Annotated in this window: 61 protein-coding genes (2 of these 61 cut by a window edge); 22 read left to right on the top strand and 39 right to left on the bottom strand. The window is 53.3% G+C overall.

From position 1 onward, the window contains the following. A protein-coding gene (locus LEPIL_RS21760) for a Mur ligase family protein (protein WP_002771132.1) crosses the window boundary here: on the top strand, positions 1 to 747 show its end. Its footprint begins 777 nt before the window's first position; only the last 747 of its 1,524 coding nucleotides appear in the window; the start codon falls outside the window, past its left edge; it ends in the stop codon at positions 745 to 747. A 27-nt stretch (positions 748 to 774) separates the two neighbouring features. On the opposite strand, the gene LEPIL_RS06600 is transcribed toward LEPIL_RS21760, so the two are convergent. The 4 genes from LEPIL_RS06600 to pckA form a co-directional block, all read right to left on the bottom strand. Continuing rightward, positions 775 to 2,589, bottom strand: coding sequence for a glycosyltransferase family 4 protein (locus tag LEPIL_RS06600; protein ID WP_002771134.1), 1,815 nt, complete (start codon positions 2,587 to 2,589; stop codon positions 775 to 777). A 5-nt stretch (positions 2,590 to 2,594) separates the two neighbouring features. Then, positions 2,595 to 3,782, bottom strand: coding sequence for an ABC transporter ATP-binding protein (locus tag LEPIL_RS06605; RefSeq protein ID WP_002771136.1), 1,188 nt, complete (start codon positions 3,780 to 3,782; stop codon positions 2,595 to 2,597). Next, positions 3,782 to 4,528: an ABC transporter permease gene (locus tag LEPIL_RS23665; RefSeq protein ID WP_002771138.1), complete on the bottom strand. Its 747-nt coding sequence runs from the start codon at positions 4,526 to 4,528 to the stop codon at positions 3,782 to 3,784. The genes LEPIL_RS06605 and LEPIL_RS23665 overlap by 1 nt, the downstream gene beginning before the upstream one ends. 134 nt (positions 4,529 to 4,662) lie before the next feature. After that, positions 4,663 to 6,249, bottom strand: coding sequence for a phosphoenolpyruvate carboxykinase (ATP) (gene pckA / locus LEPIL_RS06615; RefSeq protein ID WP_002771140.1), 1,587 nt, complete (start codon positions 6,247 to 6,249; stop codon positions 4,663 to 4,665). A gap of 332 nt (positions 6,250 to 6,581) precedes the next feature. On the opposite strand from pckA, the gene LEPIL_RS06620 reads away from it, so the two are divergent. Then, positions 6,582 to 8,609 (top strand): methyl-accepting chemotaxis protein, encoded by a 2,028-nt coding sequence (locus tag LEPIL_RS06620; protein ID WP_169314799.1) that lies wholly within the window; start codon positions 6,582 to 6,584, stop codon positions 8,607 to 8,609. 79 nt (positions 8,610 to 8,688) lie between these two features. Here LEPIL_RS06620 and LEPIL_RS06625 read toward each other — a convergent pair whose 3' ends face one another. Beyond that, complete coding sequence (locus tag LEPIL_RS06625; protein WP_040918388.1) at positions 8,689 to 9,909, bottom strand: multiheme c-type cytochrome; 1,221 nt, start codon at positions 9,907 to 9,909, stop codon at positions 8,689 to 8,691. 284 nt (positions 9,910 to 10,193) lie between these two features. On the opposite strand from LEPIL_RS06625, the gene LEPIL_RS06630 reads away from it, so the two are divergent. Further along, the gene (locus tag LEPIL_RS06630) at positions 10,194 to 11,549 is read left to right on the top strand and encodes a hypothetical protein (RefSeq protein ID WP_002771147.1); all 1,356 of its coding nucleotides are present in this window, start codon (positions 10,194 to 10,196) and stop codon (positions 11,547 to 11,549) included. A gap of 100 nt (positions 11,550 to 11,649) precedes the next feature. Here LEPIL_RS06630 and serA read toward each other — a convergent pair whose 3' ends face one another. After that, the gene (gene serA / locus LEPIL_RS06635; RefSeq protein WP_002771149.1) at positions 11,650 to 13,245 is read right to left on the bottom strand and encodes a phosphoglycerate dehydrogenase; all 1,596 of its coding nucleotides are present in this window, start codon (positions 13,243 to 13,245) and stop codon (positions 11,650 to 11,652) included. Between the two features lie 248 nt (positions 13,246 to 13,493). Between serA and LEPIL_RS06640 the strand changes: the two genes are divergently transcribed. Together LEPIL_RS06640 and LEPIL_RS06645 are read left to right on the top strand one after the other, a co-directional pair. Then, positions 13,494 to 13,748 (top strand): hypothetical protein, encoded by a 255-nt coding sequence (locus LEPIL_RS06640; protein ID WP_002771151.1) that lies wholly within the window; start codon positions 13,494 to 13,496, stop codon positions 13,746 to 13,748. Next, a complete protein-coding gene (locus LEPIL_RS06645) occupies positions 13,745 to 14,161 on the top strand; it encodes a hypothetical protein (RefSeq protein WP_002771153.1) in 417 nt (138 codons plus the stop codon). Before LEPIL_RS06640 ends, LEPIL_RS06645 begins: the two co-directional genes overlap by 4 nt. A gap of 5 nt (positions 14,162 to 14,166) precedes the next feature. On the opposite strand, the gene LEPIL_RS06650 is transcribed toward LEPIL_RS06645, so the two are convergent. Beyond that, the gene (locus LEPIL_RS06650; protein WP_002771155.1) at positions 14,167 to 14,685 is read right to left on the bottom strand and encodes a hypothetical protein; all 519 of its coding nucleotides are present in this window, start codon (positions 14,683 to 14,685) and stop codon (positions 14,167 to 14,169) included. Positions 14,686 to 14,864: 179 nt separating this feature from the next. Here LEPIL_RS06650 and LEPIL_RS06655 point away from each other — a divergent pair, with 179 nt between their 5' ends. Then, positions 14,865 to 15,152, top strand: coding sequence for a hypothetical protein (locus LEPIL_RS06655; protein ID WP_002771156.1), 288 nt, complete (start codon positions 14,865 to 14,867; stop codon positions 15,150 to 15,152). Between the two features lie 39 nt (positions 15,153 to 15,191). After that, the gene (locus LEPIL_RS06660; protein WP_002771157.1) at positions 15,192 to 15,887 is read left to right on the top strand and encodes a hypothetical protein; all 696 of its coding nucleotides are present in this window, start codon (positions 15,192 to 15,194) and stop codon (positions 15,885 to 15,887) included. Between the two features lie 27 nt (positions 15,888 to 15,914). On the opposite strand, the gene LEPIL_RS06665 is transcribed toward LEPIL_RS06660, so the two are convergent. The 3 genes from LEPIL_RS06665 to LEPIL_RS06675 are packed head-to-tail and all read right to left on the bottom strand — an operon-like array spanning position 15,915 to position 19,642. Further along, a complete protein-coding gene (locus LEPIL_RS06665; RefSeq protein ID WP_002771158.1) occupies positions 15,915 to 18,383 on the bottom strand; it encodes a hypothetical protein in 2,469 nt (822 codons plus the stop codon). A gap of 33 nt (positions 18,384 to 18,416) precedes the next feature. Continuing rightward, positions 18,417 to 19,115: a YggS family pyridoxal phosphate-dependent enzyme gene (locus LEPIL_RS06670; RefSeq protein WP_052608208.1), complete on the bottom strand. Its 699-nt coding sequence runs from the start codon at positions 19,113 to 19,115 to the stop codon at positions 18,417 to 18,419. A gap of 2 nt (positions 19,116 to 19,117) precedes the next feature. Then, positions 19,118 to 19,642: an LIC10415 family protein gene (locus LEPIL_RS06675; RefSeq protein ID WP_143464724.1), complete on the bottom strand. Its 525-nt coding sequence runs from the start codon at positions 19,640 to 19,642 to the stop codon at positions 19,118 to 19,120. Between the two features lie 142 nt (positions 19,643 to 19,784). On the opposite strand from LEPIL_RS06675, the gene sppA reads away from it, so the two are divergent. The 4 genes from sppA to LEPIL_RS06695 are packed head-to-tail and all read left to right on the top strand — an operon-like array spanning position 19,785 to position 22,884. Next, positions 19,785 to 20,759 carry a signal peptide peptidase SppA gene (gene sppA / locus LEPIL_RS06680; protein ID WP_002771163.1) on the top strand — a complete coding sequence of 325 codons (975 nt, stop codon included), beginning with the start codon at positions 19,785 to 19,787 and terminating at the stop codon, positions 20,757 to 20,759. Positions 20,760 to 20,771: 12 nt separating this feature from the next. After that, positions 20,772 to 21,380, top strand: a complete 609-nt coding sequence (locus LEPIL_RS06685) for a hypothetical protein (protein WP_002771165.1) — start codon at positions 20,772 to 20,774, stop codon at positions 21,378 to 21,380. After that, complete coding sequence (gene surE, locus LEPIL_RS06690; protein ID WP_002771166.1) at positions 21,380 to 22,192, top strand: 5'/3'-nucleotidase SurE; 813 nt, start codon at positions 21,380 to 21,382, stop codon at positions 22,190 to 22,192. Before LEPIL_RS06685 ends, surE begins: the two co-directional genes overlap by 1 nt. Beyond that, entirely contained in the window at positions 22,189 to 22,884 is a 696-nt protein-coding gene (locus LEPIL_RS06695; RefSeq protein ID WP_002771168.1) for a tetratricopeptide repeat protein, read from the top strand. The genes surE and LEPIL_RS06695 overlap by 4 nt, the downstream gene beginning before the upstream one ends. Before the next feature lie 75 nt (positions 22,885 to 22,959). Here LEPIL_RS06695 and LEPIL_RS06700 read toward each other — a convergent pair whose 3' ends face one another. From LEPIL_RS06700 to LEPIL_RS06720, 5 genes are all read right to left on the bottom strand, one after another. After that, positions 22,960 to 23,664 (bottom strand): hypothetical protein, encoded by a 705-nt coding sequence (locus LEPIL_RS06700; RefSeq protein WP_002771170.1) that lies wholly within the window; start codon positions 23,662 to 23,664, stop codon positions 22,960 to 22,962. An 84-nt stretch (positions 23,665 to 23,748) separates the two neighbouring features. Beyond that, positions 23,749 to 24,696 carry an alpha/beta fold hydrolase gene (locus tag LEPIL_RS06705; RefSeq protein WP_002771177.1) on the bottom strand — a complete coding sequence of 316 codons (948 nt, stop codon included), beginning with the start codon at positions 24,694 to 24,696 and terminating at the stop codon, positions 23,749 to 23,751. Between the two features lie 56 nt (positions 24,697 to 24,752). Further along, entirely contained in the window at positions 24,753 to 26,033 is a 1,281-nt protein-coding gene (tyrS, locus tag LEPIL_RS06710) for a tyrosine--tRNA ligase (RefSeq protein ID WP_002771179.1), read from the bottom strand. Positions 26,034 to 26,089: 56 nt separating this feature from the next. Further along, the gene (locus LEPIL_RS06715) at positions 26,090 to 26,731 is read right to left on the bottom strand and encodes a UbiX family flavin prenyltransferase (protein ID WP_040919747.1); all 642 of its coding nucleotides are present in this window, start codon (positions 26,729 to 26,731) and stop codon (positions 26,090 to 26,092) included. A 376-nt stretch (positions 26,732 to 27,107) separates the two neighbouring features. After that, positions 27,108 to 27,605, bottom strand: a complete 498-nt coding sequence (locus LEPIL_RS06720) for a hypothetical protein (RefSeq protein WP_002771182.1) — start codon at positions 27,603 to 27,605, stop codon at positions 27,108 to 27,110. Between the two features lie 297 nt (positions 27,606 to 27,902). On the opposite strand from LEPIL_RS06720, the gene LEPIL_RS06725 reads away from it, so the two are divergent. After that, a complete protein-coding gene (locus tag LEPIL_RS06725; protein ID WP_002771184.1) occupies positions 27,903 to 28,244 on the top strand; it encodes a zinc ribbon domain-containing protein YjdM in 342 nt (113 codons plus the stop codon). 374 nt (positions 28,245 to 28,618) lie between these two features. On the opposite strand, the gene LEPIL_RS06730 is transcribed toward LEPIL_RS06725, so the two are convergent. From LEPIL_RS06730 to LEPIL_RS06765, 7 genes are all read right to left on the bottom strand, one after another. Next, positions 28,619 to 29,821, bottom strand: coding sequence for a Fic family protein (locus tag LEPIL_RS06730; protein ID WP_040918393.1), 1,203 nt, complete (start codon positions 29,819 to 29,821; stop codon positions 28,619 to 28,621). Between the two features lie 208 nt (positions 29,822 to 30,029). After that, entirely contained in the window at positions 30,030 to 30,365 is a 336-nt protein-coding gene (locus LEPIL_RS06735) for a HepT-like ribonuclease domain-containing protein (RefSeq protein ID WP_002771188.1), read from the bottom strand. Next, positions 30,355 to 30,657, bottom strand: a complete 303-nt coding sequence (locus tag LEPIL_RS06740) for a nucleotidyltransferase family protein (protein WP_002771190.1) — start codon at positions 30,655 to 30,657, stop codon at positions 30,355 to 30,357. Before LEPIL_RS06740 ends, LEPIL_RS06735 begins: the two co-directional genes overlap by 11 nt. Before the next feature lie 544 nt (positions 30,658 to 31,201). Continuing rightward, complete coding sequence (locus tag LEPIL_RS06750; protein WP_002771196.1) at positions 31,202 to 31,807, bottom strand: DUF4303 domain-containing protein; 606 nt, start codon at positions 31,805 to 31,807, stop codon at positions 31,202 to 31,204. A 154-nt stretch (positions 31,808 to 31,961) separates the two neighbouring features. After that, positions 31,962 to 33,197, bottom strand: a complete 1,236-nt coding sequence (locus LEPIL_RS06755; RefSeq protein ID WP_002769350.1) for an IS256 family transposase — start codon at positions 33,195 to 33,197, stop codon at positions 31,962 to 31,964. Between the two features lie 72 nt (positions 33,198 to 33,269). Beyond that, a complete protein-coding gene (locus tag LEPIL_RS06760; RefSeq protein ID WP_002771199.1) occupies positions 33,270 to 33,572 on the bottom strand; it encodes a type II toxin -antitoxin system TacA 1-like antitoxin in 303 nt (100 codons plus the stop codon). An 80-nt stretch (positions 33,573 to 33,652) separates the two neighbouring features. Next, on the bottom strand, positions 33,653 to 33,916 hold the full coding sequence (locus tag LEPIL_RS06765) for a hypothetical protein (RefSeq protein ID WP_002771201.1): 264 nt from the start codon (positions 33,914 to 33,916) through the stop codon (positions 33,653 to 33,655). Between the two features lie 209 nt (positions 33,917 to 34,125). Between LEPIL_RS06765 and LEPIL_RS06770 the strand changes: the two genes are divergently transcribed. Further along, positions 34,126 to 34,443 (top strand): hypothetical protein, encoded by a 318-nt coding sequence (locus LEPIL_RS06770; RefSeq protein ID WP_002771203.1) that lies wholly within the window; start codon positions 34,126 to 34,128, stop codon positions 34,441 to 34,443. On the opposite strand, the gene LEPIL_RS06775 is transcribed toward LEPIL_RS06770, so the two are convergent. The 11 genes from LEPIL_RS06775 to LEPIL_RS06825 form a co-directional block, all read right to left on the bottom strand. Continuing rightward, on the bottom strand, positions 34,440 to 34,736 hold the full coding sequence (locus LEPIL_RS06775) for a hypothetical protein (protein ID WP_002771205.1): 297 nt from the start codon (positions 34,734 to 34,736) through the stop codon (positions 34,440 to 34,442). The two genes, LEPIL_RS06770 and LEPIL_RS06775, sit on opposite strands and share 4 nt — an antisense overlap. 48 nt (positions 34,737 to 34,784) lie before the next feature. Then, complete coding sequence (locus tag LEPIL_RS06780) at positions 34,785 to 35,462, bottom strand: lysoplasmalogenase (RefSeq protein WP_002771206.1); 678 nt, start codon at positions 35,460 to 35,462, stop codon at positions 34,785 to 34,787. Further along, a complete protein-coding gene (locus tag LEPIL_RS06785; RefSeq protein WP_040918396.1) occupies positions 35,459 to 35,767 on the bottom strand; it encodes a hypothetical protein in 309 nt (102 codons plus the stop codon). The genes LEPIL_RS06780 and LEPIL_RS06785 overlap by 4 nt, the downstream gene beginning before the upstream one ends. 84 nt (positions 35,768 to 35,851) lie before the next feature. Further along, a complete protein-coding gene (locus LEPIL_RS06790; protein WP_040918398.1) occupies positions 35,852 to 36,598 on the bottom strand; it encodes a hypothetical protein in 747 nt (248 codons plus the stop codon). 169 nt (positions 36,599 to 36,767) lie between these two features. Further along, positions 36,768 to 37,298, bottom strand: coding sequence for a class I SAM-dependent methyltransferase (locus LEPIL_RS06795; protein WP_002771213.1), 531 nt, complete (start codon positions 37,296 to 37,298; stop codon positions 36,768 to 36,770). A 165-nt stretch (positions 37,299 to 37,463) separates the two neighbouring features. Beyond that, complete coding sequence (locus LEPIL_RS06800; RefSeq protein WP_052608212.1) at positions 37,464 to 38,105, bottom strand: hypothetical protein; 642 nt, start codon at positions 38,103 to 38,105, stop codon at positions 37,464 to 37,466. Positions 38,106 to 38,231: 126 nt separating this feature from the next. Beyond that, complete coding sequence (locus tag LEPIL_RS06805) at positions 38,232 to 39,248, bottom strand: IS3 family transposase (RefSeq protein ID WP_002771215.1); 1,017 nt, start codon at positions 39,246 to 39,248, stop codon at positions 38,232 to 38,234. An 8-nt stretch (positions 39,249 to 39,256) separates the two neighbouring features. Next, the gene (locus LEPIL_RS06810; protein WP_052608214.1) at positions 39,257 to 39,799 is read right to left on the bottom strand and encodes a hypothetical protein; all 543 of its coding nucleotides are present in this window, start codon (positions 39,797 to 39,799) and stop codon (positions 39,257 to 39,259) included. Between the two features lie 507 nt (positions 39,800 to 40,306). Then, entirely contained in the window at positions 40,307 to 40,870 is a 564-nt protein-coding gene (locus LEPIL_RS06815; RefSeq protein WP_211208618.1) for a hypothetical protein, read from the bottom strand. Between the two features lie 634 nt (positions 40,871 to 41,504). Then, positions 41,505 to 42,938, bottom strand: a complete 1,434-nt coding sequence (locus LEPIL_RS06820; protein WP_002771221.1) for a jacalin-like lectin — start codon at positions 42,936 to 42,938, stop codon at positions 41,505 to 41,507. 384 nt (positions 42,939 to 43,322) lie between these two features. After that, positions 43,323 to 43,607, bottom strand: coding sequence for a hypothetical protein (locus LEPIL_RS06825; protein ID WP_040918400.1), 285 nt, complete (start codon positions 43,605 to 43,607; stop codon positions 43,323 to 43,325). Between the two features lie 50 nt (positions 43,608 to 43,657). Here LEPIL_RS06825 and LEPIL_RS06830 point away from each other — a divergent pair, with 50 nt between their 5' ends. Further along, positions 43,658 to 44,554 (top strand): formylglycine-generating enzyme family protein, encoded by an 897-nt coding sequence (locus LEPIL_RS06830; RefSeq protein WP_002771227.1) that lies wholly within the window; start codon positions 43,658 to 43,660, stop codon positions 44,552 to 44,554. A 54-nt stretch (positions 44,555 to 44,608) separates the two neighbouring features. Here LEPIL_RS06830 and LEPIL_RS06835 read toward each other — a convergent pair whose 3' ends face one another. The 3 genes from LEPIL_RS06835 to LEPIL_RS06845 form a co-directional block, all read right to left on the bottom strand. After that, the gene (locus LEPIL_RS06835) at positions 44,609 to 45,001 is read right to left on the bottom strand and encodes a PIN domain-containing protein (protein WP_002771229.1); all 393 of its coding nucleotides are present in this window, start codon (positions 44,999 to 45,001) and stop codon (positions 44,609 to 44,611) included. Next, entirely contained in the window at positions 44,998 to 45,207 is a 210-nt protein-coding gene (locus tag LEPIL_RS06840) for a type II toxin-antitoxin system VapB family antitoxin (RefSeq protein WP_002771231.1), read from the bottom strand. Before LEPIL_RS06840 ends, LEPIL_RS06835 begins: the two co-directional genes overlap by 4 nt. Before the next feature lie 63 nt (positions 45,208 to 45,270). After that, positions 45,271 to 45,819, bottom strand: a complete 549-nt coding sequence (locus tag LEPIL_RS06845; RefSeq protein WP_002771232.1) for a Uma2 family endonuclease — start codon at positions 45,817 to 45,819, stop codon at positions 45,271 to 45,273. A 160-nt stretch (positions 45,820 to 45,979) separates the two neighbouring features. Between LEPIL_RS06845 and trpS the strand changes: the two genes are divergently transcribed. The 3 genes from trpS (at position 45,980) to rsmA (ending at position 49,721) form a co-directional block, all read left to right on the top strand. Next, positions 45,980 to 46,948: a tryptophan--tRNA ligase gene (trpS, locus tag LEPIL_RS06850; RefSeq protein WP_002771234.1), complete on the top strand. Its 969-nt coding sequence runs from the start codon at positions 45,980 to 45,982 to the stop codon at positions 46,946 to 46,948. 41 nt (positions 46,949 to 46,989) lie between these two features. Then, positions 46,990 to 48,732: a ComEC/Rec2 family competence protein gene (locus tag LEPIL_RS06855; RefSeq protein ID WP_002771235.1), complete on the top strand. Its 1,743-nt coding sequence runs from the start codon at positions 46,990 to 46,992 to the stop codon at positions 48,730 to 48,732. A gap of 140 nt (positions 48,733 to 48,872) precedes the next feature. After that, positions 48,873 to 49,721 (top strand): 16S rRNA (adenine(1518)-N(6)/adenine(1519)-N(6))-dimethyltransferase RsmA, encoded by an 849-nt coding sequence (gene rsmA, locus LEPIL_RS06860; protein WP_002771238.1) that lies wholly within the window; start codon positions 48,873 to 48,875, stop codon positions 49,719 to 49,721. Here rsmA and LEPIL_RS06865 read toward each other — a convergent pair. After that, entirely contained in the window at positions 49,687 to 50,433 is a 747-nt protein-coding gene (locus tag LEPIL_RS06865) for a type 1 glutamine amidotransferase domain-containing protein (protein ID WP_002771241.1), read from the bottom strand. The genes rsmA and LEPIL_RS06865 overlap by 35 nt on opposite strands. Before the next feature lie 65 nt (positions 50,434 to 50,498). Next, positions 50,499 to 51,767 carry an ArsB/NhaD family transporter gene (locus LEPIL_RS06870; protein WP_002771243.1) on the bottom strand — a complete coding sequence of 423 codons (1,269 nt, stop codon included), beginning with the start codon at positions 51,765 to 51,767 and terminating at the stop codon, positions 50,499 to 50,501. A 90-nt stretch (positions 51,768 to 51,857) separates the two neighbouring features. Here LEPIL_RS06870 and LEPIL_RS06875 point away from each other — a divergent pair, with 90 nt between their 5' ends. Beyond that, on the top strand, positions 51,858 to 52,322 hold the full coding sequence (locus LEPIL_RS06875; protein WP_002771245.1) for a hypothetical protein: 465 nt from the start codon (positions 51,858 to 51,860) through the stop codon (positions 52,320 to 52,322). Positions 52,323 to 52,837: 515 nt separating this feature from the next. Continuing rightward, the gene (locus LEPIL_RS06880) at positions 52,838 to 53,371 is read left to right on the top strand and encodes a gamma carbonic anhydrase family protein (RefSeq protein ID WP_002771247.1); all 534 of its coding nucleotides are present in this window, start codon (positions 52,838 to 52,840) and stop codon (positions 53,369 to 53,371) included. An 86-nt stretch (positions 53,372 to 53,457) separates the two neighbouring features. On the opposite strand, the gene LEPIL_RS21765 is transcribed toward LEPIL_RS06880, so the two are convergent. Further along, entirely contained in the window at positions 53,458 to 53,901 is a 444-nt protein-coding gene (locus LEPIL_RS21765) for a host attachment protein (RefSeq protein ID WP_002771249.1), read from the bottom strand. 86 nt (positions 53,902 to 53,987) lie between these two features. On the opposite strand from LEPIL_RS21765, the gene LEPIL_RS06890 reads away from it, so the two are divergent. The 3 genes in view from LEPIL_RS06890 to LEPIL_RS23765 are tightly spaced (at most 33 nt apart) and all read left to right on the top strand, a layout consistent with a single transcriptional unit that may run on beyond the window. Continuing rightward, positions 53,988 to 54,428 (top strand): DUF2752 domain-containing protein, encoded by a 441-nt coding sequence (locus LEPIL_RS06890; RefSeq protein WP_002771251.1) that lies wholly within the window; start codon positions 53,988 to 53,990, stop codon positions 54,426 to 54,428. Positions 54,429 to 54,461: 33 nt separating this feature from the next. Then, the gene (ndk, locus tag LEPIL_RS06895; protein ID WP_002771253.1) at positions 54,462 to 54,878 is read left to right on the top strand and encodes a nucleoside-diphosphate kinase; all 417 of its coding nucleotides are present in this window, start codon (positions 54,462 to 54,464) and stop codon (positions 54,876 to 54,878) included. Next, a protein-coding gene (locus LEPIL_RS23765) for a polyprenyl synthetase family protein (protein ID WP_002771255.1) crosses the window boundary here: on the top strand, positions 54,875 to 55,637 show its 5' portion. It continues 305 nt past the right edge of the window; 763 of the gene's 1,068 nt are visible here — the first part of the coding sequence; its start codon is at positions 54,875 to 54,877; the stop codon falls past the right edge of the window. The genes ndk and LEPIL_RS23765 overlap by 4 nt, the downstream gene beginning before the upstream one ends.

Below are 55,637 nucleotides of genomic sequence, written 5' to 3' on the forward strand. Positions count from 1 at the left end.
GCATCTCGACTTGCGCTGCCTGGAAACACGTCGTCCTCCTTTTCCCTTCTTTCAGCAATAGAATTTGAATCAGAGATCACAGCGCGACAGCCTGTTCCGACAGGCTTTAACCGCATCAACGCCGCTCTTGCCCTTTTCGCATTCGAAAGAACGGCCGGACGGTTTGCATCGGCTTCGCGTACAGGGCCTCATGTCAAAGGCTTGGATCTCGCTGACTTCTCGGGCGTACCGGGTCGCATGCAGCGTCTTCGCGTGAGCGATGCCATCGACGCCTTCGTCGACTATGCCCATTCCCCGGATTCGCTGGAGCGCGTTCTTGTCGAGGCCCGCTCTATCGGCTACAATACGATCATCGTCGTATTCGGATGCGGCGGCGACCGTGACCCGGGCAAGCGTCCCCTGATGGGAGAGATTGCGGCACGGCTGGCCGACCTGACGATCGTAACCGATGACAATCCGCGCACCGAGGCAGCGGCTTCGATTCGCGCCCAGATCCTCACGGGCGTCGCTGAAAGGGCAGGCGATTTGCTCCGGCCGGCGCTTGAGATCGGCAACCGATCAGAGGCCATCAGGGCGGCGCTTGCGCATGCCCGTCAGATTTCAGTTGAAAGCCCGGCCAGGCGAATCGCCGTCATCGTTGCCGGAAAAGGTCATGAAACATATCAGATCATCGGACGCGAAAAGATGCACTTCTCGGACGTCGAAGAGATCGAGAAGGAGATCGAGCGCGCCAGCCGATCAGCCTGATGCGATTTGGCGGTTCATCGCAGCCGGCTACTGAGCGCCGATTCTTTCAAGCACATAGCGCTGGAGCGACCCTTTTACGGCCTCGTGTGAATAACGCTTCTGCACGTAATGAGGTCCGTTCTGGAACCTCTGCGGCTCGCGCAGAAGCACCGTTAGCTTTTCGATGAAATCGTCGATGTCTCTGTAATAAAGCCCGGCCCGGCTGCGAATCACGTGTCCGCGAAGAACATCACTTTCGGCCGTTACCAGAACCGGGGCCCCGGCGGCCATCGCCTCAAGCAGCGAGAATGAAAAGCTTTCGTAGGGCGACGGGTGAACATAAACCGAGCATTCACAGAGCGCCGCCTGCATGACGTCATCGTCGACAAAGCCTGTCGTGACGATCGCCGGATGTGCGGGCACGGTCATGGCCTCTGTACCTACCAGCACAAGGGTTAGCCGTGCATTGGATTTTCGCAAGAAGGCCAGAAAATAGGCGATGAGCTTGCGGCATCCTTTCTCGGGATCTATACGGCCTGTGTACAGAACAAACGGCCCGTTGATCGAGAAGCGCTCACGAAAGCTCGATAGGCCGGCGGCTCTCTTTCGCTCAAGGGTCTGTAACTGCGCGACGGAAGCCAGGCCGCAGCCGACCACAGGCCCGTCATTCATCTCAGGGAACCACTGCCTGAGAAACCGGTGTTCCTCTTCGGCGAGAAAGATCCATCCGGGTCGACGATCGTGAAAGATCCGCTGCCAGATCGGCAACTGCAGCGGCCATTCCGGATGCGCCGTCGGCACCAGCGCCGCACGGTCGGCAACGATCGGTAACGATGCATAGGACGTCTCGTACAGGTAGGTCACAAAAATATAGAAATCGTAATTCCGCCGTTTTATCCAGGCTTGAAGGTCGGGCGCATGAGGCCCCTGAAGACGCATCCATAAGAGCGCGAGAGGCGACAGCATCTTCCAGAAAACGGAGGCCAGAGGCCTTTTCTGCAATGAAGAAGGCGGACTGCCCGCAGCAAGAATCATCGAAAGCGATCGAAAAAGAAGCATCGACAGCTTATGAAAAAGCCGATGTCGCCCGTTTTTTACGGGAAAGCGTCGCAGCAGGATTCCATCTTCGTTCTGCAGGCCTTTCGGGAATTCGTTCTTCCAGGTTAAATAATTGCGCGCCTGCGTTGTAACGACCTCAACAGAAGCGATCTCACTCAGATACCGCGCATATTCAAGCGCCAGGCGCTCGGCCCCACCCGAAAACCCCGTTCCTGCTCTGTGTATAACGATGGCAATCGATGGTCTTTCGCTGTCATATTCAATGTCGTCTTTGTTTCGATCATCCGGTGATTGCTGATTCTTCTTAGATGTCGGCTCGGCCGCGCTGATGGATGCCGGACTCGGGACAGCACTTGAGTCACCAGTCGAAGCATGAGCAGGCCGCAATGAAGCGGCCCGGATCTTCACTCGCAAGAAGCCGAACAGATGAAAGAAGAACGCAGACGGAGCATACCGCAGCAGCGACAGCGGTCGGCGCACGGCAAGAAGATGGGCCATGTCGCCTGGCGTGATACGCTCCGATTCAAGCAGCGTCGTATAATGGCGTGCTCCGTCGCGATCGGGAAACGTTAACAGAAAGACGCGATATACGATCTCAACGGCGGCCTGAGGCATCTGTCGGGCGATCGATGCTATTGCCGTGACCCAGGCAAGCCGCTGCTTTCGCGAAAGGGAGCGCAAAACGGAATTCAACGCAGCAGGAGAGCAGGCATCGAGTAGAAGAAGGGCCTCCTGCAGCGAAGCGGCATCACCCGGTGGGGCTGCAATGACCGAGAACGCATGCTGTTCTGCCGACAGGCTCATAGGATTCAATTCGATTCCCCTGCGTCTCCCAGCCAGAGCGGTTGAAAAAAGGCCGCTCCGTCTGAGATCTGACCTGGCCTAGCCTCAAGTTCAAAGCTGAGAGCGGAATCGGTCCAGAGGTGACAGTCCGTCGTATGCATGCGGCCGCGATGAAGCGAGATACCGAGCGTATAAGCGCCCGGGCCTGCATTCAGTTGCAGCTGAAAACGAAAGCGATGCCGGCGCTCCGTCACACGTACCGCCTGATTCATAAGATATGTGTTTGTTCCGAAGATGCGCAAACCTTTAGCGTCCTGAATATGAAAGCCGAGCGTCATGTCTTCAAGTATCTGCGAGGCTTGAAGGGCTATCTCGAGTACGGCCTCTTCGCCGCAGTAAAAGGCCGACCGTTCCCGCCCAGCCGTATCAAGCAGACGAACGCTGTAGCCGTTCAGAGCGCCACTCTGACCTCCGGAAAACGACGTTGCCGCCAGGCGGTGCATGTACTCCGAAATCACGGTGGCCGGCGCTCCATCGGCTACCAGACGTCCGTGATCGAGCAGGATAACGCGGTCGGCGATATCGGCAAGAAGGGACATGTCGTGACTGACGACGATGATAAGGCTCCCTTCGTCGCGATATCTGCGAAAACGATCGACGCACTTCTGCTGGAAGGCCGCATCGCCGACGGCAAGCGCTTCGTCGACAAGCAGAAGATCGGTGCGGCGATGTGTGGCCAGCGAGAAGGCCAGGCGCATCTGCATACCGGTAGAGTAGCTTTTCATCGCCTCATCGGCAAAGGCCGAAAGCCCGGCAAAGTCCAGGATGGCATGCGCCTCAGATTTCAGCGTATGCAGATCATAGCCCCACAGAACGCCGTTATACATGATATTCTGGACTCCTGTTAACTCAGCATTAAAGCCGACGCCAAGTTCGAGAATCGCCCGCACGCTTCCTTTAAAGCTGACACGACCGGAATCAGGGCGCGAGATACCAGAAAGAAGGCGAAGCAAGGTCGACTTACCGGCGCCGTTTGCCCCGATTAATCCGACGATCTGGCCACCCGTAAGGCTGGCATTGATATCCGTGAGCGCCGAAAAACGACGTCTGCCGCGATGCAGGCCGAGCGTGAGAGCGCAGAGGATGCGATCCGCATGTGAGACGAAGCCGACGTACTCTTTGCTGATATTTTCTAATAGAACCACGGCATCCATCACAGATGGTCCTCGACGATGCGGTTCAGGCGAAAGGAGCTGATCAGGGCGGCCATCATTGTGAACAGCACGGCGATAAGCAACGACAGAGCCCCCGAATCTGGAACAGGCAATCCGGCGAAAAGGCTTCCATGAAGAGCCAGAAGATATGTCAGCGGATTCCAGTGCGACCAGGAAGCGGGCAGATAGGCGATGGGCGTTAACCAGAAGAGTATCTGCAACAGAGGTCGCAGCAGCGGCGTCAGATCGCGCAGAATGACTGCCAGCCTGGCAAGAATCAACGCCCAGGGCGAAACGATGAGAAGAGCGGCCCATCCGCCCAAAAGGGCACCGGGTAGAGAAAGAAGGGCCGACGGAAGTGAGAGCGATCCGCCCGAAAGCGACAGGATCAGAGAAAGCGGTATCGAAAGCAGCAGATAATGAAACATCGCCTGAACGACGGGAATCCAGACAAAGAGCTCACGGCCCGTATTCGTACGGCGGATCAGGACGCGGTTCTCGCTCAGAATAGAACCGGAACGCATGAGCATCTCAGAGAGCGGAATCCAGAGAGCCATTCCCGACAGAAGCCGGGCCGCATAGTCATCCTGATCGGCGTACAGTCCTCTGCCGATGACGAGATAGAAAACGCCGATCTGCATGGCATAGTTGATAAAAAGCCAGGCGAGGCCAAGACCCATACCTGCATACTGTACGGCGTAGTCGCGCCGGATCAAAGCGAGAAGCGTCGTTATGCGCGAAGGCATCGATTCTCTTATCTGATGCAGCGCTGCTCGGTCCATCCTTTTTATCCATGGCGTCGGATCTAACGTAAGCCTGCATAAAAGAAAAGGCCTCCGGAAACGGAGGCCTTTTGTAATGATCGGTGGCTATGAGCGAATCACAGCTTCGGGCCGAAGCTCGAGAAGTCGAACTCTTTACCGACGTTCGTATACTTCTTGAAGTTCTCGACGAACATACCGGCCAGCTTCTTACGCTGCGCTTCATAACCGGCTTTATCTGCCCAGGACTCCCACGGGTGCAGGACGGCCTTATCGTAGTCGTGCAGACGATTCGGAATCGCAAGATTCATGATATCGTCCTGCGTATAATCGTCATGATCGAGCGATCCGTCGAAGATTCCGTCGAGGATGGAGCGCGTGATCTTGATTTTCATACGTGCACCGACGCCGTAAGGACCGCCGGCCCAGCCCGTATTCACAAGCCATGCCTTCGTCTTATGCTGCTTCATCTTCTCACCGAGCAGCTTCGCATAACGAGTGGGATGCAGCGTCATAAAGGCGGCGCCGAAGCAGGCCGAAAAAGTAGCCGAGGGCTCTTTGACGCCTCGCTCGGTACCGGCAACCTTTGCCGTATAACCGGACAGGAAGTGATACATGGCCTGCTCGGGAGTGAGACGGGCTACAGGCGGAAGAACGCCGAAGGCGTCGCATGTCAGGAAGATGATATTTTCAGGATGCGGGCCCAGGCCGCTCTCGATACGGTTTGCGATGTGGAAGATCGGATAACTCACGCGAGTATTCTCGGTCTTGCTTCCGTCCGTGTAGTCGACGACGTTTCCGTCACGAATGACGACGTTCTCAAGCAGGGCGTCTTTCTTGATAGCGCCGAAGATCTGCGGTTCGTCGTCGGGGTTCAGGTTGATCGTCTTCGCGTAGCAGCCGCCTTCGAGATTCCAGATGCCTTCGTCGTCCCAGCCGTGCTCGTCATCGCCGATGAGCGGACGGTTCGGATCTGTGGACAGCGTCGTTTTACCGGTGCCGGAAAGGCCGAAGAACAGAGCGGAGTCTCCTTTTGCCTTGCCGACGTTGGCCGAGCAGTGCATGGTCAGGATGCCCTGAAGCGGCTTGTAGAAGTTCATGACAGAGAAGATGCCTTTTTTCATCTCTCCGCCGTACTCCGTGCCGCCGATGATGGCAATCTTACGACCGAGGTGGAAGATAACGAAAACGTCGGAATGCAGTCCATGCTTTTTGAAGTCGACGTTACGCAGGCCCGATGCGTTGATGATGGTGAAATCAGCGGTAAAGTCATTCAGCTCTTCGGGCGAAGGGCGAATAAACATATTGGTGCAGAAATGATGCTGCCAGGCTTTTTCGGTGATCATTCGCAGGGAGAGTCGGGTGGACTTACGTGCGCCGGCAAATCCGTCGAATACATACAGCGGACGTCCGCTCAGATGCTCCTGTGCCTTTACAAGCAGCTCATTGAAGATCTCTTCAGAGACGGGCTGGTTCACTTTGCCCCAGTCTACGTCTTTTTCAGAGGTCGGCTCTTTTACGATATATTTGTCGTTAGGGGAACGTCCGGTAAACTCACCGGTATCGACGGTCATGGCTCCCTGAGAAGTCAGAAGAGTCTCGCCGTTCTTTTTTTCATGTTCGAAGATTTCGTCGTAGCTGAGGTTCCGGTAAATGGCCGGAGTGTCTTTAATATCCAGTAGTTTCTGAATCGTCTGCGTGCTCATCATCCTCTCCCTGCATCGCTGCTGCGATGCTAAATGCAATTTATGAAATGGTCGGCATGCTGTCAAGTGGTTCAACATGCCAGGCCTGGAGCATCCGCTAAATGCGTATTGACAGGGGTGTCAAATTCCCTCGTAATGCTCCTGCTTGACAATCTCTCTGTCTCAATTACACTTCTTCTGTTGAGAAAAGCGATTGCGCCAGCAAGATAGAGAACATGAAATTTATTCAGTTAATTCAAACACAAATTTTCGCGAAAACAATCTTTTTTCTTGCATTGTTGGCCCCGTCCTTTCCGCTCTCGGCTGCCCCTTTTGTCTGGACGGGCGGCAAGATGGCACTCACGTCTTCGCATGTCCAGGCTTTTTCTGATCCATCAGGTCAGCTCACTCTCGATGAAGTACGAAGTCAGGAGTTCCAGTCTGTAAGCTCGCTCAACTATTCGATGAGTACAGCCGTGCAGTGGGTCAGATTCTCGGTGCGTTCTGACACCGATGAACAGATGTTCCTGCGACTTGCCCATCCGCTCTTTGATGAACTCGATTTCTTCATTTATAAGGCAAATGGCATGGAGCGGATTCAGGCCGGACGCTCTCTACCTGTGTCGGCCTGGCCGCTCGCAACAGCGGATCATATCGTGCCGATGACACTGAAGCGCGGAGAAACGGCAGAGATCTACATGCGCATGCAAAGCGGAAACAGCAGGGCCACGCCTGTTGAGTTTATCGGGATTCGCGATCTGCTCGAAGAGATGACGCTTTCGACGTTGCTCTATGCGCTGATTCTTGGAGGCATGCTTTTTATCATCGTGAATAACGCCATCATGTTTGCCGCTCTACGAGACCTGAGTCATCTCTTCTTTGCCGGCTATATGCTTTCGGTCTTTTTCTTTCTGCTCGGATTAACCGGTTACGGACCGCTGCTGCTGTGGGGAAGTATTCCGTATCTGAGCGAGCGAGTGGTGACGATGTGTATCGGAGCCTCGGTTTCGGCCCTTCTCTTCTTTCAGTCGCATTACCTCAAGATGAAGCGCCGCCGCCCGCTCCTGTACAGAATCTTTCAGGCCGTCGGCTTCATCTATCTGGGTCAGATGGCGCTCGCCCTTCTGCCCACTTACATCTATGCCTCCATGATAGGGGTCTATGGCAGCCCTGTTGCCGCCTTTCTGCTTATTTTTGTGAGCGCCCTGGAAATCCGACGTTCCAACGAAGGCCGGATGTTGTTTTTGAGCTGGCTCGTCGTTCTCTGCGCCGCCGTCTTTTTTGCCCTGAAAGTGGCGAAGGTGCTGCCCGATCATACGGTGATTCACATGCTTCTTCCTCTCGGCTTCCTCGGACAGATGCTGTTCATCAATTACCTGCTATCCCGACGCATCAGCGATCTGAATTCCAACCTTGAAAAAGAGAAGCAGCGCATGCGCGACGAACGACTGCGCCTTGAAGAGATGCTCGATGAATCGCGCGCCATTTCTCTCAATCTGAAAGAGTTGAGCGAGCGCGAGAAGCAGATGGCGGCTCGTCTGAATAACCTCTCGCAGGAAGAGGCGTCGATGAGCGAACAGCTTTCGTCGGCGATGGAAGAGGTCTTTGCCCGAACCGAAGGCGTTCGAAACGGCATGCAGAATCAGAACGAAAAGGCCGGAGTCATCGACGAAAGCCTGAAAGAACTGCTGCGCACCCGCGAGACGGTACGCGAGGCCGTGAATCATACGATGAGTTTTTTCACCGACATCCAGAACGGCTTTGTCGTTTTCCGGAATAATCTCGAAGAACTGATGAAGCGTATGCATTCGATCCGCGATGCCGGCAATGTGATCCAGGATGTCGTGAAGATGATTCGAGACGTTACCGAGCGCATCAACATGCTTTCACTCAACGCATCGATTGAAGCGGCGCGAGCCGGCGAGTTCGGTCGCGGTTTTGCCGTCGTCGCCGACGAAGTGGGCAAGCTTGCCGAAGAAACGGGCTCAAACTCGAAGAAGATCCAGGGGCAGGTGGCCCTGATGGAAGGCGAGATGACCGGAGGTCTCGATGCCGCCGGCCGATCGGAGTCGTCCATTTCCACTCTTCTACAATCCCTGAGCGACATCCACTCGTTGCTTGTAAAGGTTTCGCAGTCGATGGACGTGCTGGACGGCGCCGTATCGCGGCTCGAAAGCCACAGCCGTGAAAACCGGCGCCTCTCGGACGAGATCTTCGAGGCATCGGGCGAACAGATAGATTCCCTGAAAGAAAGTCTGCACAGCGTTTCCAGGCTGGCGCAGATGGCAACACAGCTTTCAAAAAATAACGACGAGATCCTTGAGTTGTCCGAAGCGGTTCTTGCCGAAGCCGACCGTCTGAACCGCACGATGAATCGTTAGTCGTTCGTAGAAGCGGCTCATCGATCGAAAAAGTCGATGAGCCCTCCATGGTTTCTTTGGCGTCAGGCAAGGTCATCGCCTATTCCGGATAACCTCGCAGCCGGACCGATTCGCGGTTTCGTTCGACTCTGTCTTTTTCGATCGATGAGCCGTTTACAAGATCAAGACGGCGTGACCAGAGAATGGCGGCAAAGGGATAAAGACGATCGATCGCCGCTATGTCCTTTTGAAATGCCGGATCGGCCATACCGGCCGTCGCCTGCATGTAGCGGCCGTTTTCTTTCGTTAGTCTGACATGATAGGCCGTCAGTTCAATGAAACGCACGGACTGTGTGCTCTTAAAAATAAAAACATGACGGCGGCTTTCAAGAGGAGCCAGGCGGTTATCAGAGAGCTTCTTCGCCGGCTCCCATTGCCATACCTGTCCGATGCGATACTCCTGACGCGTCAGTTCGCCGTTGCGTTCATCAAGCAATCTGACACGCACGAGCACAAAGCGTTCGGGATCCGCCGTCGGCACAGAATGGCCTGCGCGGGCGTTGCGTATCTGCACCGGAATCTGTATCTGACCGCTTCTGTAGGATTGTGAAAAGACGATCTTCCCCAGCTCGAAATCGAGCGCCGTATCATGTCGCACGGTTAACAGATACGGAAAAAGATCAAAGCGCTTCGGCACTCCTCCTCCAGGAAAAACATGACGCGTAAACCTACCGGGATCGGCTGCGGTAATCCTGTCAGGCTCCGTCTTTATGGCATTTTCTGTTATCGTGCCGGTCTCGAGATGACAACTGACGCAGGTATGCGTCTTGCCGAACGGACCGGAACGCAGCTCCTGCGCCGTGTTGAAGCTGCATACGTAGTGTTCCGTGAAGCGTGCATTCGCCTGATGGCAGCTCTCGCATCGACCAAGCAGATAAGCGCGATCGACAACAACGACATGTGTTCCACTTTTGCCAGCTGTCGCAGCTGTGGAAGTCTGCGATCCGACAATCACGGAATGCCCGTTTTCCGTCCGCACATGACAGGCTGCACAGGTGACGCCTTCCTGTTGTAACGCCGCGTCAAACGTCGGATTGGCTTTGCCGTCAGTGAGAGACTCGCGTTGATTGCCGAGCGGAATATGGCAGTTCTTACAGAGCTCTTTCGGAGCGCCGGGCTTGGAAATCTCGGACTGGAATTGAAGATCGGTGTAGGCCGCTGCATGCGTCGAATGTTGCCAGTCTCTATACTGGTTCTGATGACACGCCCCACAGTCTGAGGCCTTGAGGCCGGTACCGGGCTGCGACAACGGTGGCTGCATGTTGAAAAAAGCAGGCCTTGATTCCTGACAGGAGAAGAGCAGTAAGGCGACAGGAAAGGCGAAAAGAGCAGGAGCCGAAAAGAAAGGGAGGTTAGGGGCAGGGGAATTCACAGCTGTCTTCCAGAGTAAGGTAGCAAAGGCGCTCTGCCATTCTTTTTTCGCCTCGGATGTCTGCCTCCTGTATGAAGCGGCCGCCCGCTGCTCCGCGCTGGTGAGGTGAACCGTGCGGGGATGCGCGGCGAATTATGTTCTTGCCAATCCATAAATACGCCATAACTGATGCTATGCGTCTCTCTATCGGGCTCTTTCTGCTTCTGCTTTCGTGTGTTCATACCAACGAGCGTCCTGTTACCGAAACCCGTTCTCCCATTCCGGCCCGTCTTATCGTTCGCGAGGTGAGGCACTCTCCCTGCTTCACTCTGTACGGCGGTTCGTGCTCGCATCAGGAGGCCGTGCTTCGCATCGAAGGCTCGGTGAAGCGCGATCTGCCGTATGGCTGCCTTATTACAAAAGACGGCATGCCGCAGAGCACGATCACATCTGATATTCAGGGCGATGCGATTCGTGTGGCCTTTCGCTGCGCGAAAAGCCTGCCTTTTAAAGTCGTCTATGTTATGCCCTCGGGAAGACATTTTGCCGACTGCAAAGAATACGGCGGCTCCTCGTGGGACTGGGCCTCTGTGCCCGATTTTCGAGCCGCCTCATCGACGATGATCGGGCAGAACTGTCCGGGCGTTCACTTTGAAGACGTCGCCGCCGAGATACGAACCGCCGGGGAGGCGGAGCTTATTCCATTCTTAAAAGAAACGCTGCCTTTGAAGGCTCCGCGCAAGACGTCCATGGATTCTCTCCAGGCGTGGGACGATGCCTATCTGAGTCTGAGCCCGGCCGGGCAGAGCCAGCTTCATAACGATTTTCGTCGGGCGATTCTCGAGAAATCATCGACGTTAGCCCTGGAGCGGTCGCTGCGCTACGCCGATATCAACGACGCAGCTTTCGAAGAAGCGATCGTTAAGCGCCTCGAAGAGAATTTGAATTCCGCGACCGGCTACGAAATGGACGCCTCGATGGATATGATGCTGCGGCGACTGGCGCAGAGCAATCCGCAGCGCGCCGGCGAAATGGGATGCAAGGAGCTGGTGCGCGAAAAGCGTCGCGGAGCGCTGGCGTATCTTCCTGGAGCGTTGCTGGTCGTGGCGAAGGCGCGCTACAGCTGCCCTGTCGTTCTTGATGCCGTCAGGTCTTCTCTCTGTCATGCCAGCTTCTATTGTTCATCGTCGTCGCGAAAGGACGGCATCTGCGAATATAAAGATCTGAGCGATGAGATCGATCGACATCTGAAGCAAAAAACGGAAAAGCCCGATGCTGTTCAGCGTGATCGCATGCTGCTTGCCGCCGCTCTCTCCACGGAGGGCATTAACGACGTGCTTCGATTGTGGCATGAACGACGTAGTTATTCAATCGAGCAGGCAGCCAGTCCTGACTGTCAGTCGCAGTATGTGATGGGTAAAAAGGCCGTGCGCTGCCGCTGCTTTAGCGAAACGCCTGCCGAAGCGTGCAGCGACATTCGAAACGTCACCACGTGCACCTTCGAGGTCGACGATCGCCGTCGTCTGATTCATAACGTCATGTCGCCCTGACGCAAAAAGAGGCCGCCTCGCGGCGACCTCTTTTTAATCTCATCTTCAGAAAGCGCTCAGGGCCGATGCGCTGAGGCCATTGGCTCTACATCGCCCTGACTCAACGCAGATCGATCTGATGAACGGACAGAATGTTATACAGCGTTCGGAACTTCTCGATCTGTTCTGCGCTGAGCAGGTCGTCGACAGTGATCACAGAGATCGCCGTCTCGCCTTTTCCCGAACGAGAAAGCTCGATCGAGGCGATGTTGATCTTCAGATCGCCCAGAAACGTTCCGATTGTGCCGACGACGCCCGGCACGTCTTTGTTCTGCACGACAAGCAGGACGCCTTCGGGGCGGAACTCAATCTCGCGATCGTTCAGGGCGACGGCGACGCTATGACCGGCGATGGCCGTGTACTTGAGCCGCGCCTTCTTACCGTCTTCGCTTTCGAGCGTAACGACGACGCTTGACTTATAGCCGACCGTTCCTTCGTTCTTGTTCTCAACGACGCGCACTCCGCGCTCTTTAGCAAGCACAGGAGCGTTCACGTAGTTCACCGTATCGGCGCCGACAAAAACGCCAAGGGCGCCTTTTAAGATGGCCATGCGAACCGGATCGGCCTTCTTCTCGCTGATCTCTCCGTTATAGTCAATCTCTACGGTTCGCAGAGGCGACTCAAGCAGACGGGCAAGCAGCGTTCCGACCTTCTCGCCGCCTTCGAAATAAGGCTTCATGAAATCCATGCTCTCGGCATCGACGGTGGGGAAGTTGATAGCGTTGCGAGCGACGCCGGTCTGGAAGAACTCGACGAGTTCGTCGATCGTTTCCATGGCGACGGCAAACTCAGCCTCGCCGGTCGAGGCGCCCAGATGCGGAGCCATGATGCAGTTCTCGTACTGACGCAGAGCGAAATCCTCGGGGATCGGCTCCTGCGTGAAAACGTCGAGACCGACGGCGGCGATCTGACCCGACTTGAGGCCTTCTTCGAGCGCCTCTTCGTTGTAGATGCCCCCGCGAGCGGCGTTGATCAGGCGAACGCCTTTTTTCAGTTTATGCAGGTTATCCTTGCCGATGAAATCACGCGTATCGTCGGTAAGAGGAGCATGCACGGAGATGAAGTCGGATCGAGCCAGCAGCTCGTCTTTGTTAACGATTTCGATTTCAAGATGGCCTAACGCCTCGGCGGGAATAAACGGATCGAAACCGATCACGTTCATCTTCAGGCCGCGAGCACGCTTAACGAATTCGCGTCCGATACGACCAAGACCGACGACGCCGACCGTCTTACCGGTGATCTCGACGCCGGCATATTTGTTTTTATCCCATTTGCCGGCCTTCATCGAGGCGTTGGCCTGCGGCGTGTTGCGCGCAACGGCGAACATAAGGGCGAGGGCCTGCTCGGCCGTCGTCACCGAAGATCCGCCCGGTGCGTTCATTACGATGACGCCGCGGCGGCTGGCTTCGGGGATGTTGATGTTATCCACGCCGACGCCGGCACGGACGATCAGCTTCAGATTGGGAGCCTTTTCGAGAACTTCAGGAGTGACCTTCGTTGCAGAGCGGATAATCAGGCCATGGGCCTTACCGATATCGGCAAGCAGCTCTTCTTTAGAGTGGCCGCCTTTATAGATGACCTCAAAGCCATCGGTCTTCTGCAGCCTGGCTACGCCTTCTGCGTCGAACTTGTCAGAGATAAGGATGACATGCTTCATGCATCCAGGATTTTCAGAAGCATCGGGCTGACAACCGTTCCCCGCACGGGTATATCAAAAACGGGTTCATTTTCGGGCATGCCAGTGACTCTGTTGAGCCGTTTTTGAGATGCATTCTCTCTGGCTCATGAGAGATTGCCCGAAAGACCTCCGCCCTCAGCACGAACAGGTCTGCGTGCCGGAAGTAGGCATCGGAAGCCGTTGGCTTCTAACACTTATAAAAGGCATTTTTGAGATAACGGTAGAACATGAAAAAGGCCCGTCGCACAGGAAAGCAGGAGCAGATACGCTGGAATATGCTTCTGACTGAAGAAGAAGCGGAGTTTCTGAAAGAACAGGCGCGTCGCGAAGGACGCACGGCATCGGATCTTGTGCGCTCGGCGATCGAACGTCTGTACCGGCCCCACGAACGTATCGAGGCGCTTCTTGCCCTTGACGAACTGAAAGGCGACTATCTTGACCGAACGGTTTGTGCGGAGAGGCTTCAAGCCGAAAATCCATGAGCGAACGCACCGGAAAACGACGGCTCTATCTCGATGAAACGATCTGGATCGCCCTCGCTCTCGAAGGCGAGATGCGCGAGGCGATTAAACTGAGCCTGAAGCGTCTGCTTCAAGATGACTGGATCATTCTAAGTTCGGCCTTCGCCCTTAACCGCCTGATCGGCCTTGAGACGAACCCGGCGACTTTTATTGAATACACACAGTTGATGCGACGCATCTGCGCTGAGATCGAGCCGCTTGAGGTCGACGATCTCGAACGCTCCTCTCTTGAAATCCTCTCCCATCAGTGCAGCCTGACGGCCGCGATTCATCTTACGCTCATGAAGAGGATGCGTTGTGACGGGGTGCTGACGCTTTCGCCTGAGATCAAACGAGCGACGGCATTGCCGGTCTTTCATCCGACAGATTTCTGATCGATCTACCGCCCCGGATCGCTGGTGAAGTCGGGGATTTTTTCGGCCAGAGTCTGCTTTTCGCCGCCGAGGTTCAGAGCCCAGTGCTCGCCGTCCTCTTCAAGAAAGGCGGCCAGAGAACTCATCGCCCCCGGACGCAGCCTCACGGGTACCGATCGCTCGCCCAGCGCCGGATGCAGCTCTGAGGGTAGAAGATCGGTCCACACAAGATCGGCGTCTCCTACAGAGAGCTGCTCGCCTCGTCGTTCGAGGATCAGCCCGTTATCGAGAACAAGGCGCACGACGCCGCGTTCGGGCTCGACAAGAGTTCGATCGGCAAAGATCGGAAACCCTCGCACGGCTCGCAGCCAGCCGGTTTCCGTGCGATCGCCGAATTCGCTGCGAATGAAAAACCGTCCGTCTGCGGCGCGATACAGGTTGCTTTTGAAAAAGAAGAGGATGCCTTCATGAATGAGCCGTTCCGTAGCATTCCACCACTGCCCGCGTTCATCTACATGAATGTCGGTAATCGTTTCCAGGCTCATACAGCTACTCTGACCTCACAGAGAAGAGCGGCAAGAGTTTTTTTGCACAGATGCCTGGGACCGGCCTTTCGGAATAAGACCGGGTCCGTTTCGCTCCTCAGGCGGCAAATTGAATTGTCAGTATAACGGGAGTATGAGATCCTGCATCTGGCAGGGACTCCTGCATGAGGAGATAGAGCGTGCGACAGGAAAGAGAAGATTCCGAACAATATTCGAATGAACGATCGTATGCCGACTTCGTATCGCTTCTTCTGCCGCTTCTTCGCGACTTTATTCCCATACTGCTTGAAAGATGGTCGGAGTTTGCCGATCGCCCCACCATGCGCTCGCTTGAAGAAGAGAACCGACGCCTTCGTGATCAGGTGGATCGACTTGAAAAGAAGGTGCAGTGGCTGACGCTCTTTCAGATCGTCACGGCCCTGTTCTTCCTGTTTTTCGTCATTCTTGTAGCGCTTCAGGTGATCTGATGATCTTCTCCTGTGATTTTTTCTGCGACGGAACAAGCGATGGCTGATAATAACGGAAACGAACAAAAACCGACCATCGAGAATCCGCTGCGAGTCGGCATCTGTACTCTCGATGAGCTCGAAGAGAAGATCAAGGCCTTTCGCGTCATGAATCAATCGGCGCTGAAGAAACGTTTCATTCTTTCGCGTGAAGAGGTGTTTATTCCAGGCACCGGCGATAAGATATTGCAGAAAGGCCTGGAGATCGATATCTCACGCGCAAAGCTGATGCGGCGCCACTTCCCGGGACATCAGGTTTTCAAGACCTTTCAGCCCGACGAAGGCATCGTTATCATTTCTGATATGAACGAGATGGAAGGCATTCCGCTGACGATGGATATGGTGACCCAGGTAATGAATCTCGGCAAAGGGGCCTACGAAGGCTTCATCGATCGGGTGGATAACTTCGGCGACTTCCTGAATCTCTTAAAAAAAGCCCTGTTTCCGAAGCTCATGCTCATCGGTTATCTGTCTCCGAAAACCCTGGAGTCCGAGCAGCTGAATTTCGTTCGAATCAGAAGAGTCGATCATTACATCCGCACGATCGAAATCACGCACAGCAAATACAAGCCGCGGCCGTATTTTCCGCGACTCAAGAATATTCACATCGATACATCCGATCCGAAAAGCTGGTCGCGATTCGTCGTCGAAGTCGTGCGCGAGTACACGAAGTCCTACTTTGTAGAAGAGTTCTGAGCCGCCGAGCCGCCGACCTAACGGTAATCAAACCGAGAAGAACTTCAACGTTTCGCGAAGAGGCGGGGGCAACAGCTCTTTCTCGCCGTACTTCTTCCAGCGGTTCTCAAGTTCGGTCAGTTTCTTGCGTCGGATGTTCGTGAAGCGGTTATGGAACTCGGCAAAGGCAGGCTGTGTGGCCACCTGATCGCGCACGGGCTTCGCAAACGGTATATGGCGGTAGAAGATGCCGCGCACGACTCGGTTCAGTTTCATACTGCCCTGCGATTCAAAGCGAATCCACATCGTATAGTCGTTCACGAACTTGGCGCGGTCGTCGCGAAAGCGCTTGAACTCGGCGGCCAGCTTCTCTTTCACCTCTTCAGATAGCTCCCTGTTTTTCTTGTAGAACTGAATGTAATCGGTATAATCCGATGTAAGCGAGGATTTGGAGACGTCGTTCCATTCCGGGCCGAGTACGGTTTTAAGAAGCTCCCAGCGGAAGGCGCCGATGGCCTCAATCAACATCGTGTAGAGGTCGCCTGTTGCGAAGATCGGGAAGGCCAGGCGGCCTGGAGAATCCTTGCGACGGGCCAGGGCAAGCTCCTGCCACATCATCACCTTGTTACCGATCGAAGGCAAAAGCACCATGTTCGGGAAGACCTGAACCTGGACGAACTCTTTGAAAATCTTGCGCTGCTCGTCGTTCAATACGATCTCACGATGAAAGGCCGAATAATCTATGGAAAGAAGCTGATCGAGCATATCCGAAAGCCTCTGTCGTGTAACGAAGGACTTCTCGAGCTCCTGCATGACGTGGTAACGCGTGAGGATGGGGAAGGCGGTGATCGGCGATCCCGACGTCAGTTTCACGTTCGTTTCGACGAAATGCTTCAGCTCTTCTTTAACGCGGTTTTCATAGCTGTTTACGTTCGCCGGGATGTCTGATTCGCGCTTCCATCCCATCTCTTTATGTTCGAGCTTGAGACGATCGAGGTAGGTTTGCCCCATCTCGTCGACGGAGGGCTCTTCTTTTCCCGATGCGATATGATCGAGCCAGTCGGTGGCCTGATAGATCGGGTATTCGGCCTTTCCGCGTGTCGTATCTTCAAGCGTGCAGAGCGAGACGATATGTTCCATATCAAGGAACTGTTCGTCAAAGAAACCATAGTTAAGCATCAGCTTGATGAATCGCGGCACATTCCCGCGATTCTGCCTGTACTTCAAAAATGCCGCCTCATAGGCTTTGAAGTATGCCTGACCGATAGGTTTTTTTAGACGGCGGAGCTCGGGTGTCGAATCAAGAGGAGTCTTCTGCTCTCGCAGCTCCTTTAGCATCGCCTGAACCTTCTGATTCTCTTCGGGCGGGAAGTCACAGAACGTCAGGATGCGGCTCGACGAGCCTTTCAGCTCCTGTTTGATCGCATCGAAGTCGACGCCTGCACGAAGAGTGGCGGCCTCTTCCTTCTCTTTCTCGACGTTCTTGAAGGTTTCGTTATTACGAAGAAAGGCGCCGATCTTTTCATAGTTCTCGGCGATTTCAGGGTAGGGGCGACCTGATAGCTTGCGATAATGTTCCAGTAAATCGCCCAGACGTCCATCGACGAATTTCAGAATGGCCATCATCTCTTCGGCGGGCACATCGATGATGTTTGAATTAAAAAGGTCGGATTGCAGATAGAACTTCTCGGCGAAACAGTGCTCCGACCTGAAAAGATACTCCATGCCTTCGTCGATGCCATAAAGCACCTGAGCCACCTCTTTAAAACAGGTGGCTAACTGTTCGGCCAGGCGCAGTGAGATCTGACGTAAGATCTCGATATCGGCCTGGAACATCGCCCCCTGTATATTCGGAGCGAGTCCGAGAAGGCGGCGATAGAAGTTGAACTCCTCCTGATCGAAAGAGCTATCGAAATCATAACTCTTCTGCAAAAGGTCGCCGTGATCGGCCTCAAGCCAGGCAAGATTAAGAGCGGCGGGCAGCTCGTTGTTATTCTCAAGAAAGCGATCGACAATGACGCGAGAAACAGGCATGATCGGATCGACCATCGGACCACCCGACGGCTCAGACGAGAAGAGAGACGGCTGCAGACGGTAGTACACAAGCGAAAGCGTATCGATCGTTTTCTGAATCTTTGAAGAAAGGCCATCGAAGGTCTTGATCGCCTGATACGCCTGCACGACCTCCTGCGCTACGGTGCGCACGCCGAGCATACCGACGTTCAGCTTACCGAGTATCATCGACGTAAACGGGCCGGCGGGATTAACCGGAAAGACCGAGAGCACGCTGTCTTTCGTCGTAACAAGCGAAACAGGCGAGGGCGATTTCGAGATCAGATGCCCGAACAGAGGAACGCTATTCTGCCCGATGCGAAACAGAGTGCGTCCGTCCTGGTAAGCGACCTCTCCGCCATGCAGAAGAATGAGGCTGGTGACGGGTGTATTTTTCTTCAGCAGTTGAGTGCCCGCCGGCACCTTCATCTGCTGTCCCGGTTTTCTCAGATCCAGCGTAGTCATAAAATGGCACAGTCTCCCGATACGGACAGAATTTCAACCGGATTCAGGCATCCACGGACCGCCGGCTCGCGTTCCTGTGATCGCCGTTCCAATACGCACAATCGTCGCCCCTTCTTCGACGGCAAGCTGCCAGTCGCCCGACATACCCATGCTCAGCTCGCCGTCAGGCAGATGCTCGTCTCGAATCTGACGTAACCGCCTGAAAACTTCGGATGTTCGCTTCGCATCCTGATCGGTGGGCCCCATCGTCATGAATCCGCGCCAGGTGAGCGCCTCTTCAGAGGGCAGGCTTTCGCGGCACTGTAAGAACTGCTCTTCGCTCATGCCGCCCAGCTTCGAGGATTCTGCGGTCAGATTGAGCTGCATCAAATACTGCATGCCTTCGCCTGTCGCCTCAAAATGTCTGCGAGCGGCTTTTAAAAGAGATTCAAGGGCGCTTGCCGACGAAACTCCATGCACGACATGAAAGAGGCCGGGCAGATTACGAGCAAAGCCCGATTGTAAAGGACCGAGATGATGATAGATAGGTTGGATCGCCTGCGCATGAACAAGCGCGAATTTCGCTCTTGCCTCAGTGAACCGGTTTTCACCGAATTCGCGGTGGCCTGCTTTTAAGAGTGTTTCAATAAGTTCGGGGCCATGCGTCTTCGTGACTACGACGATACGGACACGATTATGTCCGCGCCTGTCCAGTTCTTCTCTAATACTGGCAAGGGCGCGGACCGGATCCATTCTCATCCCTGAAGGCGGGTCAGTCGCGCCACACGCTCCGGATCAAGCCGTGAACCGGCAATACCGGCGGCCAGATCGCCCGAAAGACGCGCATCGGGAGCGGCGGAGAATTCAACGGCAAGATGGTTCTCCATCTCAACCTGCATGGACTTCAAACGTGCCCGTGCCTCGTTCAGGCTCTGTTCTACGGTGCGGATCAGTTCGTCACGATTCCACTGGCCTTTCATCTCGGGAAAGAGCGGCTCTCCCTCGAAGGTCATCTCTGCGGATGTCTGTTCATTCAGCCCATCGCCGGAATCTTTCAACAGATTCAGCCTGGCCTGCTCCCGCGAATAAACACGCTGCATGTCGTTCAGCCCGGCCTGCATACCGGCCAGACGCATCTGCGCCGTGGAACGCACTTCATCGGACTTCACCGAAGCTGATTCGCTTTCGGGCGTCTTTGTCTTCTCTCGATGTCCGCTGAGGATCTTCTCGGCGGAATTCAGAAGGGTTTTTCCTGTGATCTCCATATCATTCGTCTGCACATCGGCCTGCTGGCCTCTGCACCCTCCGTGGTTTACAGACTTCTTCTCTGTATATTAATTCGGGTACAGATTCTTCCATATTAACGATGCTGGGAAGAAAAATTTCTTTTCTTCCACTCCTGAAACGAGAAAAGCGTAGCCGATGGACCGATCACGCATTCCCGTAGCCCTTGCTCTCGCCCTTGCCGTCTTTTCAATCGTGCTGGCCGCCGTTCGAATCGGCCGCAGCTCGCAGGAAAGCTCTTTTACCGTCGAGCGCAGCTCCTTCTTTGATGCCGGGCGATCCGGCATTGCGCGCATTCGAATTCATGGCATGATCCAGGGCGGCAAGGCCCCTGGAGAGGCCGGCTCCGAACGTATCATCGCCCTGATCCGCGAGGCAGAGCAGGCCGATGCCATCCGCGGCGTTATCCTCGATATCGATAGCGGCGGCGGCGAAACAGGCGCCACAAAGCAGATCTACGAAGCGGTGAAAGACCTGAAAAAGAAAAAGCCCGTAATCACCGTCATCGGCGGCGTCGCCGCAAGCGGAGGCTATTATATCGCCTCGGCCAGCGACCGCATCTTCGCGCTCGAAACGAGCATCGTCGGTTCGATCGGCGTCATCAGCCTGCATCCGAATATCGCAGGCCTGCTTGATAAAGTGGGCATCCGCATGCAGACGATGAAAACGGGGCCTCATAAGGATTCGAGTTATCCGTTTCGCGATCTGAGCGCCGAAGAGCAGCAGATGTACGCCGACCTGCTCGACGATTCTTACCGTGTCTTTATCGCCGACGTTTCAGAAGGGCGCAAGCAGTCGCAGAAAACCGTCGAAGAGTGGGCCGACGGCAAGATATACTCCGGCAAAAAAGCGAAGGCCTTACAGATGATCGACGATATCGGTGGCGAGCGTGAGGCGCTGGCGGCGATGAAGCTTCTCTTGAAGACGGACGAGGACCTGCCCATCTACGAGCCCGAGCCCGATTTCTTTGAAGAGCTGTTTTCCTCATTTCCGTCGAACCGCTTCCAGGCCCGTATGCCCTCGTTGCCGGCTTCGGGGTTATACTATCTTTATCCGTCGGCCGACTTAGTAGAACGCTTTCTGTCACGTCAGCCGCTCATAGAGGCGCGCTGAAAGGTCGGGACGATGAGATACATACTGGAATTCGTCGAGTTCGCCTCGATTATCTTAACGGCTCCGCACTCCGTCGTCGTGGCCGCCCGTCAGTTCGAACGACAGAGTCGCTACGCCCTTCTGTGCTCCGCTCTGGCCTCGATCAGCCTGGCGACGGGAGTTTTTTATGCGCGAAGCTCCTACCGGCTATCGTTCTTAGTTCTGATTCCCATCCTGGCCGGCATGATCTTTCTGTTTCATCGCTTTTACAGCCGCCTGTTATCGGCCCGGCTATTACAGCATCTGATGAATTCGCCCGCACCGATGGCGCAACGAGAGGGCATCTCGACCACGCTGTCCACCCTGCTTGAATCTTCTTTTCTTCCGGGGCTTTTTATTCTGCCCGTCTGTATAACGGCACGAGAGTTTACCATGCCCGCGCTTCTTCTGATTCCCGGTATTGCCGCCATCTCTTTCTGGATTCTCTATATTCAGTTCTCGGGCGTGCGGTTCATCATGGAGACGCAGAAGCGACCGACCATCCTGCTGCTTCTGCGTAATCATCTGATGCTTGCGACGTATCCATTTCTTGCCATCTATGTTGGCATGCTGCTTCTGATCTCACTGACGGGAATACGCTGATGGGCGAACAGAAGAAGCTGTTGATCGTCAACGACGACGGGCTGCATTCAAGCGGCATGCTGCATCTTGAAAAGGAGCTTTCGCGCGACTTCGAGGTCTGGGCCGTCTGCCCCGATCGGGAGCGCAGCGCCACCTCGCAGGCCATCACCATTCGAGAGACGCTGCGCCTGACGCATGTGGAAGGGCGGCACTATCATGTGAACGGATTCCCCGCCGATTGCGTAAACGTCGCCCTTTATGCCGGCGTGTTTCCGCGTTTCGATATCGTCGTCTCGGGCATCAACCATGGCGTCAATCTCGGCGACGACGTACATTACAGCGGCACGGTCGGAGCGGCGCGGCATGCCGCCGTACATCGCCTGATCGCCGTCGCCATCAGCAGCATCAACCGCGACCATGCGGGAAGCTTCCGGCGTCCGGCGAAGTGGCTGCGACAGTGGCTGCGGCTCAATCTCGAACATCTGAAACAGGAGTTCGTGTATAACATCAATTATCCATTCGAGCCGCACGATATCGCCGGCGACGCGCCCTTTCCCGAGGCCGAGGTTACCCGACACGGACGCCGGCTCTACCTCGACGAATATGAGCTGCTTGAGGAATCCGTTACCGGCGATGCTTCCGATGACAGCTTTCCTCTGGCCGGACGATCGGGCGTGCTGCGTTTGAAAGAGACGATTATGGGACGAGAGGTCGTCGAAGGCACCGATTTTTATGCCGTAGAGCACGGCAGGGTATCGATCACGCCGCTTTCGCTCAGCACCTTCGACGTCGAAGAGATGGAATTTCTACGGAATCTGATGATGCCTGCATGATGAACGAGGATCGCTCACAGCAAAGAGAGCATGCCCTGCTCGAACGCGTTCTCTCACTGAAGCAGATGCTTCTTGAGGGCAGGGGCAGCCCCGTTGATCGCCATGACCTGGCCATCTGCTACTATCATCTGGAGAACTTCGATCGTTGTGCCGAACAGCTCGAGATTCTTGCACGAGACACGCCCGACTATATCGACATCAGCCGCGTCTACTCGCTGCGCAGCCTGGCGCTCGTCATGCTTCACAGATTCGCCGAGGCCGAGGCTCTCATAGAACGCCGTCTGCGCGTCGAGCCCGACGACGTTATACTCCTGAACCTGCTCGGTTACGTATGCGAGAAACAGAATCGTCCCGATGCCGCAATAAGAGCGCACCGACGTGTGCTTTCGATTAAACAGGATCATCCGAACAGCCTGAACTCGCTCGGGTACCTGCTTACGCTTCATGGAAAGGCCGAGGATTTAGCCGAAGCGGGCAACTGCCTGAAAAAAGCGGTGGAGATCAATCCGAACTCCGCCGCCTATCTTGATTCGCTCGGCATGTACATGGCGCGCATGGGATTTTTTGATCGAGCGAAAAAGGCCCTTGTCAGGGCGCTCGAAATAGATCCGCAGAATATGGAAATCGTCGACCACATGAAAGACGTAGTCAAACGCGAATCACTGGCGCGCGAACAGTCGACCGAGAGCTGATACTGTTGTCTATGGCCGGCCGATTCTGCGCCGAACCTGCACCATCGCACTTCGGTAATTCCGAAATTTTCCCATTCAACCGCCATTCGACGACATCCGCCAGCCGAGCGGTTGGGCCTCAATGCTCTCATAGAGATAGAAATACTCCCGTCGATCAACTCCGCGGCATTGCAAGAAAGGAAAGAGAGAGATCAGCTCGCCCGACATCGTTCGCAGATAAAGCTCGCCGGAACGCAAAGGCGCATCAATCTGCACTACCTCTTCTGCCGGCACGGTTGCTCCGCCATGCACCATGCAGCTGATCAGCTGATCGCCCGCGGCCAGCATCAACGGGGCCTGTGAGAGCATGCCATAACTGAGCAGAGCATGCACAAGAGACGAGAAGACCATAAGACATTCTGTGGCCTTTTCTTCACAGAGCTCGCCCTGCGTGAGTAGCTCATGCCTTATGCAGAAGAGTCGCTCCGTGACCGGACGCAGTCGGTGTTCGTGGTAGTCGATCACATCGGGCCAGATCGTTGAATCACGCAATCTTACGTGCAGCTTTTCGGAGAAATAGGCCCAGACTGAAACCGAGCTCAGCCTCAGGCCTCTTGTGATGAACTCAGTCAGCGGTGCATCGATGGTGCCGGCATCTCGGCATCCGGCGGCAAAAAGGGCGGTGTGGTACTTGATCACGGCATCGGCCAGGTCTATCAGGCGCAGCAGACGTTCGAACGGTTCCTTCTGTATCTCGAATTGCTCACGAAGGTGGGCAATGTGTTCAGGCAACGGTTTCATACTGAACTCGGGGGAAAATAGTCCCGAGTTAAATAGGTCTCATTCGCAATAACCATCCATATCCAGAATAGTATAAAAGCGATGTCAGACCGAATGCTTCGACTTCAGATGTTCGGCCAGGAATTGTGCCAGGCGGTCGGGATGGGTGGCGAAGAGGATGTGTGATCCGCCTTCGATCGTGAGATCGGGCGCCTTGTGGCTCGACACTTTCGGGTAGGACAATAGCGGATCTCTCGTCCCATGCGCAGAGATGCAATCGGAGTAAAAGGGCTCGGGCACACCCTGCCATTGTCGAATCCAGCGCGGGCCTTCGAAGAAGATCGTGCGCGGAAAACGCGCGAACATGCGGCCATACTCGACGGAATCACGCACTCCGATTCGAAAGACGGGATACAGGGCGGCGGTAACGCTCTGCGCCAGGCCGCGCAGAAACACAGGCGGTCGCGGCAGGCTGGCCGCCCGATGCATAATCGGGTTCAGATCGTTACCTGAAAAGGCCGTGCAGAGCAGGACGCATTGCTTCGCCTCAAGCATGCCCTTCATACGCAGGATCTGCAGCATCATGCCGCCCATCGAATATCCGATGACCATGTCGTAGGGATCGTCGGGCAAAATGCCCTGAGCAAGCAAAGAGGCCAGGCTTTCGAGAGAATCGACCTCGCCGGCCATCACATCGGGATATTCAAGAAAAGAGTGCAGAACGGGCACGGAAAGAAGCGGTTCAAGCTCTTCGATGATGCGAGCGAACATCATGCGATCGGCGCCAAGGCCGGGAATCCAGAGAAGGCGCAGAGGACGCGGCCCATGCGACGCCACCGGGCGGATGGCCCGAATGAGCGGCCCGGTCGCGCCGGACGTTTGCAGTTGCTTTTTGTTATCACGCTGCGGACGTGAGCCCGCCCGCTTCTTTGAGGCGGCGGACTTACTAATAGCGGCTGATTTCTTTGAGGCCGTATTTCTGGAAGACGTCGATCTTCTGGCCGCTTTCTTTCCCGTCTTTTTCGCAGATTTCTTCGCTTGCTTCGCGGCCATAATCCAACCTGATATACGCGGCAAAGATGGCAAGCACTCTACGCCGCAAGCGCGCCTCAGCCGCGAATCACGAGATACTTCTTCTTGCCGACGCGCACCGCATATTCACCGGGGAATGCAAGCGCCATCTTCGCATCCTTCACCGTTTCGAGAGTATCGCCTATCTTCACCGAGCCGGCCTCGATCAGACGCTTCACGGCGCTCATGCTTGCCTCGGTGCCCGACTCGACCAGGATCTTCGCAAGCTCGGCCTTTCCGTCCGTCTGCATCGTCGTCGGCACGTCAAAAACGGGCGTATCGGGCGGAAGCACCATCTTATCCTGACGGGCGGCGCTTTTCTCGGACTCCCACTTCTCCCGTGCCGCCTTGCCCTCGCCCGGATGAAGCCAGTCCACAAGCAGCTCGCCGAGCTTCTTTTTGAAATCCATCGGATTCGTGCCTTTTTCGATGGCCTCTTTCATCTGAGTCATCTCGGAATCCGGCACGTCGGTTAACAGCGTGTAGTAGTTCCACATCAGATCGTCCGATACCGACATCGTCTTCGCGAAGATCTGATACGGCGTCTCGTCGATGCCGATATAGTTGCCGAACGACTTCGACATCTTTTTTACGCCGTCCAGGCCGACAAGAAGCGGCATCGTGACGATGCACTGGCCTGCCTGCCCGAACTGCTCCTGTAAGGTGCGCCCGACAAGCAGGTTAAACTTCTGGTCGGTACCGCCCAGCTCAACGTCGGATTCGAGGGCTACTGAGTCATAGCCCTGAATCAGCGGATACATGAACTCGATCATGCTGATCGAATCGCCGGCCGCCATACGCTTCTGAAAGTCGTCACGCTCGATCATGCGAGCTACCGTATAACGTGCAGTCAGACCGAGCACGTCTTCAAAACGCATATCGGCCAGCCATTTGGAGTTGAATACGATTTCGGTTTTCTCTCGATCGAGAATACGGTAGACCTGACGTTCGTAGGTCTTCGCGTTCTCGATCACCTCTTCTTTTGTAAGACGTTTTCGCGTCGCCGAACGTCCTGTCGGATCGCCGATCATGCCCGTAAAGTCACCGATCAGAAAGAGGATGCGATGGCCCATCTCCTGAAAATGGCGCAGCTTGCGAAGCAGCACCGTATGGCCGAGATGCAGATCGGGCGCCGTCGGGTCAAATCCGGCCTTGATCTTCAGCGGACGCTTCTCGCGACGGGCACGTTCAAGCAGTTGCAGAAGCTCCTTCTCGGGAAGGATCTCTTCGGTGCCGCGCTTGATCTTCTCGAAGTCCGCCTTCGTTTCGTTTGAGATGGGAAGCTCTTTCGCTTCCGGTGTCGTTTCTTTACCGGCCATTTTGTATATCTCTTCGTAGATCTCTATGATCGTTCGGATTCGAGAGGAAGACGCGATCAGGGATTCTGGATCGCCTTCGTTTCTCCCTCCCAGGCAGGGAACAGGTTTTGAGAGAGGCCGAGAAGGGCAAGGATTCTACCGGCGATGAAACGGCCCAGATCGTCGAAGCTCTGCGGCTTCTGATAGAAGGCAGGCGAGGCGGGCAGAACGATACCGCCGGCCTCGGTCAGCGCCGTCATGTTACGCAGATGGATCAGGCTGTAGGGCGCCTCGCGCGGAACGACGATCAGCCGTCGCCGCTCTTTCAGCGTCACATCGGCCGCACGCTCGATCAGATTCGATGTATAACCGGCGGCGATACCGGCCATCGTCTTCATCGAACAGGGGCAGATGACCATGCCATGATACGGAGCCGATCCGCTTGCCGGCCTGGCCCCGATGTCGCGGTAATCGGCGATATCAAAGTCATGCAGAACCGACGGGCTCGATCCCGCTGCCTGCAAGGCCCGCTCCGTCGCATATCTCAGCAGATCAAGCGGATTTTCAAGGGCCGTGTCGAACTCCTGATTGAAGACGCGGATGGCCGCCGGGCTGACGATGAGCGTGCTGCGCCCTGCAACGCCGGTCAGAAGCGCCTGTAGCAGATGCAGGCCGTACAGCGATCCGCTTGCTCCGGTAAGGCCGATAATCAGGGAGATAGGCGTCGGGTTCGATTGCATGTAACAGGCAAGGGATCGCCGGGCCAGGCGGCAAGCGGATTTGGTTCCACGAAAGCAGGCGAATAATAGGGGGCAAGGGGAGGCTACCTTGATGCCAGCGAAATATCGGGCTCAAGGCGTTTCGCGTCCACGAAAGGCACGAAAAACGCGAAACTCGAGTAGGGGCTCAGCGGCGAAATATAATCGGCTATAAACTGCCTTCTGCTCAGCCTCCCGGTCAGAAGGCTTTTTGAACCGCTGAGGAAGAGGAGGGCGCGGAGATAGAACCGAGAGAGGAGTCTTTGTTAAGTGGTGAGGGATCCGGTGAAAGAGGTAAAAACGCTGATTTGGCTGATTTGGCATCCTGGGTCGGTCGCTATTCGGCTTTGAACTTATAATAATCAGAATCGATCATTTTTTCCATTATTGTCTTTCCATTTTCCTTTTTTTCAAGCGTGCATGCGGAGGTGCCACAACTCCATAAGGTACTGACGACTCTTTGTTGATCATCGAACAGGTGGATGGTTCCACGACCTCGGTACGCAGTGCCGGCATCAAACTCGAAAGTAAATTGGCTCTGGGGTTCAGAGTAGGTAAGGTGATATGAGTTATACATTCCGAGGATCAACCCGTTCTCAACGGGGAATTGAAAGGTGTACAATCCGTCAGCTGACTTGGAGCAGCCTGTTATAGATTCGAAATCGGGAAATTCTTTTAGCAGAAGGGAATTATTTCTCTTAAGAACGTCTGGTAGCCTGCACTCTTCGGTGCCGGCTTCAGAGCATCCAGGCAATGAGGAGAGCAACAGCAGAATGGGGAGGATTGTTTTCGCTCGAAAAAGCTTTGCCAGTTTTGCTGTCAGTTTAAGGCCCATTGTTTATGCGCTCACCTTGCGAGCGATTCTACCAGTGTATGGTTACGTCGTCAAGCAAGCCCTGCAAAAGCGTGAGATTCTTGCGGGGCTTTACGTGCATGGCGGCGGGCGAACAGTCCGTAGTAGACGTAGTAGATTACACTCGACTTTCGACGGATACTTTCCCGACCGGAGCCGGGCCATTTTTTTCCACGTCTCTGTCACGAATGACTGTTCATCCCCGTAACCCTTCCGTGAAATGGTTCTTGTAGGGCGTCGGGCAGCGGAGCTCTGCGATCCCATTTCTGGAGTACAATTGTGAACAATCTGCCGCCGTGTCCCTCATGTAATAGTGACTTAACCTATGAAGATAGCGGTCTGCTGGTCTGTCCGTCATGCGGGCATGAATGGTCCGCTGAAGAATCGAGCGAAACCGCCGAAGAAGCGCGGGTCGTGCGCGATGCATTCGGCAACGAACTTCACGATGGAGATTCGATCACCATTATCAAGGATCTGAAAGTCAAGGGCGCCTCTTCTGCTCTCAAGATGGGAACGCGTGTGAAGAACATACGCCTTGTGGAAGGAGATCATAATATCGACTGTAAGATCGACGGCTTCGGTCCTATGCAGCTCAAGTCGGAGTTCGTGAAGAAGGCTTAGTCAGGGGAATACAGATTGCTTCGCGTCCACGAAAGGCGCGAAAAACGCGAAACTCGAATAGGGGCGGAGTCTTATGCGCTTTGGCCGGATTCCTGGCCAGTTCTCTGGACGGAAGGCTGTTTGAACCGCGGAGGAAGAGGAGGGCGCGGAGATAGAGCGGAGAGGGCATTTTTTATTCAGTAGTGTGTACAGATCGAATTGTGTCCCGAATTCAGTTAGAGGTTGAAAAGACGGATCCCTTGATTCCCTTACGGAGGGCTCCAGGTGAAGTAGGACGAACAGTCAAGATACAGTCAAACAAAAAAGTTAGGCGACAGCAGATTTGAGTCCACGAATTCGTGTTTTTCGGGGACCAGGAACGAACACTCTCTTTCTCACTCCATCGTATCGGCTTCGGCCTCGGGCCAGAGCTGCGGAAAGAGAAAACGAAGAGAGGGGAATGGTATAGAAAAGTAGACAGGGCTGCGCGGTGATTCGGACTTGAGCAATCCGTAATGAAGAAGGCTTGCAAGGAACCGCCGGCCCGTTCGTTCGCCGAGGCCGGTCATGGCGATGAAGCGTCCTCGATCAAGAGGACCGGTCAGGGCGACGTAGTGAAGCGCCTCCGTGCCCTCGACCTTGATCGTAGATTTTTCGCTCCCGACCTGAAACGGATGCAGAGATAGAAAGGTTAACAGATCTCTGATCCCCTCTCTCAGGCGACTCAGTTTCAGCATCTGCTGCATGAACTGAACCTGATCGGTGCATATCGTCAGAAAAAAATCGATGAATTGAACAAGCCCTTCCTGTGAAAGCTCGCCGCGACCATCAAGATCGTTGCGGCGCGGCAGATCGGCATCATTCAGGTAACGGTAGTATTCCTCCTGACGGCGCGCCATGCCTCGCATGACCGACCAGAGGCCTCCGGTTAACTGCATGCGATAAAGAAGCAGATGCGAGTGCAGTCGTGCCGTGCGTCCGTTACCGTCGGCAAAGGGATGAAAATATGCCAGACGATGATGCGAAGCGGCCACGCCGATCAGGGATTTCTCGCCGGCCGGCAGATTCCTGTAGCCGTTTGCCCATGCATCGAGATAACGTTCTATATCACGCTCGGGAGGTAGATGTCGGCCGACAGCAACAGGCCGGCTGCGTATCTCGCCCGGAATCATGATTTCGCCGTCTTCGCTTCGGCAATCTTCAGGTGGCAGTCTATCGAAGAGGCTACGATGGATCTCTGACACTGCATCCACTGTATAGAGGTCAGCCAGAGGGCGGTTCATCCAGAGATCATCAAGCTTTCGTTCCGCCTCCAGATGACTGACGGCAAGTCGCTGCCTTCGGGCGATTTCGCTATCTGAATCAACCTGCCGCAGAAGCGCCCGCTCAATGTCGGATGGTCGCGCGTGCTGACCTTCAATTCGATTCGTGTAATAAGAGTTCATGGCACGCAGAAGGGGGCGCAGCGGCTCAAGAATCGCCCCGTGCGAAAGCAGGGCCGTCGCCTGACGAATCAGGGCTCCTGCCTTCTCATGAAGCGGATCAAGCACCCGATCCTCGGGCATGAGCGGCGAAATCTTGTGTAGTATGGACGACATTCTGGCCAGTTCTCTGGTGACTACAGAAGCACGGGAATAGTTGAAATTCAAGCGTTTTCTATGATATTTTCAACTTTCGTGGACATGTTTCTGGCCAGTTCTCTGGACGGAAGGCTGTTTGAACCACAGAGGCCGCCGAGGGCGCGGAGAGATCATAGAGAGAGGATGAGTGGGGTTGTGCTCGGGGGTGCAGCGTGAATGCTCTGCTTTACTGACCTGAGTATATGCTACTCAAAGCGGTTTTTAATTCGGGAATTTCCTGAGAAACGGTATACCAGACTTGTTCGATCTCCACAGCGTGGTACTGGTGGATCAGGATATTCCGAAATGCACCCCAGTCTCTCCATGGAATTTCGGCATGCTTCCAACAGAATTCATCGGACAATCGCTTCGCTGCTTCCCCTATAATCATCAACTGATAGATGACCGCTGATTGCGTTTTTTCGTCAGTATGGAAAGCCGTTTCAGAGATACCCACAACGAAGTTCTGAATAGCCGTGCATGCCGAGATCATGTCCTTAACTGTCTCAATATCACGCTGCATAGATGATCTTCAGGTGCTTTACAATGTCTTCTTTCCGTGCTGAGTTGCTCATCCTGTCCAGTGCCGATTGCGTGATAATATCGACAGGCCGCCCGAAATACGATTCAAAGTCCCTTTGCATGCGAACATGGTCGAGCAGGCCGATTTGCGCAGAAGGTGCAAAAACGACAAGCAAGTCTATATCGCTGTCAGCCCGTGCTTGCCCTCGGGCGAATGAGCCGAAAACGCTGAGTTGACTGATTTGCCATTTTGCACAGATGTTTGCCAGTTCTGCTGTCAGTTCAAGGCCCATTGCGAATGCGCTCCCCGTGTGAGAGATTCTACCAGCGGATCGCTACGTCGTCAAGCAAGAGTTGCAGAATCGTGGACTTCGATGATCGATCGCGTCCTTCCGCTTTTATCAATATAGCACCGGTGCAGGTAGTACACCGGACCATCCTCTCCGGAAGTGAGCATCTCAAGTATTGCTTCGCCTTTTTCCTCTGACCGGGGTGGGCTGTGCAAGATCGGCCCACCCCGGGCTATGGGTTTCAAGTCGTTCATCAATGGCTTGAGTATATCATCAAGGCACCGTAATCCCACTCGCTTCCAGCGGAGCACTGATATCTGCACGTTGAATTCAGAATTCGATTCGGTATTCTCTGGCAGGGTGTAGACTGATTCAAACCAGAGCATGCTCTCGCGCTCAGTGTCGTTCGCTCGGTACATCTGCCCATCGAAACGAATGTCTCGAAATGAGCGGAAGTTGCACGCGGTAATGCCGGCAAGAAGGCAAATGGAGAATATAAACCAAAGAGCTCTCATGTTAGCACGTTATTTTTTTGACTGTCGATTGATCAGGCGAGGCCTTTTCCTTGATTCCATTGATTTCTAAGTCTTAAGTGTCGGTTTATCGATTCATCGAAACTTTCGTCATCGTTCAGAGCGAATACGGCAAAATCAGGAGTCTTCTTCAATGATTCGAGGGCGTCGCCCACTTCGATGCGCATGGCAACCCTGGCCACTGACATCATATATCGCCTGTTCCATTCGTCTTCAAAATCGTCTCTCTCAATATCGCTGTTCTCAAGAAAATCCGTATACCTTTCTGAGAGTACATCCAGATGGGATTCTATCTCCTTCCCCAGGCTCGTGAAGCTGTATTTCCATTCAGTAGCTCCCGATGCGGCGTATTTCCAATCTCCCATATTCCACTTCAACGATAGGATTTCTTTATTTGTTTTATATTTGTAGAATTCTATGGAATGCGCCAATCCGTCTACAGTATTGAAACAGGGGTGTATATCATTGTAGATCGCATTACAATCCAGTGCAAATGCATAGAATACTTCGTTTTCCTTTCCGGCACTGAAATTCTGAATGTAATCGCATAGCAAATCGTATAAACCTTGCTCGAACCCGGCGGCCTTTTCTATTCTCTCCCATTCCGCATCTAAGTCCATTGTATTCCGCCTCATTTATCTCGTGAAGAAAGTCAGAGTTTGTAAGAGCCCGGTCTGAGTTTCTGCCTGATCAGCTCTTTATGATTCACCGATCTGTCGGTCGACTATGTCCCAGTGATAGTTAGACTTTGAGGCGGGACCCACTGAATGCATCCTATGCCGAGATCCGCTCGTCAATCTTTTTATCCAGGAAGCTGTTTAAGAACTCATGGATATGAGTGTATGACCGCACCTTACGGAATTGTTCCTCCTGTGATAGCAGGAGACTGCCGACCCATCGGAGCACCTGGTCTGTCTGAGGCCTTGACCGTTTAACCCGGTTAAGCTGAGATCTGGGATTCGAGAATGCCGAATCGATCAGATTGGTTGTGTAAAAGGATGTTCTCAATTTCGGCGGCATATTGATGCGATGCAGCGTTAACAGTGCCTCTAAACCCTCCTGAAGACTCTGAGAGGCACTGTAGCTGATGGATTCGAGCCATGATAGAACGGACCGCATCTCGCTTGCGACATCTTCGTAACTGTTAGCGCTGAATGCCTGCTTGTATCTCTTGCAGAATTCTGCATGATACTTCCGTGGGAGCTTGGCAAGAACATTTCTCTGTTTATGAAGGTAGCAGAGTTGGATCTCTGCCTTCTTTCCGAAGAACTCTCTGGCCGCTTTTTCAAGAGCCTTTGATCCATCCATGACGACAAGCACACGATCTGTGAAGCGGATATCACGGCTCTCGATTGATTGAAGGACACTGAGTGCGCTATCAGCATTCTCTGTAGACCCCTCAGAAATGCCCAGAAAATGCTTGTTTCCGGCCGTATCGACCCCGAGAGCAACGATTACGACAGAGCCGCCGAATACGATGCCATCAAGAACAATACACCAGAATGTCTGATCAGGAAACCTGCGTGAATTCAAATGATTGAGCGACTCACGGCTGGACTTCACAAACTCCCGCGAAACCGCACTCCGCGAAAGGCCGAGAGAGGCTTCTGTCTTTCTCAGCGTCTTTTCATAGTTCCGGGTGCTGATGCCCGCCAGCATCAGGCGCTCAACATGCTCGCGAAGATCAGAGCGATCCTGAAGGATCTCATATCGCTCCAGCTTCACCTCCTTGCCGTTACGTCGAGCTCTGGGCTTCTGGATGGCCACCCTTTCTCCATCGAGCACAATGGAACCTCGCTGGCTGCCGCCTCGATGAGCAAATCCACGGCCTCTCTTATGCTCCCCTGTCTTGCCGCATAACGTTTCGATTTCTTCGAGAATCAAAGCTCCTACGTAGCCGAGTGCAAATTCGCGCACACGGGAATCGAGGCTGGTTCGAATATAATCCCGAAACTCATCGGCCGCCAGGCTTTGTGTTTGACTGTTTTCTGCCCGTTCGTTCTTCTTCACTTGGAACCCTCCGTAAGGGAATGTGGTTGTTCGGCCCATTTTGGGCCAGGGTTCCGCCTTTTCAAACTCTAACTAAATTCGGGACATAATCCTGTCGGTCATGCCGGACTCATATTTCCCGAGGTAATTTTCGCCGAGTTCATAAGGCGATTTTGCGCCTTCTCGGGCCTCTTTCAATCCTTTTCGTAAATCACGGACAAGACTCTCATCTTTGAGAATCGCTGCCATTTCTTCGCCTGTTACAGTTGATTGCGAGGCGACATAGTGAACGGCAGCATGTTTGATAAAATTCGATAGCGTGCGGCCTTCCCCGGCAGCGGCGTTTTTCAAGAGATTATACGTGCCGTCGTCAATGCGTACTGTTACCGTTTTCATATAATCCCTCGCATCATTCGTATGAAGATCTGCGCAGCGATATGCTGGTGTCGATTCGTTTTTAGAGGTGTAACGTAATATCAGAGAGTGCCTTTCTGATTTGGTTGGCCTCTTTCTTGTTCTTTGAACCAAAGAGCAGCTCCATTTCCGTGATTGCGGAGAATATCAGAGTCTATCTTGCGATTCTTCCAAATTCCAGCCGCCTCGAAGAAGCTATTTTGCATGCTCTTTTTAGTAACCAGTCCGGAAGATTCCTGAACCTCGACAAAATCCATGGATTCCAGGACCTTTAATAAGGCCCTGGCTTTGTTTTCGTCCTTAATCTTAAGAACAACTCGGCTCATAAGAAACGAGAATATCAGTTCAAGGAGAGCCCGTCATTCTTTTTTCTAATGTTCATCCTGTCTCCCTTCTCGACCAGCAGCGCCGTTATTCGAAGACCGGCCTTACTTCTGGAAAACTTCTACCTGAAAACGAATCAGGAATCAAGAAAATCTTAGCAGCGACATTTTACTTGCCAGGCTTCGCAGTTTGCGAATTCAATGGGAGCAAGGTGTCTCTCGAAGCCATTGCTCCATTAGCCTTATGCGCCGTCGTTGCCGTCGGATTTGCCTTTGTGCTTTTTTTCGGGCTCATCCGTCGACGTCGGTCCGGTCGAGGGAGCGATCTGCCGTCAGAGCCGGGAGCTCCCTACATCGTTCGTGTGTATGAGCCTGACGTCACTTCAGAGACCTCTTTTCAGAGCCTTGCAGAGGCCCGGCAATACGCCAATGATGCGGCGTCAGAGACCGAGAACGGACCTGTTTATGCCGATGTGCTGGGTGAGAACGGCGCTATTATGTATCGGGGCAGGCATTACGGGCATGGTTAACGCTCGATAAAAGGGAGAAAGAAATCGAGAATTAGAACAGCCACTACGATGCCTGAATAGTATCGCATCGGTATGAAGAAGAAATCATTCTTCTGCTTCTTCGATTCGAAATAGTTCCCCAGAAAGAAATAGATCGCCGCAAGCAGGGCGGCTATAGAATAGAAGAGCAGGGTGATCGAGTACACATCGATTCCCATCTGGCTTCTTACGAGGCGATACAGAACTCCGGCTCCTATTGCTGCAGCAGGGACAAGATATCCTCGTAACGACGAGAAGATGATGACATGGCTCATTGGCTCCTCCAGAGAGTAATTGTCGCCGGTTTCTATTTGAGACGGCCTCTACACTCTGTCAAAAAATCCAGCGCTGAGGGCGATCAATGCCTGTCCGGAATAATAGAAGGCCAGATTTATTCTGCCGTAACGCCATGTGTGTCGGAATCTTCCAAGTGCCAGAATAACATCTGAAATATAAAAGAGCACGGCGCCTCCCGTGATCAGATAGGCCTGGGTCTGTGAAAAGAAGTCTCCGTAAAAAACGGAAACCGCTCTGTTTACCATAAGGCTTATAATAATCACATAGAATAAAACGGGGACTTTCAGATCGCCCAGACCTGGTAAAAGGTAGAGGTATATTGCTATGCCTGAAACAAAAAGAATTGCTGCACTGATCCAGTCCTGACTGTAAAGACCGCTGAACCATGTAAATGCAATGGCATAGGCGATGTGCCCCGCAAGAAAAAGAACCAGACCGATTTTAAAGGCTTTTTTGGATCTGTTCATAAACATGAGCGACATATCGCCGCCAAAACTGAGAAGGATACCGATGAGCAGGGATAGGGTGTAATCTGTTCGGAATGAATCTGCCCGAAAAAATGATGCAAGCAGCAGGACGGTCATGAGTGTAGAAGAGAGCGGTTTCCAGAAATGAATCCCTTTTTCATTGGAGGCGAATTCGTAACGATGCAGCATTGTCACCGTAATAATCATTGATGCGATAATGATGCCATAGATAGTCATTGCTCTTTTCCTTTGTTGTTCATGTTTGCTATGCTTAAGGGTAATGCTCTCTGTTGCCTTCGCTGGGGCAGTTTTATAATCTTGTCATCGCCGAAAACCGTCGCCGCTCTTTTTGAGGCGTCAACTTTGCTGGTGGGGGGGGGGATTAAATTGATGAAACTTTCGACTTGTTGCCAGAGAAAACTTCCCTCAAAGAATTGACAGAGATTCCAAGATCGTTTTCCACTTCTTTGCTGGTTTTGCCGATGCGAATCCACCGCCATTCTGCGAAATCTATCATCGTAAGGCTGGCCTCTTTTGCCCATAGATTACCCCTTTTCATTTTACTGTCTCCTGTCCAGGAAAAGGGAGGAAGATCAAACCCTCAGTTAGACGACGTGTGGCGCTATTCAGCATTCATCTTCAAGATCATCGATCCCAAAATTAGGAGCAATGCGTCGGTACTTACTCATAATGGCAGAGATAGACATATCCTTATGATAATGGAAACAGTAGCTTGCTTTCAACTCCTCTTTTGAACGGATCAAGAAAAAACCATCACTGGTGCTACCAACTAGCCCCGTTTTCTTCAGGGGTGTAGTGATATTGATCTGTACGTAATCATATTTGAATTGATAGCCCCTTTTCTTAAGAAACGGAAGCATTTGGCGAATTGAAAGTGGTTTCCTGAGACTTGCATTCCGATCCTGAAGAAGATCGAGAATCAGCAATTGCAGGTGATAGGTTTCGCCTACAGGGAATTGGCCGGGCCGGTCTTTGGCGCCCTGAATGAGAAACATCAGAGGATTCTTGCCAGATGACTTTGTAGCCGATTTGGGTTTCCGATTAATTTGCTTGAGAAGGTAAGGGTCGTCTGCGGGATTGACAAGCAACCCTCGCTTGAATACACCAAGGAGAGGAAACCACGGATTGAATTGAGAACGCGGATACATTTGCTCGTATATGAGAAAATTCTCCACATAGTCTTTTGTTTTTGCAAAGAAAATCGATTTGAGTTCGTTACTGCCGACTTCTGCAAATCGGTCTTCGATGGCATTCATATAGTTGGAGGTCTCTGATTCAACTATGGCCCAATCTATACTAACTTCCTTCTGCTGCTCCACAGCCAAATAGTGTTCAAAAACCAGTTGTTCCATGCTGGAATATAGGTTGAGATCAAACGAAGTGAGCTCTGATCGAACTTTGGTCGACCGAAGTTTGAACGAAAGAAGATTAGTGACATGGCCATGCACATTATTCCTGAAGAGATCCTGCTTTACAGTCCCACTTGGTGGCAATGGCGCGAATGGTTGCAGAGAACGTGCGTTACTTGGTGACATCGATTTCGATCCTCATTGACGGAAATATTTCGTCGCCACCGCTCGTCCGGAAGATATAGTCTCCATATTCCTTCTTTGAATCGATCGCTTTTACACAACGGATCGTTAGTTGCGCAGAGAGGCGGCTTTTGGCCGCATCAATTGTTTTTGAAACCTTTTCGGGTGCACAGTACTTATTTGTCAGACTCCCGATGATAATAATTCGACCCCTACCTTTCAAGACACGTACTATTTCTTCCAGAATCTGGATACCTTCAGACGGATCATTGAATCCATATTGCCATGGGTTACAGATGATCGCAACTCGGAATGAGTCATCACCGACTGGTATCTCGTTCGCAGAACAGCACAGATCAATGTGATTGTTGGAACACCGAGTGCCTATCCCCTCGTCTGCATCCGTCAAAAGACAAACAGGATAGAACCTCTGGCCAAAATTGCCGCACCCGGCCCCAAGTTCAATGTTGTCGCCTTTGAATGCGTTACCCAATTTTTTAGATGCTTTTTGTTTTTGCATAGTTGTCTAACGTAAAAGATTTCACGACGGCCTGCTTGCTGGCTGTGGCTCGAAGCCCGGACGGCATTTTCCCGCATAACCGGGTCAGACCCAAGGTCGACCGGAAGGGAGGCCGCAGCTTGAAATCGACAGTAATGCGACGTGCGCGGTTCGGGCTGCTGAAATTCACTGTCTGGTATCGTATTCGATGGGATTTAATTCTGAAACAGGTTCCATACCGGCATTCTTTTTAAACTTCATGTTGCATATAAAGTTTGCCATTGAATCCGAAGGATCAATTGATTGAAAATTCAGTTTATTCATGGTTTCCCTTACCAGCAAAACGGAAAGGAGTGGTTGGGTTTCAAGCATACCAGTAGCTGTATTAAGTACATTTCCTTTTGCATTAATTATTGCTTTTTCAACAGGTATGGTGCCCAGTATTTCTCTCCCAATGCGTAGACTGGCACTGCAAATATAGTCCTGATACATTTCATTTCTTTTTCCGGCTGGCAGACTTTTCATATTAAGCTTTCCGGATTTCAATAAAGATTTTTGTTCCTTTGGAATAACTTTGTCATCATGAACTTCCAAATCGGCTACAATTATGCTTGGCGAGGGAAATTTTATTGTAATACTGGAGCCAACGGATTGAACTTCACTAAACGGTTCGAGATTCCGTATGGCTTCAGAGTAAGCTTCGATATCCCTGGATAAGATTCGTTTACCGATATTCACCATCTCGGACCAAGATATGTGTTCGTTCTTCCATTCTCTATATTTGGTTTCATACTGGATTTTGTCTTTTTGCCTGGCTTCTTCAATCAATCCAAGTAGTTTTAAAGCTTTCTTCTTATCTAGGGAAAAGATCTTATCAAAGAAGCTTGGCTTATAGGTATCATATTCCCTATATGTCAGCGGAAGTTGTCGCCTCAGTTGATATAGATTTTAATCTCAGGCGGCATCCTGTCCAGTCTTTTGTTTATCCCGAGGATTCAAAGCAACTTTCTCTGGTTGCGTCCATGGCCGAGTATGTCGGCTCCATCGCTCCGGGTGCTTGGCACGAGCAACCGCATACGTTAACCTGCGCTTCGCAAGGATGGCCTCCGATTCCCCTGTCCGCCTCTGCGCTGGAGTGACATAGCCTATAGCAGAATGCCGATGGCTATGGTTATAATACTCCTGAAACCGCTCCATCCAATCAATAGCGGCTTGCATTGTCTCAAATCGGACCGGGTATCGATGGTTATATTTCAAATGCTTGAAGAGGGATTCGGAATAAGGGTTATCATCACTTACTCCGGGGCGCGAATAGCTCGGTTTGCCCCAGGAAGCCAGGCAGGATAAGAATTCCGCAGATGTCATGGGAGTGCCGTTATCCTGATGCACGACAAGAGACTTTTTGGATACTTTGTGCATCAGGCATGCCTTCTGCAATAGATCCGCAGCCAGTATCCCCGATTCTTGCTCATGAATGGACCAGCCGACAATATAGCGGTCCCAGATATCAACGATCAGATACAGATAGTAATGCACTCCGCGCTCTTCGGATGCAAGATAGCTGATGTCCCATGTCCACACTTGATTCGGTCCTGAGGCAACGTACTCATCAGGTCGACTGCGCTCAGGTGCCCGGGACCGACCGCGGTGAACTCGAAGGCCTTCCTGGCGCATGACCCGATAATAAGTCGATTCCGACCCTATATACAGGCCTTTTTCCGCGAGAATGGATACGATCTGATGTGGATTCAGATCCGTAAATTCGGGAAGGCAGACAGTATCTCGTATAACCCTTCTCTCGTCTGGCGAGAGTGCATTCGATACGGCAAAACGATTGTCTTTACGGCGATCATCGCTCGGATTTTTCTCCCACCGCTCAAGTGTACGCAGACTGATGCCCGCGGTATCTGCTGCAAGCCTCAGTCGAGCCCCTGACTTCTGTGCCTCACGGATCGCATCGGTGATATGCATACGCTCACTCACGGTTCTGATTCCTCGTCGAGAAGCGTTGCAAGTTTTTTTTTGAGCACAAGCAAAGCCGACACTTCAGCGAGTGCCTTCTCCTTTCTGTGCAGCTCTTTTTTGAGTGCTTTGATTTCCTGTGCGGACTGATCCTTCACAGGCTTCTGTGCTGTCTTGAGGGCCTTCTCTATCTCGCTTCGCCATTCATCCAATGCCGAGCTGTGCAAGCCGTGCTCTCGAAGCCATCGGCCAAGGTCGGCTTCAGCGATCGCTCCTGCCTCAAGAAGCAGTCTCTGCTTTTCCAGAAGGGTTATATTCTGTCTGCGTGTGCGACCTGTCATAGAGCCACTTTTTGCCTCCCGTAGCCACCTGTACACCATGCTCTGATCAACGCCGTATTCTTTGCACACCGATTTAACCGGGGGTGCGTCCGGTCTCAGCAATTTTTCAAGAATCAAGCGCTTCCTTTCGTTTCCCTGTCTCATTTGTTGTTCCTCCTTCGAGGCGACAACTTCGCTGACATTTACCGTATTTGTGCTGGGCAATTCTTTGGCTGTCATTTGATAATTGAGGTTCCGGCGAGGGCGGAGAATTGACAATTATATTCCAATCGTATTCAGAATCGCAGTCTATGTGCATCGATTGGATTAGTTCAATGTAGTTTTCATATTCCTCTACTTCAAATTGAGCCAATTCCAATTCTTGTGCTTTCTGTAATTGTTTACGACGAGCTTCAAATTCCTTTTGTCGACGTCTGGATTCTCGTTCAGCTCGTTTAGCCGCTGCGTTTATAGATCTCAGTGTGCTTTTCCAGGTCATAGAGTCCTCACTTCAAGCATGGTATTCTAAAGGATTCCTTTAATAGTTGTGTTCGCTCATTGCCCATAAGGTTCTGGATTCGCCGAAGTTGTCCTGCCGCATCGCCGGCCAATTTCTCTGTCGAGCCTTCCGGATGTGCGCCATTTGAATCCTCCCAAACTGGCGTCCATCCGGACACACAAAGTGGGGAGCGCAACGAGCAAAGCGATGGTCCCCTTGCGACTCGAGAGAGGCCGATAATCGTTGGGTTAAGCATCGTGCTGCTTTTTCCGATATTTCGTACCTTTCGCAGGTCCTCTTTTCACTATATGATACTTCATTCCTTTCTTCTGTCCGGTTGTCCTTATTCGACTTCCTATCAATGGCTCAATTAGGATTTGTGCTACTCTTTGCTCCAATCCCATTGCCTGCGCGATTTCTTTTATGTTTAGTCCCTCATTTTGAGTTTTTAAAAATTGTATCAATTCTTCTCTTTTTGTTTCCAGGTAGTTGTCGATCGATGATGCTTCTCTTTTCGGGTACAGTTGTTCAAGCAAAATCGTAAGCTGGTCTTCAAGGTCCGAGAATGAATTGTATTGGATACGATCTATTCCTCTCAAATCAGAAGGAACTTCTTTCATTTCGGTCTTATCGGGATCAAGGGCTATGTACCAATTAGAGTTTGCACCCATAGCAAAGCCGAGTTCAAGAGTTACATTCGGATTCCATCCTGATATATCAAAAATAGAGTAATCCGCTGTTTGTATATAGCTGATAATTTTTTGCATAATATGCATGTTCGTTATTTTTTCATCCGCAAAAATGAATTTCACATTGTATATGGATTCTAAGCTGGAGAATATTTTGCGATAATCGCGCTTGGCATATAGGCGATATGAATAAGCCACGAAAATCTGTCGATTTATGATTCTTTTTTTTCCCATGGTAATATCCGTTTATTTCTTTGCAGCATGTCGCATAACTGGTTTTTCCCGTATTCGTGTAATCATCCCCAGACCGCATTACCCGCACCCCCCACCTTCCTGCCCAAATCCTCCCCCTCCGTCAATAGAAATTATCTACACCCCTGCCGAAACTGACAGGCCCTAACGTATCTGTAACCCAGACCAACATCCTGACACGTATACCATTTAGTATATGCGCGTGATTCCCCATCGGATCGCGCTCAATGCCTATCGATGCAGATAGCCTGGAAGAAGCTCTTCGCCTATACTGAGAATGTAACTCATATTCACCGGATTGATCACCGGCATTGATAACAGAAGAACACAGGCTCGAAATGGGCCATTGCAGCCCTGAAATGGTCGTTATACGACCGCTCGTTAGCCTCTGTTCTGCGAATGCGATGATTCGCAATGCCTCTGCTCTTTTTCGAATGAGGGTTATTCTAAAACCACCCGCCGATCCGCTTTTCAGGGAATCGACGGGCAACCATCAAAATCAGACTCAATTCACCGGCGCATAAATCATGCCCAGCTTATCGACCTCGGCTCCGCTGCGGCCGTGAAAGCCGACGATGCTCCAGCCGGACGGGGCGCTGTAAACGACGCAGCTTCCAGTCGTTGATCCGCCCGTGAGCGTGCGGCCGGTCGATGTCGTGAATCTCGCATAGAAGATGCGGGTATGGCCATTCTTCTGTGCGCTGCAGAGCCGGGCGCTCTGAACGTATTCGCCTGCGTTAAGCGTCAGGGACATCGCAGTTCCGCCGGAGCCGCCGTGTTGCAGCGTCGTGCCGTCGTTTAACTGAATCGATACGGCGTCGATGCGCGATCCGGCGCGAAGTGAGATCGTCTGCACGGTCGTATTCGGCGCGATGTTATCGACGTCGTTAAAGGCCGTTCCATGCGGACCGCCGAACGCATCGCTGAATTGGAGCGGCTTGAGTAGCGTATAGCTGAATACGGTGGACAGGGCATAGTGATCTGAAAGCGGAACGCCGCTGACGGGATGCACGAAGCGGGCGTCTTCGGTTAAGAAACTCGTCGCCTGTAGCGAGATATACGAATTACCGCGAAACAGGATCTTATCGACGACCTCGCAGCCGGGGCTTGTGCGGTGGCCTTCGCAGTCCGTCAACGCATCGGCGCCCTGTACGGGATACGATCCTCCGCGGATCAGCTGAATCCAGGCGTCCTGAAAGCCGTGCTCGATCAGCTCTCTGATGTTGTCGCCCGCTCGCGTATAACGCGTATTCGTATCGCCCATGACGATGACGGCGTTGCCCTGTGAGTTCGCCTCGATAAAGGCGACCAGCTGCGAGATGTTCGCCCGCCGTGCGGCGAGATCGGGATCGGTAGAACCGGCATTCGTATGCACGTTATAGAAGTCGATGCATACGCCCGGAGCGACCGTATGCCTGGAGAGCGTGAAGCCCTTCGGCGTAAGACAGTCCGTTCCGTTGCACTGATTCCAGTCGACGCGCTGAAAGTCCGTGAAGTCGAAGTAGGCGAGCGTATTCATGCCGTCGCCGATTCCCATGCCGCCGCTTGTCGCTGTGCGATACGGATGCACGTCCGTCGCATACAGGCTTGCATGATAGTTGAAGTCCTCCTGCACGTGAACGACATCAAACGGCGAGAGCAGCGGCCCTATATACGGCGTGTTCTCGGATGGGTTGGAGCTTGAGAAGGGCTCGAGCAATCCGGCAACGTTATACGTGAGCACGGTGAACTGATTTCCCCCATCCGTCATGCTCAGCGACTGCAGGCTGTGGGCGCCGATGGCGGACTCCTGGTCTGACCCGGATGACTGGATCAGACCGAGCAGGGCCTGGCTATCGCTCTCGCTCGCCCTCTGACAGGACGCCAGCAGCGCAAGCGCCAGCCATCCGAAGATTCGTTTCTTCCTTGTAGTTTTCATCATACTTTCTATCGTTTTCATCTTTTTTTCTCTTGGATTTCCTTTTGAGTTTTCGTTTGAACACCTGTTCGCTCCCGGCCGGGCCGGTAGATGCAGCGTTTGTGAAACAAAGGGAAAAATCCGTCAATCAAATATTCAACATTTGTTTGGTTTCGTGAGCTATTCAATTATCGGTGAGGCAATGGTATAGCCGGAACTTCATTTATTGGCAGTCGATCGGCTGAAATGAGAGGGTGGGTGCAACGGAATTGCTGAGGAATTACGGAATATGTATATCGTCCGGATCTCTTCTTACATCCCAGAAAAACAGGATTTCGATCTGCTGAGCGTATTTCTTAGAGCCGTTTCTTTCGGTCCAGTAAGCATAGGTGGAGATCTTTTGAGTTAAAGCTGTTTCAGACCAGATTAACTTCTGAACCATTGATCAACCTTAGAATCAGCCTCTTCTTCGGAGTAGAATTTTCCGCTTTCGATTTCGCTGATGCCTTTTGCAATGCCGGATTTAACGGACTCAGGCAGAGGCGTATTCTGATTTCCAGTAATATTCAGAATGATATCCTGAATGAAAACCAATGTCTCTTCGTTTTCAATGGCATTGATTTCTTCGAGGATGGTGCTTTTTATCGACCGGCCACTCATACGTCTAATGAAGGCTGAACCCGCCGAGAATGTCAAACGAAAAGAATCCATTTCTCCAATTCTCATTGCAAGCCTCGCTTCCCTCAAAAAGATATATCAGCATGTTCTACCGTTCCGCCCCGCCGCTCTTCCTGCTTTCCATTCTTCTCGGACTCTGGAGCTCCTGCGCTCCGGCTATTTCGCGTCCGTCATCCGCTGAGGAGTGTCCGTCTGACGTGCCTGCCGATATGGCCTGCATCCCCGGCGGACGCTTTCTTCTTGGCAGTAACGAGACGGACTGGAAGAAAGAGAACTGGGATCTCTCTTCGTTTGCCGAGCACACGGTAGAGCTCTCGACATTCTTACTTGATAAATACGAGGTTACGACGGAGCAGTATCAGGCCTGCGTCGCTGCCGGCCGGTGTGAGCGTCAGTTAACGAATTATCCGCATCTGCGTGAGCAGAAGATGCCGCAGATGAAGGTGAACTGGTATCAGGCGCAGGCCTACTGCAAGGCGCAGGGCAAACGGTTACCCACCGAGGCAGAGTTCGAAGCGGCATCAAGAGGGCCGGACGGCGAAACACATCCCTGGGGCAATGCGCCTGCTACGTGTCAATATGCCATTATTAAAGACGACACAGGCCGCGGATGCAAGGGCCATAAGGCGCCAGGCTGGCATGCAACGCCCGAGAACTTTCGCGAAACGGGCGCCACGTGGGATGTCGGCTCAAAGGGAGCGTATCGTTACGGCCTCTATGATATGTCGGGTAACGCTCAGGAGTGGGTGTCGGATTGGTTTGCTCCGACGCTTGAAGCATGTGGAGAGGCCTGTCAGGGCAAAGATCCGCAGGGGCCATGCGCCGGCGCCGATCATTGTCCGGGCTTTGACGAGAAGCTTGTTAAAGGCGGCTCATGGTACTGGGGGCCGATTGCCGCGCGGGCTGCAGCGAGGCGTCCGCATTTTCCGAAGAACCAGCCTATTCATCATTTTGGATTTCGATGCGCGAAGTCGATCTGAGGTCAAGGCAGCAGAAATCCGACGAATAAGCATACGGCAGCGAGGCGGAGTTGTTCAGGACATATCGACTTGCAGCTTTATCTTCTTTTCGAGAAGACGTAAGTGCTTATCCAGTGTATCAATCTTTACATTGTGAAATGCTGCTATGGAAAAGATGATCAAATCAATAGACGGCACCGTGAGCCCAGCCGCACGACTCAAATCCGCAACCCGATAGCTAAGTTTGAAGACTTCAGAAGTGCAGGGAAGGATTGGGACCGACTGCTCAATCTTTGCAATCTGCTTTCTTTCCTCTCTTCCTTTCACTCCGTTCCATAGCTCAAGAAGGATGGGCTCTGCGATGCGGGCTTCACCGGAGATCAGATGATCGGCTACCCTGGCCTGTGCTTCTGCATTGCCATTTACACGTAAGAATTCAATCCACACTGAGCTATCGATAAGAATCACGATCTTTCTGCCTCACGCAGTTCTCGTAGCTCCTCCTGAGAAATGAGCGTTTTCAGGCTGCCTTTCATACTGGCCAGGTCAGCCATCTTTTTTCGATTGAGATAATCTGTCAGAGCGGTTAAAATCGCCTCTCTTTTAGTGGAAGTGTCAGAATATTTTATTACTTCATTGAGAATATCATCAGGAATATCAATCGTTGTCTTCATAAGGTTAATGTAGCCATATTCTTAAACGTTGCAAGCAGAAATTCGCGGCTTATCGGGCTAGGTCTAAAAACTGATATCTTCGTATGCCGCCGCTCGCTCCAGTTTGATATTCAACGAAGCAAGGGTAACGCTGTCGCTACTGGCCGTCTGTATCCATCCTGCATCTGCTCGTCGAAAAAGCTCGAAGCCCGGTTCATTCTGAGCGACGAGCAGATATTCCTGAAGGCTTTCAATGGTTTTATAACGTTCGAACTTGATCGTCCGGTCGGTCTTTTCTGTGGAATCTGAAAGAACTTCGACAATGAGCGTCGGATTCATCAGCGTATCATACTCGTCTGCAAATTGCGGTGGTCCGCAGACGATGACGATATCAGGATACGTATACGCCTGCCAGCTTTTGACGCGGACATCAAGCATCACCGGCTTGCAGTCCGATCCCTTCAGAGCCTGTCTGAAGAAGGCAAAGAGGTTCCCGACGATCTCGGTATGCCTGTAGCTTGCGCCGGCCATGGCATAGATCTCGCCGTCATAGTACTCGCTTTTGTATTCTGCCTGGTTTTCTACCAGCAGATACTCTTCAGGAGTAAATCTGCGTCGCTGTGATGCGTGCATGGCTGTTTATTACGCATTGCCTCGTTCCTGTCAATACGGAATGAATGTTGCAGTCGACATCAGCCAGCGGGCCGGGCGCGCTGGCACCGGCGATTTTCTCATGGTCGGCTCGCGTGCAGTTTTTGCCTGACAGAGAGAGCGCCCGACAATTTCTGTTCCCATGCGCATCCTATCCGGCATTCAACCCAGCGGCCGTCCGCATCTCGGTAACTACTTCTCTATGATGAAGCGGATGCTGGAATACCAGGAGACAAGCGAGCTTTTCTGCTTCGTCGCAAGCTATCATGCGATGACGACGGTGGAGAAGGGAGAGGATCTTGCGCGAAACATCGAAGGCGTCGTGCTCGACTTCCTGGCGCTGGGCATGGATCCGAACCGGTCGACGTTCTGGGTGCAGAGCGACGTGCCCGAGGTGACCGAGCTCACCTGGATTCTCTCGATGCAGATCACCGTGCCGCAGCTGGAGCTTGCGCATTCGTTTAAAGATAAGGTGGCGCAGGGCATCATCCCCTCGGGCGGGCTTTTTATTTATCCGATTCTCATGGCCGCCGACATCCTCGCCTTTCGATCTGAGAAGGTGCCGGTCGGTAAAGACCAGAAGCAGCATCTTGAGTTCACGCGAGATATCGCCCGCCGTTTCAATAACGTCTATGGCGACATCCTCACGATGCCCGAGGCCGACATCAGCGAAGACGTCGCCGTCGTGCCCGGCCTTGACGGGCGCAAGATGAGCAAGAGTTATAAAAATACCATCGATTTCTTTGCCTCCGAGAAGGATCTGAAGAAGGCCGTGAGTTCGATCATCACCGACTCAAAGGGCGTGGACGATGTAAAAGAGCCCGAAGGCCCTCTCTATGACATCTATTCTCTCTTTCTTGACGAAGACGGACGCAAGGCGCTGGCCGATCGCTTTCGCACGCCGGGCACCGGCTACGGACATATTAAGATGGATCTCTTAAAGGCCATCCTCGAACATTTCGGCGAGGCCCGCGAGCGTCGCGCCACTCTGGAAAAGGACCCCGATACGGTGCGCGACATGCTCGCTGCCGGAGCGAAGAAGGCAAGGGCGGTCGCCGCTCCTCTGCTCGAAGATGTGCGAAAAGCGACCGGACTGCGCTACATGCGCTAATTTTTTTCTAACAGATCGAGCAAGTCCGCACCCATACGGGTATGAGTCCTACCCGTATTCTGAAAGCCGTCTTGCTTGCTCTCACGCTTCTTCTGCTCTGGTGGGCCGATCCGATCGCCGCTCGCTCGTCCGCTCCGTCTGCGGTCTTTCTCTGGGCGGCCTTCCTTTTACTGTGTATAACGGTGCCGCTTTATCTCTGGCCGTCGGTTCGCTGGTTGCCTGCGCGACGCTCCGTGCTGTTCCTGTTGCCGCTCTTTCTTGCGCTGCTTGGCTTTACGACTCGAGACTGGAAGGCGCCTGATGCGGCGCCCGACGTCTGGATGAATCCGCCACAGCGCGCGGCGCTTTCTGCTGAGCTGAAGATCGTAAAAGAGATTCGTCCCGGGCTTGTGCTGGCCGACGTGCGCCTGACCTCGATCGAGCATTTTACGGGGCGCTGGGTGCGCATCCCGGGGCGACGCAAGAAGGTACGCACGGCGAACTATATCGAGCCCGTGACGCATTCTTCGTTTCCCGTCGCCGTGCAGACACGCAAAGACGAGATGCCCCGGGTCGGATGCACGTTAGCCGTCAGGCTTACGCCGAAGTACTTTCCGAAACGGCTCGAAGGGGATTATCTGGCCTCGCTGCGTTATCAGGGAGCTTCTTCGTATATGCGTCTTGCTCCCTGGCTCATACAATCGAAGTCATGCGAGGTCGTCGATCCAAAAGCAGAATGGAAGGCCGCTCTGATTGAGCTGGTGACGAAAGAACACGGGCATCCTTTTTTACAGGAGAAGATCCGTTTTTCAAAAGAGGCCGAAGGCGTCGCTCTTGGAATGCTTACGGGCAAGTCAGGCTGGATGGATCGCGATACAAAATCGACGGCGGCCGGCCTCGGGATTCTACATCTCTTTGCCGCAAGCGGCCTGCATCTGGGCATCCTTTACGCCGTACTTTACTGGCCGCTTTCAAAACTGTTCGGGCCGAAGCACGGCCTGGCCACCGCTCCGCCGTTAGTCGTCGCCGCCGCCTACGTATGGCTGCTTGATTTTCCCGTTTCGCTGGTGCGCGCCTTCTGTTTCGTCAGTCTCTTTGCTCTGCGCAGCTTCGTTCACCGACGTATCGTGACGATCGATCATCTGATCAATACGGCTCTGTTAACCGCCCTTTTCTTTCCCGATTCGATGATCAGCCTTTCGGCGCTGCTTTCTTTCTCGGCTGTCGGCGGCATCCTCTTTCTTTTTGAGCCGATCAACGGTCTTTTCAAGGCCAATCTTAAGAAAAGGCCTGTGCCCTTTATCATTCGTATTCCGTCTGCGATCGTCCATTTCTTCAGGCAGCAGGGGCAGATCAGTTTTGCCGCCTCTCTTCCCGTAACGCCCTGGATACTGCTTTTCTTTCGTTCGTATGCCTTTCTTTCTCCGTTTGCGAATATGGTCATCGTGCCCATGGCCGGTATTCTTTTGCCGCTTCTGTTCGTTTCGGTTTTCAGCGGATTCCTCGCCGCCGATACATGGCCCGATCGTCTGCTCTGGTTCGTTACAGTGAACGGATTTGATCTGATGCTTCTCGTGATGAATCGATTCAATATGCCCGCATTCTTCGTGCGTTTCGAAGAGATTGCTCCCGTTGCGGTGATGAGCTTTGTTCTGCTTGTGGGGACCGTTATCGTGCTTGCACTCTATAAACGGGAACGCATCTCGAAGCTGACGGCGTTGGCGGCCGTGTTGCTCTTCTTCTCTCTCACCGGGCCGATGGGATTTCTCGTCTTGCGTGCAATTGAGCGAATGGTCGACGGATGAAGTTAGAGCCAGTCTACGCAGACAGCCAACCCGTAAACTGAGGTAGCAAGGTGAGCGGCCGGCGAATGAACGCAGGTGGCGAGGTCTTACATTGGACGTTATTTGATTGAGCGACATCGCCTGCTCCGGATTCTGCCGTCGTGTATCCTTATTATAGCAGGGATCGAATCCAGGCCGATCTTCGCGAGCTGGGCGGAGCGATTCGCAAGTCAATGGGCCAGAACTTCCTGATTGATCCCAACACGATCGATCGATTGGTTCGTCCGGTTCACGAGGCGCTTCAGACATGCAGCGAGCCTTCGGTGATTGAGATCGGGCCTGGACTCGGAGCGCTGACTCATCGCCTGATCGAATATGCTCCCGTAACGGCGCTTGAGCTGGACCCCATGCTTGCGACGCTTCTGCGGCGACAGTTTGAGGGACAGGCAAACTTCATGCTGATCGAAGGCGATGCGCGTCGCACGCTTGCCGGGTTAACAGCGCCCGTGCTCTGCGGAAACCTTCCCTACTATATAACGACCGAGCTGATTCTTGAAAGCCTGAGCGTGCCCGGAGTGCAGCATCTTTTCTTTCTGGTACAGACGGAGTTTGCGAAGCGTGCCTGTGCGAAGACGGCCGAGAGCTCGTTTACGGTTTTTCTGCGCAACTTCGGCGAAGTGAAACTGCTTGAGCGCGTGCCCGCCTCCTGTTTTTATCCCGTGCCCTCGGTGGAGTCGTCTTTTTTTACGGTGCAGTTATACGAAGAGCGCGCACCGGCCGCTATTCTTGAAAAGCTACTTCGCATGAGCTATCGCAGCAAACGCAAGAAGATCCGTAATTCCTGGCGGGTGGGGGAGGCGCTGCTTCCCGTTGAAACAGTCGAAGATCTGGCGCCCTCTGCCGGTATCGATGCCGAGAAACGACCCGAAGAGATTGCCATCGAAGCCTATCATACGCTCGCACGTCTGATAGCGGCTAACGTCGTAGTAGATCCAGAAAGGCATGCGTAAAACTATAGACGTCGCCAGGCCATCGTGCCGTAATCAGGTTTCCGTCACGCACGCAGAATCCACGATTCCGATGACTTTCGCTATCCCGGGCAAGGGCTGTCGGGCCTTCCTCAAACTGATCCGGTGAGGCAAGAAAGGACATCACCTCGTCCTGCGTCGTCGTTTTGGGATAGGTGCGATAGTAGTTACCCAGCCAGAGGCCCGTCATATAGTATGCCGCCATCTCCTGTTTACGAAGCAGGCAGGTCAAGCGCCGATGCCTGACGACCGAGATGCCCGATTCATCTCTTGAACGGGCAAGAAGCAGCACACCGTGACAGATGGCTCCGACGGGCTTATTCTGTTTCATGAAATCGACTACAAGGCGTTGCAGCACTGCGGATTCGAGATAGGGTCGCATACCGGGCGCATGTCCGCCATGCAGGATCAGACCATCGAAGTCATCGGCCCGCAAATCGGAATAAAGCCTCGGGTTGCGATACTCCGAAAGCTCCATCATCTCTTTACAGGCAAGCACGGCATCCTTACGAGCTACAAGAACCGGTTTCCAGATGCCTAACCCTTTTCCGTCAAGCATGCGCGAATCGGGCAGGGCAGGCCTGCCGTCGGCTGTGGCAAAGCAGACCTGAAATCCGGCCTGTCTTAATAGCCGGGCGGGAATCGCTGCCTCAGTCGGATCAAAGTCCTGAGAAGATAACGGCATAAGAATCATGAATCCCTCTCATCACGCTCATTCTCTTTTTTACAGGTAGCGTCGTAACAACTCTAATGCGGCCATCAAAACGGTCGATCGAGAAAAAGAAAGGCAAGAGCCGCTCCGACAAGCGCCATCGAAAGGCCCCAGAGCAACAGCTTGCGAAAGAGAACAGAACGTGCTTCGGCGCCGACCGGAGCCGAGGCAATACACAGCGCTCCGAGCGTGGAGAGCGGACTGACATCGACCATGTGCGACCCGGCGCAGATGGCAACGGCCAGATCGACCGGATCGGTCACACCCGTCTGATTCATAATCTCGGGAATCATCGGCACGAAGGCCGGCATGATCACGCCGCTTGAAGAGCTGAAGGCTGAGGCGATGCCCGTGAGAAGGGCCAGGACGGCATTGATCGTATGGGGGCCTGAGATATCGGCGATCAATCCGACAAGCAACGTCAGGCCGCCGCTTGCCTCAAGCACCGAGATCAGAATCGCTATGCCGGTAAGAAGGAAGATCGCATCCCACGGTAGATCTTTCAGAGATGCGCGATGACGATCGGCGCCAAGCAACCACAGAACGGCCACAAGCACGAAGGCGACCGGACCGACGGAAAGCTGAAAGACAAGCACAAGCACGATTAACGTAACGATGGCGAAAATCGTTAACCATTGCGGACGATTGATGGGGCGACTGATGTGCGCTGTCTCTGGAACTGGATGCTTGAGCGTGCTCCAATCCGAAAAAAGCAGTACGGCGCCAAGAGCGGTAATCGACTGCAGGCCGGCCGTCGCCCCGAAGATGCGCAGCGGTATCAGCGGATCGGCAATACCGATCTTCTGTAGAAGGCCCGTGCTGATGATGCCGGTTGGCGCGACGGGCGAGAAGGCGCCGGCGTTGGCGCCCGTGCAGATCAGGATGGCCATGAGCAGCGGTGAAACGCCGGCACGTACGGCGAGCGCCATGCCCGACGGTGCAAGCAGAGCGGCGGCGGCGATATTACCCGGACCGATGGCCGAGAGAAGCACGGCAAGAAAGAAATAGATGATGGGCAGCAGAGCGGCCCGTCCCCTGGCCAGGCGCAGGAAAAGGGCGGTGATACGTTCGAGTGTGCCGTTTTTATCGGCAATGGCGAAGAGCAGGGTGATGCCGATCAGCATGAGAAACAGGTTATCGGGAAACCCCTTCGCAATCCCGGCGGGGTCGACGGTTCCCGTCAGAAATCCGACAAGATAGGCGGCGGCGATAGCCAGGATGCCTGCGTTGATGCGCGGTAGAAGCGAGCCGGCCAGGAGAACGAGTAAAAGAGCTATTAACGAAAAGACAGCAGACCAGCTTCCCATCATTTCCATGCACGGATCGTATCATAGATACCGGGCGCAGAAAAGCATTTTTCGCCGATCTTTTCGTCGACACGGACGGCGCAGGTCTGAAAGAGGTTCATGTCCTTCCGCTTCAGACTGACCGATAAGGAATTCGCAAAACTCACGCTGCAGATGTACTACCGCAAGCCGTTAACATTGCTTGTCTTGCTCTTTGTTCCCGTCTATGTCGGCTACATCGTCATCAACGTACCGCTCAACGATATCAATCAGATTCTACCGCTGGCTATCCTGCCGATCTTCGTGCTCTTCGTCCTGCCCATGTCGGTATGGCAGGGAGCGATGCGCACGTATCAGAATACGCCGGCGCTCAGCGAAGAGATGCATATCAACGTTTCATCCGATAAGATAACGATTGAAACGGTAAGCAAGGTCGTCGAGCATCAGCGATCGGATCTGCGTCGGGTGCTGAATCTTTCGGGCGCGAAGGTGCTTGTTTTTGGCCCCGGTCACCTGGTACCGATTCCAAAACGCATCCTGGGCCAGGCCGAAATAAGCTTCCTTGATTCTCTGCAAAAGAAGTAAGCGGCCTGAGGCTACAGAAGCTGCTCAACGAATAAGCTAACCACTGAGGTCTCTGAGGGCGCGGAGAAAATTAGGTAAGAGAGTCAGCACTCTTGCACGTTCGGTTTGCCGTTCGCGATTTTCGCGGTCAACAATTTCTTTCATTGAGGTTTAAACTTCTGTTGCAGAGAGTGGAACTCAAGAGGAAGATTAGTTCCACATGAGCAGCCCCCCAATGCTTTCTCCGCTCACCCTCCGCGTCCTTTGAGCCCTCCGCGGTTCCTTCTGGTTTTCTTTTCGCGTCTTTCGTGATTTTCGCGGTCAACAAATTCTTCGATGGATCTGCAGACTCCCGTCGCGGGGCGTGGGACTCCACAGGCTGATTAGTTCCACATGAATAGCCCCCCAATGCTTTCTCCGCTTTGTTTTTCTCCGCATCCTCTGAGCCCTCCGCGGTTTATTCTTCTTGAATTATCCGCCTATCGCGGCCCCTCATAATGCGTTGACAGCACTGTCTATTGGAACGCTCTAACCCTATGATCTATCGCTTTCATGATCGCCTTCCCGATATTGCCCCCGATGTCTTTATCGCACAGTCCGCCGATGTGATCGGCCGCGTGAAGATTGGCGCCGGCTCGGGCATCTGGTTCGGATGTCTGATTCGCGGCGATGTAGACGAGATCACGATCGGCGAGCGGACGAATATCCAAGATCTCTCCATCGTTCATGTGACGGGCGGTAAATACCCGACAATCATCGGCGACGACTGCACGCTCGGGCACCGGGTTACCGTGCACGGAGCACGGCTGAAGAACCATGCCTTTCTGGGCATCGGTTCAACGGTGATGGATGATTGTGAGATCGGCGAGTTTGCCATGCTGGCCGCAGGTAGCCTTCTGCCGCCCGGCAAGAGCATTCCCGACGGCATGCTTGCGATGGGATCACCGGCGAAGGTGATCCGGCCGATCAGCGACGCCGAGCGCGAGATGATTCTGCGTATACCGCAAACGTATGCCCGCCTTGCACAGGAATATCGAAACGCCGAACTGGTGCAGCCCGTGCAGCGTTGAAGCAGTGGAAAGTTAACAGAACGAGCTCGGCCGGATCGTTCCGGCCGATGACTCCGCTCTTTTGTTCGATCTACACAGGAGCGTGATTAAAAGGGAAGCTCCTCCTTCAGATGCTCATGAATCTCCGTATCAGGGATGCCTTTCAGATTCTTCTGAATCCAGATGATGTTCATTCCTCCCGATGCACCGTTAAGCTTTTCTTTCATGTAGCCTGTAAACCGTGGGCCGGCGCAGATATAGATCGCTTCACCTGCTCGCCCCGAACAATTCTGCTGCAGATACTGGCAGATTTCCGCTGCGAAGCGTTTATTCTCGACGACGGTGGGGTCGGTATCGCGCTCCATCTTATGACGTCCCGTGCCTGCGCTATCGTAAGAAATCCCCTCTGCGTCGGCATAGAAATCCTTGCCCTTCAAACGCCCTTCCGGATGATCCATCCTGTGAACGAGTTGAAACGGCCTTCCTTTTCCATTCGGAACGAAAAACCTTGCTTCGGCCCGATTCGCAACTACTATCCATTTCCGATTCATGCCTTCGACGCTCAGCGAAGCGTGCAATTCCGTCAAGAACTCTGCCCGATTTTGTTCGAAAACTTTAAGAGATACCGGAACGTACGATGAAGCTGCGCGATCTGCAGATCCTTTCTTCGGGGTATCTTCTTATATCTCTTCTTCCGGCGCCCGGAGGCTTCAGCCTGTGTCTGTTTTACAATACAACCGGCCATCCCTGTCCTGGATGCGGTATGACAAGAGCGATCCATCACATCGTGACCGGCGACCTGATAAAAGCGGCCGTCTATCATCCCGTTTCCTTTGCTCTGCTTCCCGTTCTGCTCTTCTTTGTCGCCACAATCTTTGTGCGTCCGGCTGCCCGTCTTTATAATGAGAACAAGAAGCTGTTCGCAGCAGGGATCGGCCTCGGCGCGATCATCCTGCTTGTCTACGGTATCATGCGCTGGGCCGTTGCTGCCGGCGCCTTTCCCGAGCTGGAGCCTCATTTTGCGCAGTTTCACGAGCCTGTTTTGCTCAGGCAGCTCCTGCATCCGTTTTTCCATTGACCGCAGAGCTTCGAGGAATTGTTAAGCAGTTACATGGAAAGAACGTTCATAATCCTGAAACCCGATGCCCTTGAATCGAAGAATGCGGGCAACATCCTTGCGCGGATCGAAGCCGAAGGCTTTCGCGTCCTTGGCCTGAAACTCATCCAGATGAGCGCCGACGATGCCGGCCGTTTCTACGCCGTTCATAAAGAGCGTCCGTTCTACGGCGACCTGTGCAAATACATGAGCTCTGGCCCTGTTATCGTCGCCGCACTTGAAGCGGCCGGCGCCGTTCAAAAATGGCGCGATCTGATCGGCGCTACCGATCCGGCACAGGCCGCTCCGAATACGATTCGCAAGCTGTATGCAAAAAGCAAAGAGGCCAACGCCGTTCACGGCTCTGATTCCGTCGAAAACGCTAAGATTGAGATCGCCTTCTTCTTCAGCGAGCGCGAACTGGTAGGATGACGGGAAAGGCCGGTCTTCCTCCCAGGGAGCAATCCCTTTTTTCTGAACTCGGGAAGGCGTTTGAGACGTTCTTCCTGAGTCATGTATCAGACATTCTGAATCGGGAATCCGTTCCCGAGCTTGCCGCTCCGTCGCTGTATTCGCTGAAGGGGGGCGGAAAACGGGTGCGACCCGCCCTTGTGCTGCTCTGTGCCGATCAGACCGAGACGGCACATCCTGACGCAACGCCAAAAGGCCGCGAGGCCCTGATCACCGCCGCCGCTATCGAATGCATTCATACCTATTCATTGATCCATGACGATCTGCCTGCGATGGACGACGACGATATGCGACGCGGCATGCCGTCCTGCCACCGGCGTTATCCGGAATGGGCGGCCGTGCTTGCCGGCGATACTCTGAATACATTCGCCTTTCGTCTTCTTGCCGATGCCGGCGGAGACATCGCCGCGAAACTGCGCATCCTCGCCGATGCCGCCGGTCATGCCGGTATGGCAGCCGGCCAGGCCCTTGATCTCAGCCGCGAGAAGGCAAACTTTCCTGCCGGCGAAGGAAGCCTGAGATTCGGTCAGCCGCATTTCGACGGACCACGATCCGTTCCGCCAGAGTTCGGCAAAACCCGCTTGATTACTTCAGACTTCCAGAAGGCGATGCTCGATCTTTTCGAGCCGGTCTCTTCTCTGGAAGCCGGACGACAGCTCCTGGCCATTCATATGCAAAAGACCGGCGCCCTGATCCGGGCATCGTGCGAGCTGGGAGGGA

Source organism: Leptonema illini DSM 21528 (genome assembly GCF_000243335.1).
GTDB classification, from domain to species: domain Bacteria; phylum Spirochaetota; class Leptospiria; order Leptospirales; family Leptonemataceae; genus Leptonema; species Leptonema illini.

Bases quoted from the DNA above. Each gene is read 5' to 3' on its own strand.
- LEPIL_RS06600 (WP_002771134.1), bottom strand. From the start codon at position 2,589: ATGAGCCTGTCGGCAGAACAGCATGCGTTCTCGGTCATTGCAGCCCCA.
- LEPIL_RS06605 (WP_002771136.1), bottom strand. From the start codon at position 3,782: ATGGATGCCGTGGTTCTATTAGAAAATATCAGCAAAGAGTACGTCGGC.
- LEPIL_RS23665 (WP_002771138.1), bottom strand. From the start codon at position 4,528: ATGCCTTCGCGCATAACGACGCTTCTCGCTTTGATCCGGCGCGACTAC.
- pckA (WP_002771140.1), bottom strand. From the start codon at position 6,249: ATGAGCACGCAGACGATTCAGAAACTACTGGATATTAAAGACACTCCG.
- LEPIL_RS06620 (WP_169314799.1), top strand. From the start codon at position 6,582: ATGGCACTCACGTCTTCGCATGTCCAGGCTTTTTCTGATCCATCAGGT.
- LEPIL_RS06625 (WP_040918388.1), bottom strand. From the start codon at position 9,909: ATGCAGCCACCGTTGTCGCAGCCCGGTACCGGCCTCAAGGCCTCAGAC.
- LEPIL_RS06630 (WP_002771147.1), top strand. From the start codon at position 10,194: ATGCGTCTCTCTATCGGGCTCTTTCTGCTTCTGCTTTCGTGTGTTCAT.
- serA (WP_002771149.1), bottom strand. From the start codon at position 13,245: ATGAAGCATGTCATCCTTATCTCTGACAAGTTCGACGCAGAAGGCGTA.
- LEPIL_RS06640 (WP_002771151.1), top strand. From the start codon at position 13,494: ATGAAAAAGGCCCGTCGCACAGGAAAGCAGGAGCAGATACGCTGGAAT.
- LEPIL_RS06645 (WP_002771153.1), top strand. From the start codon at position 13,745: ATGAGCGAACGCACCGGAAAACGACGGCTCTATCTCGATGAAACGATC.
- LEPIL_RS06650 (WP_002771155.1), bottom strand. From the start codon at position 14,685: ATGAGCCTGGAAACGATTACCGACATTCATGTAGATGAACGCGGGCAG.
- LEPIL_RS06660 (WP_002771157.1), top strand. From the start codon at position 15,192: ATGGCTGATAATAACGGAAACGAACAAAAACCGACCATCGAGAATCCG.
- LEPIL_RS06665 (WP_002771158.1), bottom strand. From the start codon at position 18,383: ATGACTACGCTGGATCTGAGAAAACCGGGACAGCAGATGAAGGTGCCG.
- LEPIL_RS06670 (WP_052608208.1), bottom strand. From the start codon at position 19,115: ATGGATCCGGTCCGCGCCCTTGCCAGTATTAGAGAAGAACTGGACAGG.
- sppA (WP_002771163.1), top strand. From the start codon at position 19,785: ATGGACCGATCACGCATTCCCGTAGCCCTTGCTCTCGCCCTTGCCGTC.
- LEPIL_RS06685 (WP_002771165.1), top strand. From the start codon at position 20,772: ATGAGATACATACTGGAATTCGTCGAGTTCGCCTCGATTATCTTAACG.
- surE (WP_002771166.1), top strand. From the start codon at position 21,380: ATGGGCGAACAGAAGAAGCTGTTGATCGTCAACGACGACGGGCTGCAT.
- LEPIL_RS06695 (WP_002771168.1), top strand. From the start codon at position 22,189: ATGATGAACGAGGATCGCTCACAGCAAAGAGAGCATGCCCTGCTCGAA.
- LEPIL_RS06700 (WP_002771170.1), bottom strand. From the start codon at position 23,664: ATGAAACCGTTGCCTGAACACATTGCCCACCTTCGTGAGCAATTCGAG.
- LEPIL_RS06705 (WP_002771177.1), bottom strand. From the start codon at position 24,696: ATGGCCGCGAAGCAAGCGAAGAAATCTGCGAAAAAGACGGGAAAGAAA.
- tyrS (WP_002771179.1), bottom strand. From the start codon at position 26,033: ATGGCCGGTAAAGAAACGACACCGGAAGCGAAAGAGCTTCCCATCTCA.
- LEPIL_RS06720 (WP_002771182.1), bottom strand. From the start codon at position 27,605: ATGGGCCTTAAACTGACAGCAAAACTGGCAAAGCTTTTTCGAGCGAAA.
- LEPIL_RS06730 (WP_040918393.1), bottom strand. From the start codon at position 29,821: ATGTCGTCCATACTACACAAGATTTCGCCGCTCATGCCCGAGGATCGG.
- LEPIL_RS06735 (WP_002771188.1), bottom strand. From the start codon at position 30,365: ATGCAGCGTGATATTGAGACAGTTAAGGACATGATCTCGGCATGCACG.
- LEPIL_RS06740 (WP_002771190.1), bottom strand. From the start codon at position 30,657: ATGGGCCTTGAACTGACAGCAGAACTGGCAAACATCTGTGCAAAATGG.
- LEPIL_RS06750 (WP_002771196.1), bottom strand. From the start codon at position 31,807: ATGGACTTAGATGCGGAATGGGAGAGAATAGAAAAGGCCGCCGGGTTC.
- LEPIL_RS06760 (WP_002771199.1), bottom strand. From the start codon at position 33,572: ATGAAAACGGTAACAGTACGCATTGACGACGGCACGTATAATCTCTTG.
- LEPIL_RS06765 (WP_002771201.1), bottom strand. From the start codon at position 33,916: ATGAGCCGAGTTGTTCTTAAGATTAAGGACGAAAACAAAGCCAGGGCC.
- LEPIL_RS06775 (WP_002771205.1), bottom strand. From the start codon at position 34,736: ATGAGCCATGTCATCATCTTCTCGTCGTTACGAGGATATCTTGTCCCT.
- LEPIL_RS06780 (WP_002771206.1), bottom strand. From the start codon at position 35,462: ATGACTATCTATGGCATCATTATCGCATCAATGATTATTACGGTGACA.
- LEPIL_RS06785 (WP_040918396.1), bottom strand. From the start codon at position 35,767: ATGGGCAAAAGAGGCCAGCCTTACGATGATAGATTTCGCAGAATGGCG.
- LEPIL_RS06790 (WP_040918398.1), bottom strand. From the start codon at position 36,598: ATGGAACAACTGGTTTTTGAACACTATTTGGCTGTGGAGCAGCAGAAG.
- LEPIL_RS06795 (WP_002771213.1), bottom strand. From the start codon at position 37,298: ATGCAAAAACAAAAAGCATCTAAAAAATTGGGTAACGCATTCAAAGGC.
- LEPIL_RS06805 (WP_002771215.1), bottom strand. From the start codon at position 39,248: ATGCATATCACCGATGCGATCCGTGAGGCACAGAAGTCAGGGGCTCGA.
- LEPIL_RS06810 (WP_052608214.1), bottom strand. From the start codon at position 39,799: ATGACAGCCAAAGAATTGCCCAGCACAAATACGGTAAATGTCAGCGAA.
- LEPIL_RS06820 (WP_002771221.1), bottom strand. From the start codon at position 42,938: ATGAAAACGATAGAAAGTATGATGAAAACTACAAGGAAGAAACGAATC.
- LEPIL_RS06825 (WP_040918400.1), bottom strand. From the start codon at position 43,607: ATGGATTCTTTTCGTTTGACATTCTCGGCGGGTTCAGCCTTCATTAGA.
- LEPIL_RS06830 (WP_002771227.1), top strand. From the start codon at position 43,658: ATGTTCTACCGTTCCGCCCCGCCGCTCTTCCTGCTTTCCATTCTTCTC.
- LEPIL_RS06840 (WP_002771231.1), bottom strand. From the start codon at position 45,207: ATGAAGACAACGATTGATATTCCTGATGATATTCTCAATGAAGTAATA.
- LEPIL_RS06845 (WP_002771232.1), bottom strand. From the start codon at position 45,819: ATGCACGCATCACAGCGACGCAGATTTACTCCTGAAGAGTATCTGCTG.
- trpS (WP_002771234.1), top strand. From the start codon at position 45,980: ATGCGCATCCTATCCGGCATTCAACCCAGCGGCCGTCCGCATCTCGGT.
- LEPIL_RS06855 (WP_002771235.1), top strand. From the start codon at position 46,990: ATGAGTCCTACCCGTATTCTGAAAGCCGTCTTGCTTGCTCTCACGCTT.
- LEPIL_RS06865 (WP_002771241.1), bottom strand. From the start codon at position 50,433: ATGATTCTTATGCCGTTATCTTCTCAGGACTTTGATCCGACTGAGGCA.
- LEPIL_RS06870 (WP_002771243.1), bottom strand. From the start codon at position 51,767: ATGGAAATGATGGGAAGCTGGTCTGCTGTCTTTTCGTTAATAGCTCTT.
- LEPIL_RS06875 (WP_002771245.1), top strand. From the start codon at position 51,858: ATGTCCTTCCGCTTCAGACTGACCGATAAGGAATTCGCAAAACTCACG.
- LEPIL_RS06880 (WP_002771247.1), top strand. From the start codon at position 52,838: ATGATCTATCGCTTTCATGATCGCCTTCCCGATATTGCCCCCGATGTC.
- LEPIL_RS21765 (WP_002771249.1), bottom strand. From the start codon at position 53,901: ATGAATCGGAAATGGATAGTAGTTGCGAATCGGGCCGAAGCAAGGTTT.
- LEPIL_RS06890 (WP_002771251.1), top strand. From the start codon at position 53,988: ATGAAGCTGCGCGATCTGCAGATCCTTTCTTCGGGGTATCTTCTTATA.
- ndk (WP_002771253.1), top strand. From the start codon at position 54,462: ATGGAAAGAACGTTCATAATCCTGAAACCCGATGCCCTTGAATCGAAG.